General features: G+C 48.4%; 61 protein-coding genes, 1 tRNA gene and 2 riboswitches (1 of these 64 cut by a window edge). Of the genes, 12 read left to right on the forward strand and 50 right to left on the reverse strand.

The window, feature by feature from the left end:
• The 4 genes from LUCIF_RS26505 to lgt all read left to right on the forward strand — a co-directional run.
• On the forward strand, positions 1 to 296 hold a 296-nt coding region (locus LUCIF_RS26505), incomplete at its 5' end, for a hypothetical protein (protein WP_207857384.1).
• A 203-nt stretch (positions 297 to 499) separates the two neighbouring features.
• Entirely contained in the window at positions 500 to 892 is a 393-nt protein-coding gene (locus tag LUCIF_RS09940) for a hypothetical protein (RefSeq protein ID WP_122627745.1), read from the forward strand.
• A gap of 205 nt (positions 893 to 1,097) precedes the next feature.
• Positions 1,098 to 1,382 (forward strand): metal-sensitive transcriptional regulator, encoded by a 285-nt coding sequence (locus LUCIF_RS09945; protein ID WP_207857386.1) that lies wholly within the window; start codon positions 1,098 to 1,100, stop codon positions 1,380 to 1,382.
• Positions 1,383 to 1,450: 68 nt separating this feature from the next.
• A complete protein-coding gene (gene lgt, locus LUCIF_RS09950) occupies positions 1,451 to 2,239 on the forward strand; it encodes a prolipoprotein diacylglyceryl transferase (RefSeq protein ID WP_122627746.1) in 789 nt (262 codons plus the stop codon).
• A 298-nt stretch (positions 2,240 to 2,537) separates the two neighbouring features.
• On the opposite strand, the gene LUCIF_RS09955 is transcribed toward lgt, so the two are convergent.
• Positions 2,538 to 2,921 (reverse strand): RidA family protein, encoded by a 384-nt coding sequence (locus tag LUCIF_RS09955; protein ID WP_122627747.1) that lies wholly within the window; start codon positions 2,919 to 2,921, stop codon positions 2,538 to 2,540.
• Between the two features lie 192 nt (positions 2,922 to 3,113).
• Here LUCIF_RS09955 and LUCIF_RS09960 point away from each other — a divergent pair, with 192 nt between their 5' ends.
• Both LUCIF_RS09960 and LUCIF_RS09965 read left to right on the forward strand, forming a co-directional pair.
• Positions 3,114 to 4,052 (forward strand): metal-dependent hydrolase, encoded by a 939-nt coding sequence (locus LUCIF_RS09960; protein WP_122627748.1) that lies wholly within the window; start codon positions 3,114 to 3,116, stop codon positions 4,050 to 4,052.
• A gap of 129 nt (positions 4,053 to 4,181) precedes the next feature.
• Positions 4,182 to 5,033, forward strand: a complete 852-nt coding sequence (locus LUCIF_RS09965; RefSeq protein WP_122627749.1) for a hypothetical protein — start codon at positions 4,182 to 4,184, stop codon at positions 5,031 to 5,033.
• On the opposite strand, the gene LUCIF_RS09970 is transcribed toward LUCIF_RS09965, so the two are convergent.
• The 5 genes from LUCIF_RS09970 to LUCIF_RS09990 form a co-directional block, all read right to left on the reverse strand.
• Positions 5,030 to 5,701: a TerC family protein gene (locus LUCIF_RS09970; protein ID WP_122627750.1), complete on the reverse strand. Its 672-nt coding sequence runs from the start codon at positions 5,699 to 5,701 to the stop codon at positions 5,030 to 5,032. The genes LUCIF_RS09965 and LUCIF_RS09970 overlap by 4 nt on opposite strands.
• A 232-nt stretch (positions 5,702 to 5,933) precedes the next feature.
• Positions 5,934 to 6,009, reverse strand: a tRNA-Ala gene (locus LUCIF_RS09975).
• A gap of 121 nt (positions 6,010 to 6,130) precedes the next feature.
• A complete protein-coding gene (locus tag LUCIF_RS09980; protein ID WP_165865954.1) occupies positions 6,131 to 7,006 on the reverse strand; it encodes a CvfB family protein in 876 nt (291 codons plus the stop codon).
• Positions 7,007 to 7,009: 3 nt separating this feature from the next.
• Positions 7,010 to 7,360 (reverse strand): ribosome silencing factor, encoded by a 351-nt coding sequence (rsfS, locus tag LUCIF_RS09985; protein ID WP_122627751.1) that lies wholly within the window; start codon positions 7,358 to 7,360, stop codon positions 7,010 to 7,012.
• A 93-nt stretch (positions 7,361 to 7,453) separates the two neighbouring features.
• Positions 7,454 to 8,023, reverse strand: coding sequence for an HDIG domain-containing metalloprotein (locus LUCIF_RS09990; protein WP_122627752.1), 570 nt, complete (start codon positions 8,021 to 8,023; stop codon positions 7,454 to 7,456).
• Positions 8,024 to 8,165: 142 nt separating this feature from the next.
• Here LUCIF_RS09990 and LUCIF_RS09995 point away from each other — a divergent pair, with 142 nt between their 5' ends.
• Positions 8,166 to 9,089, forward strand: a complete 924-nt coding sequence (locus tag LUCIF_RS09995; protein WP_207857388.1) for a Na/Pi cotransporter family protein — start codon at positions 8,166 to 8,168, stop codon at positions 9,087 to 9,089.
• Positions 9,090 to 9,127: 38 nt separating this feature from the next.
• Here the strand turns inward: LUCIF_RS09995 and LUCIF_RS10000 are convergent, their stop codons facing one another.
• The 8 genes from LUCIF_RS10000 to LUCIF_RS10035 form a co-directional block, all read right to left on the reverse strand.
• Positions 9,128 to 10,843 carry an ABC transporter ATP-binding protein gene (locus tag LUCIF_RS10000; RefSeq protein WP_165865955.1) on the reverse strand — a complete coding sequence of 572 codons (1,716 nt, stop codon included), beginning with the start codon at positions 10,841 to 10,843 and terminating at the stop codon, positions 9,128 to 9,130.
• A 302-nt stretch (positions 10,844 to 11,145) separates the two neighbouring features.
• Positions 11,146 to 11,817, reverse strand: coding sequence for a C40 family peptidase (locus tag LUCIF_RS10005; RefSeq protein ID WP_243638715.1), 672 nt, complete (start codon positions 11,815 to 11,817; stop codon positions 11,146 to 11,148).
• Between the two features lie 3 nt (positions 11,818 to 11,820).
• Positions 11,821 to 11,965, reverse strand: a riboswitch (cyclic di-AMP (ydaO/yuaA leader).
• A gap of 74 nt (positions 11,966 to 12,039) precedes the next feature.
• Positions 12,040 to 12,996, reverse strand: a complete 957-nt coding sequence (locus LUCIF_RS10010; RefSeq protein ID WP_122627755.1) for a glycosyltransferase family 2 protein — start codon at positions 12,994 to 12,996, stop codon at positions 12,040 to 12,042.
• A 161-nt stretch (positions 12,997 to 13,157) separates the two neighbouring features.
• Entirely contained in the window at positions 13,158 to 13,466 is a 309-nt protein-coding gene (locus LUCIF_RS10015) for a hypothetical protein (protein ID WP_122627756.1), read from the reverse strand.
• Positions 13,467 to 13,580: 114 nt separating this feature from the next.
• Positions 13,581 to 14,060 (reverse strand): HyaD/HybD family hydrogenase maturation endopeptidase, encoded by a 480-nt coding sequence (locus LUCIF_RS10020; protein ID WP_122627757.1) that lies wholly within the window; start codon positions 14,058 to 14,060, stop codon positions 13,581 to 13,583.
• Complete coding sequence (gene cybH / locus LUCIF_RS10025) at positions 14,060 to 14,761, reverse strand: Ni/Fe-hydrogenase, b-type cytochrome subunit (protein ID WP_207857390.1); 702 nt, start codon at positions 14,759 to 14,761, stop codon at positions 14,060 to 14,062. The genes LUCIF_RS10020 and cybH overlap by 1 nt, the downstream gene beginning before the upstream one ends.
• 26 nt (positions 14,762 to 14,787) lie before the next feature.
• Positions 14,788 to 16,683: a nickel-dependent hydrogenase large subunit gene (locus tag LUCIF_RS10030; protein ID WP_122627759.1), complete on the reverse strand. Its 1,896-nt coding sequence runs from the start codon at positions 16,681 to 16,683 to the stop codon at positions 14,788 to 14,790.
• Positions 16,664 to 17,770, reverse strand: coding sequence for a hydrogenase small subunit (locus LUCIF_RS10035; protein ID WP_122627760.1), 1,107 nt, complete (start codon positions 17,768 to 17,770; stop codon positions 16,664 to 16,666). Before LUCIF_RS10035 ends, LUCIF_RS10030 begins: the two co-directional genes overlap by 20 nt.
• 319 nt (positions 17,771 to 18,089) lie before the next feature.
• Here LUCIF_RS10035 and LUCIF_RS10040 point away from each other — a divergent pair, with 319 nt between their 5' ends.
• Complete coding sequence (locus tag LUCIF_RS10040; protein WP_122627761.1) at positions 18,090 to 19,325, forward strand: LL-diaminopimelate aminotransferase; 1,236 nt, start codon at positions 18,090 to 18,092, stop codon at positions 19,323 to 19,325.
• A gap of 173 nt (positions 19,326 to 19,498) precedes the next feature.
• Here LUCIF_RS10040 and LUCIF_RS10045 read toward each other — a convergent pair whose 3' ends face one another.
• From LUCIF_RS10045 to cysK, 4 genes are all read right to left on the reverse strand, one after another.
• Positions 19,499 to 20,251, reverse strand: a complete 753-nt coding sequence (locus LUCIF_RS10045) for an HD domain-containing protein (RefSeq protein WP_207857392.1) — start codon at positions 20,249 to 20,251, stop codon at positions 19,499 to 19,501.
• A 44-nt stretch (positions 20,252 to 20,295) separates the two neighbouring features.
• Positions 20,296 to 21,468 (reverse strand): GNAT family N-acetyltransferase, encoded by a 1,173-nt coding sequence (locus LUCIF_RS10050; protein ID WP_122627762.1) that lies wholly within the window; start codon positions 21,466 to 21,468, stop codon positions 20,296 to 20,298.
• 1 nt (position 21,469) lies between these two features.
• The gene (locus LUCIF_RS10055) at positions 21,470 to 22,369 is read right to left on the reverse strand and encodes a DUF2156 domain-containing protein (protein ID WP_122627763.1); all 900 of its coding nucleotides are present in this window, start codon (positions 22,367 to 22,369) and stop codon (positions 21,470 to 21,472) included.
• Between the two features lie 133 nt (positions 22,370 to 22,502).
• Complete coding sequence (gene cysK, locus LUCIF_RS10060) at positions 22,503 to 23,441, reverse strand: cysteine synthase A (protein ID WP_122627764.1); 939 nt, start codon at positions 23,439 to 23,441, stop codon at positions 22,503 to 22,505.
• 375 nt (positions 23,442 to 23,816) lie between these two features.
• On the opposite strand from cysK, the gene bioB (LUCIF_RS10065) reads away from it, so the two are divergent.
• Both bioB (LUCIF_RS10065) and bioB (LUCIF_RS10070) read left to right on the forward strand, forming a co-directional pair.
• Complete coding sequence (bioB, locus tag LUCIF_RS10065) at positions 23,817 to 24,800, forward strand: biotin synthase BioB (protein ID WP_122627765.1); 984 nt, start codon at positions 23,817 to 23,819, stop codon at positions 24,798 to 24,800.
• A 21-nt stretch (positions 24,801 to 24,821) separates the two neighbouring features.
• Positions 24,822 to 25,808 carry a biotin synthase BioB gene (gene bioB / locus LUCIF_RS10070; RefSeq protein ID WP_122627766.1) on the forward strand — a complete coding sequence of 329 codons (987 nt, stop codon included), beginning with the start codon at positions 24,822 to 24,824 and terminating at the stop codon, positions 25,806 to 25,808.
• Here bioB (LUCIF_RS10070) and hydE read toward each other — a convergent pair.
• Positions 25,805 to 26,827, reverse strand: coding sequence for a [FeFe] hydrogenase H-cluster radical SAM maturase HydE (gene hydE, locus LUCIF_RS10075; RefSeq protein WP_122627767.1), 1,023 nt, complete (start codon positions 26,825 to 26,827; stop codon positions 25,805 to 25,807). The two genes, bioB (LUCIF_RS10070) and hydE, sit on opposite strands and share 4 nt — an antisense overlap.
• Before the next feature lie 119 nt (positions 26,828 to 26,946).
• Between hydE and LUCIF_RS10080 the strand changes: the two genes are divergently transcribed.
• Positions 26,947 to 27,330 (forward strand): hypothetical protein, encoded by a 384-nt coding sequence (locus tag LUCIF_RS10080; protein ID WP_122627768.1) that lies wholly within the window; start codon positions 26,947 to 26,949, stop codon positions 27,328 to 27,330.
• A 227-nt stretch (positions 27,331 to 27,557) separates the two neighbouring features.
• Here LUCIF_RS10080 and LUCIF_RS10085 read toward each other — a convergent pair whose 3' ends face one another.
• The 28 genes from LUCIF_RS10085 to LUCIF_RS10220 form a co-directional block, all read right to left on the reverse strand.
• The gene (locus LUCIF_RS10085) at positions 27,558 to 28,325 is read right to left on the reverse strand and encodes a tRNA threonylcarbamoyladenosine dehydratase (protein WP_122627769.1); all 768 of its coding nucleotides are present in this window, start codon (positions 28,323 to 28,325) and stop codon (positions 27,558 to 27,560) included.
• A 120-nt stretch (positions 28,326 to 28,445) separates the two neighbouring features.
• Positions 28,446 to 29,144: a polysaccharide deacetylase family protein gene (locus LUCIF_RS10090; protein ID WP_122627770.1), complete on the reverse strand. Its 699-nt coding sequence runs from the start codon at positions 29,142 to 29,144 to the stop codon at positions 28,446 to 28,448.
• Positions 29,145 to 29,173: 29 nt separating this feature from the next.
• Positions 29,174 to 29,893, reverse strand: coding sequence for a L,D-transpeptidase family protein (locus LUCIF_RS10095; protein WP_122627771.1), 720 nt, complete (start codon positions 29,891 to 29,893; stop codon positions 29,174 to 29,176).
• 28 nt (positions 29,894 to 29,921) lie between these two features.
• Positions 29,922 to 30,569 (reverse strand): polysaccharide deacetylase family protein, encoded by a 648-nt coding sequence (locus LUCIF_RS10100; protein ID WP_165865956.1) that lies wholly within the window; start codon positions 30,567 to 30,569, stop codon positions 29,922 to 29,924.
• Between the two features lie 287 nt (positions 30,570 to 30,856).
• Entirely contained in the window at positions 30,857 to 31,963 is a 1,107-nt protein-coding gene (locus LUCIF_RS10105) for a WG repeat-containing protein (protein ID WP_165865957.1), read from the reverse strand.
• A 202-nt stretch (positions 31,964 to 32,165) separates the two neighbouring features.
• A complete protein-coding gene (locus tag LUCIF_RS10110) occupies positions 32,166 to 32,867 on the reverse strand; it encodes a metallophosphoesterase (protein WP_122627774.1) in 702 nt (233 codons plus the stop codon).
• A gap of 96 nt (positions 32,868 to 32,963) precedes the next feature.
• Complete coding sequence (gene cobC, locus LUCIF_RS10115; protein WP_122627775.1) at positions 32,964 to 33,581, reverse strand: alpha-ribazole phosphatase; 618 nt, start codon at positions 33,579 to 33,581, stop codon at positions 32,964 to 32,966.
• The gene (cobD, locus tag LUCIF_RS10120) at positions 33,578 to 34,669 is read right to left on the reverse strand and encodes a threonine-phosphate decarboxylase CobD (protein WP_122627776.1); all 1,092 of its coding nucleotides are present in this window, start codon (positions 34,667 to 34,669) and stop codon (positions 33,578 to 33,580) included. The genes cobC and cobD overlap by 4 nt, the downstream gene beginning before the upstream one ends.
• On the reverse strand, positions 34,632 to 35,549 hold the full coding sequence (locus LUCIF_RS10125; protein WP_122627777.1) for a GHMP family kinase ATP-binding protein: 918 nt from the start codon (positions 35,547 to 35,549) through the stop codon (positions 34,632 to 34,634). Before LUCIF_RS10125 ends, cobD begins: the two co-directional genes overlap by 38 nt.
• A gap of 54 nt (positions 35,550 to 35,603) precedes the next feature.
• A complete protein-coding gene (gene cobS, locus LUCIF_RS10130; protein ID WP_243638716.1) occupies positions 35,604 to 36,380 on the reverse strand; it encodes an adenosylcobinamide-GDP ribazoletransferase in 777 nt (258 codons plus the stop codon).
• 42 nt (positions 36,381 to 36,422) lie between these two features.
• The gene (cbiB, locus tag LUCIF_RS10135) at positions 36,423 to 37,379 is read right to left on the reverse strand and encodes an adenosylcobinamide-phosphate synthase CbiB (RefSeq protein ID WP_122627778.1); all 957 of its coding nucleotides are present in this window, start codon (positions 37,377 to 37,379) and stop codon (positions 36,423 to 36,425) included.
• Complete coding sequence (locus LUCIF_RS10140; protein ID WP_122627779.1) at positions 37,379 to 38,899, reverse strand: cobyric acid synthase; 1,521 nt, start codon at positions 38,897 to 38,899, stop codon at positions 37,379 to 37,381. The genes cbiB and LUCIF_RS10140 overlap by 1 nt, the downstream gene beginning before the upstream one ends.
• 4 nt (positions 38,900 to 38,903) lie before the next feature.
• A complete protein-coding gene (cobU, locus tag LUCIF_RS10145; protein WP_122627780.1) occupies positions 38,904 to 39,476 on the reverse strand; it encodes a bifunctional adenosylcobinamide kinase/adenosylcobinamide-phosphate guanylyltransferase in 573 nt (190 codons plus the stop codon).
• Positions 39,466 to 40,899 carry a cobyrinic acid a,c-diamide synthase CobB gene (locus LUCIF_RS10150; RefSeq protein WP_122627781.1) on the reverse strand — a complete coding sequence of 478 codons (1,434 nt, stop codon included), beginning with the start codon at positions 40,897 to 40,899 and terminating at the stop codon, positions 39,466 to 39,468. The genes cobU and LUCIF_RS10150 overlap by 11 nt, the downstream gene beginning before the upstream one ends.
• Positions 40,900 to 40,964: 65 nt before the next feature.
• A complete protein-coding gene (locus LUCIF_RS10155; protein WP_122627782.1) occupies positions 40,965 to 41,549 on the reverse strand; it encodes a cob(I)yrinic acid a,c-diamide adenosyltransferase in 585 nt (194 codons plus the stop codon).
• Complete coding sequence (locus LUCIF_RS10160; RefSeq protein WP_122627783.1) at positions 41,546 to 42,544, reverse strand: precorrin-8X methylmutase; 999 nt, start codon at positions 42,542 to 42,544, stop codon at positions 41,546 to 41,548. The genes LUCIF_RS10155 and LUCIF_RS10160 overlap by 4 nt, the downstream gene beginning before the upstream one ends.
• On the reverse strand, positions 42,541 to 43,305 hold the full coding sequence (gene cobK / locus LUCIF_RS10165) for a precorrin-6A reductase (RefSeq protein WP_122627784.1): 765 nt from the start codon (positions 43,303 to 43,305) through the stop codon (positions 42,541 to 42,543). Before cobK ends, LUCIF_RS10160 begins: the two co-directional genes overlap by 4 nt.
• On the reverse strand, positions 43,302 to 43,991 hold the full coding sequence (cobJ, locus tag LUCIF_RS10170) for a precorrin-3B C(17)-methyltransferase (RefSeq protein WP_306438787.1): 690 nt from the start codon (positions 43,989 to 43,991) through the stop codon (positions 43,302 to 43,304). The genes cobK and cobJ overlap by 4 nt, the downstream gene beginning before the upstream one ends.
• 5 nt (positions 43,992 to 43,996) lie before the next feature.
• Positions 43,997 to 45,085 carry a cobalt-precorrin 5A hydrolase gene (locus tag LUCIF_RS10175; protein WP_207857396.1) on the reverse strand — a complete coding sequence of 363 codons (1,089 nt, stop codon included), beginning with the start codon at positions 45,083 to 45,085 and terminating at the stop codon, positions 43,997 to 43,999.
• Complete coding sequence (gene cobM / locus LUCIF_RS10180) at positions 45,082 to 45,837, reverse strand: precorrin-4 C(11)-methyltransferase (protein ID WP_122627786.1); 756 nt, start codon at positions 45,835 to 45,837, stop codon at positions 45,082 to 45,084. Before cobM ends, LUCIF_RS10175 begins: the two co-directional genes overlap by 4 nt.
• On the reverse strand, positions 45,838 to 46,548 hold the full coding sequence (gene cobI / locus LUCIF_RS10185) for a precorrin-2 C(20)-methyltransferase (protein ID WP_122627787.1): 711 nt from the start codon (positions 46,546 to 46,548) through the stop codon (positions 45,838 to 45,840).
• Complete coding sequence (gene cbiT / locus LUCIF_RS10190; RefSeq protein ID WP_122627788.1) at positions 46,538 to 47,134, reverse strand: precorrin-6Y C5,15-methyltransferase (decarboxylating) subunit CbiT; 597 nt, start codon at positions 47,132 to 47,134, stop codon at positions 46,538 to 46,540. Before cbiT ends, cobI begins: the two co-directional genes overlap by 11 nt.
• The gene (gene cbiE / locus LUCIF_RS10195) at positions 47,131 to 47,754 is read right to left on the reverse strand and encodes a precorrin-6y C5,15-methyltransferase (decarboxylating) subunit CbiE (protein ID WP_122627789.1); all 624 of its coding nucleotides are present in this window, start codon (positions 47,752 to 47,754) and stop codon (positions 47,131 to 47,133) included. The genes cbiT and cbiE overlap by 4 nt, the downstream gene beginning before the upstream one ends.
• Positions 47,733 to 48,845 (reverse strand): cobalt-precorrin-5B (C(1))-methyltransferase CbiD, encoded by a 1,113-nt coding sequence (cbiD, locus tag LUCIF_RS10200; protein ID WP_122627790.1) that lies wholly within the window; start codon positions 48,843 to 48,845, stop codon positions 47,733 to 47,735. Before cbiD ends, cbiE begins: the two co-directional genes overlap by 22 nt.
• 78 nt (positions 48,846 to 48,923) lie before the next feature.
• A riboswitch (cobalamin riboswitch) is annotated at positions 48,924 to 49,098 on the reverse strand.
• Positions 49,099 to 49,224: 126 nt separating this feature from the next.
• The gene (locus tag LUCIF_RS10205) at positions 49,225 to 49,764 is read right to left on the reverse strand and encodes a 2-oxoacid:acceptor oxidoreductase family protein (RefSeq protein WP_122627791.1); all 540 of its coding nucleotides are present in this window, start codon (positions 49,762 to 49,764) and stop codon (positions 49,225 to 49,227) included.
• A gap of 4 nt (positions 49,765 to 49,768) precedes the next feature.
• Positions 49,769 to 50,587, reverse strand: a complete 819-nt coding sequence (locus LUCIF_RS10210; protein WP_122627792.1) for a thiamine pyrophosphate-dependent enzyme — start codon at positions 50,585 to 50,587, stop codon at positions 49,769 to 49,771.
• A complete protein-coding gene (locus tag LUCIF_RS10215; protein WP_122627793.1) occupies positions 50,587 to 51,726 on the reverse strand; it encodes a 2-oxoacid:acceptor oxidoreductase subunit alpha in 1,140 nt (379 codons plus the stop codon). Before LUCIF_RS10215 ends, LUCIF_RS10210 begins: the two co-directional genes overlap by 1 nt.
• Positions 51,723 to 51,926 (reverse strand): 4Fe-4S dicluster domain-containing protein, encoded by a 204-nt coding sequence (locus tag LUCIF_RS10220; RefSeq protein ID WP_122627794.1) that lies wholly within the window; start codon positions 51,924 to 51,926, stop codon positions 51,723 to 51,725. Before LUCIF_RS10220 ends, LUCIF_RS10215 begins: the two co-directional genes overlap by 4 nt.
• Positions 51,927 to 52,089: 163 nt before the next feature.
• Between LUCIF_RS10220 and LUCIF_RS10225 the strand changes: the two genes are divergently transcribed.
• A complete protein-coding gene (locus tag LUCIF_RS10225) occupies positions 52,090 to 52,479 on the forward strand; it encodes a hypothetical protein (RefSeq protein ID WP_207857405.1) in 390 nt (129 codons plus the stop codon).
• 17 nt (positions 52,480 to 52,496) lie between these two features.
• Here the strand turns inward: LUCIF_RS10225 and LUCIF_RS10230 are convergent, their stop codons facing one another.
• The 3 genes in view from LUCIF_RS10230 to LUCIF_RS10240 are tightly spaced (at most 17 nt apart) and all read right to left on the reverse strand, a layout consistent with a single transcriptional unit that may run on beyond the window.
• The gene (locus tag LUCIF_RS10230; RefSeq protein WP_122627796.1) at positions 52,497 to 54,116 is read right to left on the reverse strand and encodes an ArnT family glycosyltransferase; all 1,620 of its coding nucleotides are present in this window, start codon (positions 54,114 to 54,116) and stop codon (positions 52,497 to 52,499) included.
• A gap of 12 nt (positions 54,117 to 54,128) precedes the next feature.
• Positions 54,129 to 55,664 (reverse strand): ArnT family glycosyltransferase, encoded by a 1,536-nt coding sequence (locus LUCIF_RS10235; protein WP_122627797.1) that lies wholly within the window; start codon positions 55,662 to 55,664, stop codon positions 54,129 to 54,131.
• A 17-nt stretch (positions 55,665 to 55,681) separates the two neighbouring features.
• Positions 55,682 to 56,593, reverse strand: partial view of an NAD-dependent epimerase/dehydratase family protein gene (locus LUCIF_RS10240; protein WP_122627832.1) — the 3' portion only. The gene runs 15 nt beyond the window's last position; only the last 912 of its 927 coding nucleotides appear in the window; its start codon lies off the right edge, out of view — the gene reads right to left on this strand; the stop codon is at positions 55,682 to 55,684.

The following is a 56,593-nucleotide window of genomic DNA, read 5'->3' on the forward strand; positions in this document are numbered from 1 at the left end:
TCACGAAGCCTAGCTTACCTCTTCTTCCACCCAAGGCCAAAATTAGTGTTCTTGTAAGCCCTCATATTGGCATTGCCGTTGAATGGAAACTGCAGTTGTATCCGGTGTTGCCGTATATCAAGCCTGTCAAAAAAGAGCCTGTTGCCCCTTCGTCCAAACAAAAATCAACATGGAGGCCGCCTGATAGTCATTATTACAAATACGGCCATACCTTGATTAATAAAGTCTCCTTCGAAGATACCGACAAGGACATTCTAGCAATGCTGGAATCCATTTTCCTATGCAAATATGCTTAACTACGAGGTGACATTTTCTCACGATAATTATCCCTATTTGGGGGTGACATTTTCACAAGTTATTGACATGTCTTCCATAGCCTCCGGGATTTGCCGTTCTATCCCGCTTTTCGCAGTCCTATAATTCCCGTTATAAGTTAGGATGCGAGATGTAAGTTCTATCTGCCGGCGGTATGCATACTATTTGGGGGAGGGATGTTCGTATGTATAAATTAATCATTGGGAATGTTAGAGTAACCATATTGGAAGATAAGATTAACCGCAATGAAGCGACCGAGGCCGCTAAAAAAGCAATTATGGAAGCCAACCGTCACGGCAAGTTACTTTGTCATATTGAAATCGACCAGGATGAGCAGGGTCTCAAGATTGCCACAACCGAAAAAAGCGGTGCAAAACTCTTACGGAAAACTTTGAAACAAAGCATGCTGGATGGCATGTATGCTGCCATTCAGGAAAAGTTGTTTCCCACAAATGCCTTTACACCGAAGGATGTATGGTTCGATGGGGACACCGGCCAGGAATGGCGGGGAAATGAGTGCAGTTCAGTACGCGATGAACTATTAAAGAAATTCGAAGAATGGATGAAATCGGTTTAATTTGGGAAACTACAGGAATAAAAGCCATCCAATTGGCCTACAACCCCATAGCGGGGTATAGGCTATTTTTTTCGATGCATTGCAATTGACTCCTGCGACAAATAACTTTGGGGCTGGTACAAGCATAAATCAAGTTTGACAGTAAAAAATTCTAGCAATATAATTAATTATAATTACCACCCTCCCCTCTGGGGGGCGAAAAGGAGTGTCGCTGGATATGCAAAACGAGTCGGTTCAAAATGAAGTACTTCTCCGCTTAAAAAATGTCAAAGGTCATATTGCCGGTATCGAACGGATGGTGGAAGAACATCAGGCCTGCAGTAACGTAATGATTCAACTCTCGGCGATTCGTTCCTCGATTGAAAAAATCGGCATCTATATTTTAGAAAATAACGCAATCGAATGTCTTTGCAATGAGCTTGACCAGAAACCCGAGGATAAGCAAAAGGTTGAACAAATTGTTAAACAAATGATTTCCTTTTTAAAGTAATGCCGCCTTTTGTAAGCGGACGAATTCTGGTATACTAAAAATAATATTTGTTTTTTCGGGAGGCTTTTATGCATCAGTATCTTTTCTTTATCGGCCATTTCCCCATTCGCGCTTACGGTTTGATTTTAAGCTTGAGTATTATACTGGCGACCGGTACGGCCTATTTTTTGGCCAAACAGGACGGACGCTGGCATCACCATGTTGTGGATATGGGAATTTATTGTGGTATTGCCGGCTTAGTCGGGGCCAGGCTTTGGGATGTTTTTTTCTTTGACTGGGGTTATTATCATAATCATCTGCTGGAAATCCCCTTTGTCTGGCAGGGCGGCATGGCGATTCAAGGCGGCGTAATTTTAGGGGCGGTTGTCGGCTACCTATATACCAAACGCCATAAAATCGACACCTGGGCGTTTGCCGATATTGTTGCCGCTCCGGCAATTATCATGGGACAGGCCCTGGGGCGTATGGCCAATTTAATGAACGGCGACGCTTTCGGACATCCTACCGGAGGAAATTTCGGTATTCTTTATCCCAGTACTACCCTGGCCCATCAGGTATATGGCAATCAGCCCCTTTGGCCGGCAGAAGTATGGGAGGGACAAATTGATGTTGTTATCTTTGTCCTGCTGCTCATGTTCCGGACCACCAATCATGCCAAAGGCCAAGTCTTTATCCTTTACTTCATATTATATTCAACCTCCCGCTTTTTTCTTGAATTTCTGCGCGGAGATTCGGGTACTATGCTGTTTGGCCTCAAATCCGCTCAATTAACCGGTCTCACGGAAATTACGATCGGCATCATACTATTTATCTGGTGCGGTTATCATCAGCGTAAATCAGTTGCCGCCAAACGGTAAGAACAACCGCTTAAGGCGGTTGTTCGGAAATTGGAAATTGGATTGGAAAAAGAAAACACGCTTCCATAAGAATTTGTGCTGCAGAGCTCAGAGCGTGGGAAATCCATAAAAAAGCTGCCAACCATAAAAAGCAATGCCCCGGGAAAGTTTTTCTCCGGGGCATTGCTTTTTTATTGGGATCAGAAAGGAGATCGTCGACCCTTCTGGCGGGATGGCCACCAAAAGAATTCTTGGATAGGTTCATTCCCCGCGCCCTGTGCCAAGAACCAAGAGCCGAAAGACCGCTGCGCGGTCTTTCTTATTTGGCCGCTATGGCAATCACTTCAATCTCCACACTTACATTCCGTGGCAGCGCCGCTACCTGAACGCAGGAACGCGCCGGCGGTTCACTGGTAAAATACTGGGCGTATACCTTGTTCATCGAGGCGAAGTCCTCCATATCCTGTAAAAAGACAGTGGTTTTTACCACCTGGGAAAAACCCAGTCCCTCTTGTTCCAATATGGCCCGGATATTATTTAAAACCTGATGAGTTTGCGGCTCAATACCGCCGTAGACAACTTGCCCGCTGACGGGGTCCAGCGGAATTTGTCCGGAAAGGAACAGGAAATTTCCCATACGGATGGCCTGGGAATACGGACCTATTGCTTGGGGTGCCAACCCCGTGTTTACAACTTTTTTCATCTTTATGCCTCCTATTAACTTAAATATATGCTTATAACTTAATTCGTCAATCGAACAGAGAATCCTGTATCATGAATCTCTGAAGTTACCTTTTGCCGGCCGGGAAGCCTCCCATCTATTACCATAGACCCGGTAAATTATCCATGTTATAATACTGATCTGTGTATTATGTTAAATAAAGGAGGTGCCTGTATGGATACTATGGCCCATGCTCTGATCGGCTTTGCGATTGCCGGGTTATCCGGGCATCAGCCGTCTTTATCCGACCCGGTTTATATTGCGACTGCATTGGGAGCGCAAGCGCCCGATTTTGATATTATTGCCCAAGTACGCGGTAATCTGGCCTATCTGCGGCAACATCGCTCATTTTCCCATTCCGTACCCGGAATCGTCTTATGGTCGGTATTAATTAGTGTTGGCATTTATTTAATAATGCCGCATGCCAACTATATACAACTATTCGGCTGGTCCTTGGCCGGTTCTTTTTCCCATATTATAACGGACTATTTTAATACTCATGGTGCCGCACTATTCTGGCCGTTTAAAAGAGAACGCAAAAGTTTTCCCCTTTTAAAAGTATTTGACCCCCTGCTGCTGCTCATGATGTCCGGTACTTTTCTCTTTCACCTTCCCGTAAAACAAATAGCCGGTTTCATTCTATCAATTCTTTTTATGTATACTGGACTTCGCTACGTACTGCGAGTGAATATTACGCGTCATTTGCTATCCTCTTTTAATCATTCCGTAGACCGGATTTGGGTAATGCCTTCCCTGAAAAGGGTTTTTTATTGGGATTTCGTTATCGAAACAAAGACCGATTTTATCGTGGGTGAAATTGCGTCATTATTGCCGCAGCCTAAAATTAGGGCCACCCTTCCCCGGCAGGCTTTTACCCCGATTACAATAAAAGCCTGTGAAACCAGACTGGGGGATTTCTTTCGAACCTTTAGCCCGTTTCTGTATTTCGAAAATGATGAAGATGTGGCCAGTAAAAAAGTTCGCATTTACGATTTGCGTTATTTTTTGAATCAGCAGTTTTTGCATAGCGCTACGATTATCTTCGGCGATAATGATCAGCCATGTGCTTCATTCATTCATTCGTCAGGACGAACCGTGCGCATTCCTTGCTAACAGCCCTAGGGGGGCTGTTTTTTTATTTTTTCTCCCTGTTACAGGCAAATTTTACTTACAGTCGGGCAAGAGGAAGTCTACATAAAATCACGAATTCTTTTATAAAATTGTGTAAAGCGAGGACATTCTGTGCACAAATTATGTAAGCTGCTCACACTCCTGCTTTCTATTACTTTATTGCTTTCTTCCACGGCATTGGCGGCTTCCCTTTCTATTGGCACCTGGCATGTGACAGGCTCCCAGATGTGGCATATCTCCTTCTCCCCCAACGGAGCCTCCCGGCTTTTTTACCCTCACAGCGGTACTTACGTAACCGGTACATATGAAAATAATTTAACAAAGCAAAAGCAGTTTTCCGTCGAACTGGGCTATATGGGGCAAATCGCTGCTGCGACAGGGAGTGATTCCGACTGGGATTATACGCAAAATAACAATTTGCAGTATTACGGCGAATTTAAGACCGGTGGTCAGAGTATGTTTTTAAATGTAAACTGGCAGGAGCAACTGACACCTGTCACTCAGTTCCTCTATGGTTACAGCTATCATAATTCCCGCTATCAAATGACGGATGGTACTTATTATACCGAAAATTATGTTTCTACCACCGATACTTTATCCAACCTCAATTCAACCTATTCCATCACTGCCCAGGGGCCGCACCTTGGTTTGGCGGTTCATAAACCGCTGTCCCCGTCCCTGGCGGTATTTGGTTCTTTAATCTATTCCCCGTTTGCTCTGGTTCAGGGCCATGGCTGGTGGAATTTACGCAACCTGGATTTTGTTCAAACCGGCCCGGGACAAATGCTGGATGGTCAAATCGGCCTCCAGCTCCAAAATAAACGGAATCTGTTTACCATTGGCTATCGCTATCAGAGTGTAGATGTAACGGATGGGTCGGAAAATACCAGTTCCGATATTGTATGGGATAAGGCGCGTAGCACGTTAAAAGGATTTTATTTCGCAGGAACAGCCAAATTTTAATCTTTTAACCGGTTTTTCTTTTTTCTGGCAGTTAGAAAATGAATGAAAATAACCGTCAGGGAAAACAAAGTGGGAATAGCTAAAAAAAACTGGTGATAAGATGATAGTATTTCCCGCAGCCACGGGTCGGCCACCACCATTTCCCCCCCGGTCCATCCCAAAAATGCGGCGCCGGCCAAAATGGCGACCGGCCATTTATCCATTAGTACCATCATCAGTTTGCTGCCCCAGATGATAGCCGGCACACTCAGTGCCAACCCGATAAACAGTAACAAGATATTTCCCTTGGCTATGCCGGCAATTGCAATTACATTATCCAGGCTCATGACAAGGTCAGCCATAATAATCGTCTTGACAGCCTCCCACAAATTCGTTTTGGCTTCAATCTGTTCCATATCCTGATGATTTTCCTGCCTAACCAGTTGTATCGAAATCCATGCCAGAAACAAACCCCCGGCCGCCTGTAAAAAGGGTATTCTTAATACTAATATCGCCAGCATGGTAAGCAATATCCGCAATCCTACCGCTCCTGCACCGCCCCAGAGAATCGCTTTCTTTTGCTGCTCCGTTGGCAGTTTTCTGCTGGCCAGGGCAATAACCAGGGCGTTGTCGCCGCTAAGCAGCAGATTTACCATGATAATACTGAAAAGGATAAAAATATAGTCCATACCTGTGACTCCTGCCTTTGCGTCATTCATTATAGTATGCCCCGCGCCGTCATCCTCTGCGCGCTTGAAATTCCAGTTATATCTTCCTCCCAAGCAAAAAACTACCACCCCTGCATTTAGAGGATGGTAGTTTTTTAAATCATAAATGTAATTTCCCTCAAAGCCTTTAATGCCTTAATTTATAAGGACAAAAAAACCTTTGCAATTAACCTGCAAAGGTTTAATATTTTTCTGGTGGAGATAAGCGGGATCGAACCGCTGGCCTCTTGAATGCCATTCAAGCGCTCTCCCAGCTGAGCTATACCCCCACATTAATATATTACCAGTATATATTATTATACAATACTATATTAATCGTGTCAACTTGTCGAATAATTATACCAACTAAATAATAACCAGGCTTCTAACCTTTCTGCACCACGAATATATTTATTCTGTTAGCAAATAGGTCCATCCGTCCTCCCTCTGTTCCACGAGGCCCCGTTTGATAAGAAAACCCAGGGCGCGTTTAAAAGCAGCCTTGCTGATGCCGAATTTATCTTTGATCACTTCCGGCGCAGTAGCATCACTGTAGGGCATCTTGCCGCTCCGGGAACGAAGCAAATTAAGTATCTTGTCTGCATCCGTTTCCATGGCCTCTTGTTTTAGCGGCCGCATGCTGACATTAATTTTTCCGTCTTCCCGAATAAAAGTAACCCTGACGTTTAATTCCTCTCCCACTTTGGGGCGGGATGTCATTTCATCATGATGTAAAAAAGCGATATAACGTTCTTTCGTAAATAAAAACGCACCCGCTTCATTAAAATTGTATACGGCGCCGGAAACCATATCGCCAACCTTGACATCTGAAGCCGGCTTGGCCGCCCGGCGCAGGTCGTCTTCCACTTCCATACTTACCGCCAGCCGTCCTGATTTATCCCGGTACAGCTTGACCCAGACTTTTTCGCCGCGCCGGACTATGCCGCGCATTCCGGCATAGGGCATAAAAACACCGCGTTCCGCGCCAATATCGACAAATGCTCCGTCCCGGGACGTATTAATCACGGTGACATAGGCCACCTGCCCCTCACGCATTTGCGGCAGCCGCATACTGGCAGTCAAGCGTCCCTTCGGGTCGGTATACAGATAAACCTTGACTTCCTCACCAATGGATACATCTTTTAATTGCTGCGCTTTATGCAGCAAAATATCGTCGCTCGTGTTTCCCGTTCCGGCATCAAGAAAAGCGCCCAGATCACTTACACGAACCACCTTTAGCAAAGCAACATTGCCGGCTTTCAAATCACTGTCTGTTTTCAAGGTCATCACCTATGCTTCATAACTGCGCGATTGGGCATCGCCCCACAAGCGCTCCAGATTGTAAAAATTCCGGTCTTCTTCGATAAAAATATGAACCACGCAGGTCCCATAATCCAGCAGAATCCAATGTGCTTCCCGATATCCTTCCTTATGGAGCGGATTGATTCCCTTTTCTGATAACTTTTCTTCAATATTATCGGCTATGGCGGCCACCTGAGTGGTGGAGTTAGCGCTGCAGATAACAAAAAAATCCGTTACCGACGATATGCCTTGCATATCCAAAATGACTATATCTCTGGCCTTTTTATCATCAGCCGCAGCAGCAATCATTTCCGGTAACTGGTTGGTTATATCGGTCATATTTTTCCTCCTGAAAATTGGTATCCATTTTTGTATAGCATTTCAAACATAGTTTTTTTCTATTCGAAAAACACTCTCATTGGCAATATGTCTCTAGCCAATTAAAGGAATTTCCTGATATTCCGGTTGTTTTACCGCCAAAGATAACGCCTGAGTCACAAAACCAATATGTTCTTTCAAGTCAATCCCCATGTCCAGGGCGCTATTTATGATTGTCTCACGGTTAACCGCTCTGGCGAACGCCTTGTCTTTCATTTTTTTCATTACCGATTTCACCTCCAGGTTCTCCAGACTCTTGTCGGGACGAACCAGCGCACAGGCAATAATAAAACCGGTTAATTCATCTACAGCCAGCAGTGTTTTCTGCAGGATTGTCCTTTCCTTAGGCCAGTCGCGGGCATGAGATTCCACATTGGTAATAAACTCATCGTCATATCCATGGGCCATAAGAATTTTCCGCGCATGGGCCGGATGCTCTTCCGGATATTTCTCAAAATCCACATCATGCAGTAAACCTACAGTGCTCCAATACTCCGGATCTTGATTAAATTTAGCGGCATAAGCCCGCATTGCAATTTCTACCGCCAAACAATGGCGCAAAAGGACATCGCTGGTTACGTACTGGTTTAAGACTTGCCATGCCTGCTGCTTACTTATCTGCATATAAAAACCTCCTCACAAATCCATTAACAGATAACAATTTTTTACCGCGCCTTAACTGGTATTCATTATACCAAAACAGTCCGTTCCAAGCAATTTATCCTACTCAACCGGTTAACAAATATAGCCGGAGGATGTGGTAAGCATGATTACTCTTGTGGAAATTTTCACCGGCACATTTATGCTCCTTGGCGGCATCTTTGGCATGCGGCAAGGGTTGCAAAAGGTATTTTGGGCGCGACTGCGGGATACGCTGCATAAATTGACGGTTACTCCCTGGCGAGGGCTCCTCTTTGGTGTCATTGCCAGTGCGGTCCTGCAGGGCAGTACCGGATTATCACTAATCACCATTAGTCTGGTAAGTGCTGACTACCTGTCGTTTTATCAGGGACTTGGCATTATTTTAGGCGCTAATATCGGCACTTGTACAACCGTACAATTAATGACTCTGAACTTCCCGACATCCCGGATCGTTTATCTGCTCTTGCTTGCTCTCGTTATTATGCTAGGCAGTAAAAAGCTGCGATATATAGCAATGTCGGCCGCCGGTTTATTAAGCATGTTCAGCGGGCTGGCCCTTCTGGCCCACACGCTTGATAAATTGTCTTCCCTGTCTTTTATCGTAAAATGCCTGCTCATTGCCAAGACGGCGCCCCTATACGGAATCATCGGCGGTATGGCAATTACCGTGCTCTTTCAATCAAGCAGTGCAGCAACCGGGATTTTAATGCTTTTGGCCGCCGAGGGACTGATCGACCTGACTACGGCTGCGTATGTGATTTATGGTAACAATATCGGCTCCTGTTTATCCTCACTGGTAGCAGGAACGGTTTCTTCGCCGGCAGGTAAACAATTGGCCCTGGCTCATTTTCTGCTCAACATACTGGGGGTAATCCTTTTCTACCCGCTTACGCATTGGCTGACGGCAATATCCGGCATTTTCAGCCGGGATTTTTCCGTGCAGGTAGCCACGATGCATGCTTTATTCAACATTATTTCGTCATTGATAATACTGCCGTTTATCAAACAATATGCCGCCCTGATTGTCTGGCTGGTTCCCAAACGGTAATTCAGTTAAAATGGTCCGTTTTTTCCGGAAAAAGAATGCTATACATGCAATTCTTGCAGTTGAACCGCTTTGGCATAATAGCCATCCTTTGCCAATAACTCGGTATGGGTTCCCATTTCCACAATCCGGCCATGGTCCAGATATACAATGGTATCTGCCGCATTAAGAGTGGAAAGACGATGGGTAATGATAAAAGTCGTACGTCCGACACTGGCATTGCGAATGGCTTCCATTACCTGTTTTTCGGCGTGAGCATCCAGGGAAGCCGTGGGTTCATCAAGAATAAGGATGGACGGCTCCATAATAATAGCGCGGGCAATGGCTAGCCGCTGTCTTTGTCCACCTGATAAGTTGCTGCCCAGTTCGCCGATCACTGAATTATAGCCTTTCGGCAATTCCATTATAAAATCATGGGCATTCGCCAGCTTGGCCACTCTTTCTACCTGAGAATAAGAGGCCGACGGCCGGCCATAACGAATATTTTCAAATATCGTTGCATTAAATAAAATGGGGTCTTGCTGGATAAATCCCATATACTTGCGCACCGACTGCGTTGTATAGGTCCGGATATCTACATCGTCTAAATAAATCGACCCTCCTGTTGGATCATAAAAACGCAGCAACAGATTGGCGAAGGATGATTTACCGGCTCCGCTCGGTCCGACAATCGCGATGATATCACCGGGATTGGCAGCAATATTAATATCTTTCAGTATTCCCAGGTCCGGAGAATAACTAAACGATACATTTTTGAATTCCACCTTGCCGGTTACTTGCTTAAGCTCTTTATCCCCCTCCTGGATCATGGAGGACTGTTGTCTGAGAGAACCAATCCGCTGCCAGGCAACGGTTCCCAGCTTCATCATGGAAATAGCCTGACTAATTTTACGGACCGGCGCCGGTACATTGATAATATAGACTAAAAAAGCAAACATGCCGCCGATACTGAGACTGCCGTTGATAACCTCTCTGCCGCCAAACCAGATGATAATCGTCAAACCAAGCGCGGCTAAAAACTCCACCAAAGGTACTAAAATCGCATTTAATCTTTGTACCTTTAAATAATCCCCGGCAACTTGATAAATCTTCAAACTGAATTTTTGGTACTCATAATCTTCCCGGACATAGCTTTGAACGACGCGAACCGACAATAAGGATTGATGGAGTATACCGGTTAATTTTGCCAGTGTATGTTCAACCAGGGTACCCATTAATGCAATCCGTTTATTAAAAAAGGCAATTGCGGCGATAATAAACGGCAGGGTTATAAATGTAACCAATGCCAATTGCCAGTCGAAATAAATCATAATCAGCATAGTCGCCAACAAATTCAACGACTCTACCAAAAGGTCCGGAATACCCAGGGTAACTGCCTGTTGAATAAGCCATAAATCATTCGTAAACAGGGAGATAATCTCTCCCGCCGGCATATTAACAAAATAGGCATAATCTAATGACTGGAGTTTGTCAAACATGCTCTGCCGCATTTTTGACAAACTCTCATTGCCCGCCTTAGCCATAGTAAGGCCATAAATATAAAAGAAAATACCCCGGATAAAATATAAGACGACAATCCCGCCGGTAATCGTAGATAAGTAGCTCATATCCCCTTTAGCCAGAGCACCATCGATTAGAATTTTAATAATGATGGGCGCAGCCAAACCAGCCACACTGGCGATAATAAAGCAGAAAATTGCTGTGCTGACTAAGGAACGGTAAGGGAGTACAAATTTACGCCAATATAAAGCCAACATGAAGGCCTCCAAATACATAAATGACATTTTTCTCGCTTCAAAGACATTAATATAATATTACAATATTTATCTATTTAAAATCATTATGGCAAAACTTTTTAAACAAGAAAGTATAACCTTTCGGGTTGTTCCTAAAATAACATATTCTTCTTAAGAAAGCCGAAAAGCAAAATACTTTCTTTCCATTTAAAGACCATTTGGGTCTTTCTTATTTAAAAGAAAATATATTATAGATGCGCTTTTTAGGCGAACTCAATATCATAAAAAGCGGGAAGGCCCAACAGCCTCCCCCTTTTCCTAACTCATACCACCCGGCGGGCTCCTAAATAACGGGGCCCCCAGTAACTGCTGCCCAAGCTATCAATTGCAATTCCACGACTCGAAGTAGCACTGATAAACTGTCCATTGCCTAAATAAATCCCAACATGCGATGCGCCGGAAGCATAGGTAGTAAAATACACCAAATCACCCGGTTGCAGATGGCTGTAAGCCACCGTCCGACCGACATCGAATTGTTCGTCGGCCGCTCTCGGCAGATATACTCCGGCTTGGCCAAAGACAAACTGAGTAAACCCGGAGCAATCAAAGCCATTGGGTGAACTTCCGCCAAACAGATAAGGGACTCCGAGATACTGCATCGCTGTCTGGAGAGTCCTGCGAATCATGGAAGTTTGCTGGGAATCCCGGCTTACAGGCATTTCGCGGCCCATTAGCAGCCGGTATGTCTCACTTCCAACGATTCCATCCGCTTCGATCCCGTGATCTCTTTGAAAAGCTTTGACCGCACTGGCCGTAACCGCTCCGAAATCCCCGTCGGCAGTGCCGACGTTATAGCCGAGAGCGATTAACTGGGACTGAACCATGCGCACATCATTCCCTTGATCACCCTCCCGGATGACTCCGGAAGCATGAGCAAGAGAAACTGCACCAAGAAAAAAACATAACAAAAACATGGTCCGCAGAAGCTTTTTCAAGTTTTATCTCCTCTCCATAGCCTCCGAGGTTAGCTGACGGGTTAGGGTTGCAGGCCCCCTATTTTCCGGTGTCCAAACCTATACCGGAAAAACTTCACCCCCAAAATTGGTTCCCCCGTACCTGAGCATGATTCGGCTTTCTAGCTGCTCAAAATTTTTTATTCGACCTGAAAAGAAAAAATCCTGCCGGAGAATATACTTTTTTTGTAAATCAATGTTCTATTATTCCCCTGTTTTGCCATTTTCAGTCCGGCTGTTTTTCAGTTCCTCTCGTATCAAATATAACGGACGCTGTTTTACTTCCTCAAATATACGACCGACATATTCGCCAATCACTCCGAGACCAACCAGTTGCAACCCTCCAAGAAACGAAATGCTGGCAGCAATGGTCGCCCAGCCGGGAACCGCTTCATTCGTGAAAATTTTAGTATATAAAACATTGGCAGTTAAGCCAAAACTGATAAGTCCCAGCAGCAAGCCGATATAAAAGGCAAAGCGCAACGGCATTTTGGAATAGGCAGTAATCCCGTCCAAAGCAAAATGAAGCATTTTCTTTAAAGAAAATTTGGATTTTCCGGCAAAACGCCTGGGAGCGACAAATTCGACATAGGTTTGTTTATAACCGATAGCACCAATAATGCCCCGGATAAACCGGGCCCGCTCTTTAAAACGACGAAAGCTCTCCACAACCTTCTTGTCCAATAAGCGAAAATCAGAACCGCCTTCACTAATATGAACATTCGACATGGCGTTGATCAATTTATAGAACAGGGCGGAAGTCATCCTTTTAAACCGGGAAACTCCTTCCGTAGTAAGACGGATAGTCTGGACCACCTCAAAGCCCTGCTGCCATTTTTCCAAAAGCAGCGGCAGCATTTCCGGCGGATGTTGCATATCGCCATCCATTGTTATGACGGCATCGCCATGAGCATGATCCAAACCGCAGGTCAATGCTACCTGATGCCCGAAGTTTCGTGCCAGAATCAAGGCTCGTACCCTGCTGTCCTGTTGGGTCAAACGGTCCAGAATTGCCGGTGTGGCATCACGGGAACCATCATCAACAAACAGCAATTCAAATGGATAAGCCAGAGGCTCCATATACTTACATATTTCCTGATAAAAATTATCAATATTGTCCTGTTCATTAAATACCGGTACAACAATCGAAATGAACTTCATGTCCGGCTTCCTCCCCTCATCCCTTAATTATTGCATCAATAGACACTTCCAGTCAATTAGATTTCGATTTGTTTCATTCAAATATAATATCTCCAATTTGAGTCAAAAATAAAAATGCCCCGCAAAAGCCGGGGTATTAACAGATTGTTTTTGTTTAGGTTTTACAGGCGAAGGGGTTTATTGCAACGGCATGCGCCGCAATGCGGGCATTTCCACCAGCCACAATCGGGACACACCTCGCAAGTTTCATTCAACTCGATATGTATTCCTTCTTGATGATCTTTCCAGCAAAATGTACTGCCCCGTCCTTTAAACAATTTGACGGCATGGGCGTCAACCCATAACTTCTGGTCAAACAAAGTGACTAACAATTCATTATTTCCACTTTTGTTCTGGCGGTATCCTTCTACAGGGACTTTAAACGGATCGTCCTTTAAAGTGATCACCAGAAATAAATTTTTAATATTCACTTTGCCACCCCCATAATAGGTATGATTGGCAAAGCAGGTATATGCATAGAAACCCCGGAAATTTCGGGGTTTCTATGCATTATTGTTTCCGTCAAAAGTTAACCGGCGCTGATATTATTTTAAATCAACCGCAATTTGCCATTGTTTTAAACAAGAGACAACCTCGTCCATAACCCTATTTACCTGGATTTGAACCGGAACGGATAATTCGGTTCCTGCTTCCAGGGACAATGGCTGAACTCCCATTACAACGATTTCCGGAATACTTTTTTCCATGAGTTCCAGGACTTTTAAAATTTCTTGCATGCCAACACCGTGCATGGATGCTTTTTCGGCCATATAGGTATTTACCGCCCCATTCCGGTAACAATAGAAAGAACCGGGAAGGCCTGAACCTAAAATGGCATCCACTAAAATTAGTTTTTCAGTTTCCAATAAAAAGGAAACTAATTCCATGCCAAGTGTCCCGCCATCAAGAACCTGAACGGAATCAGGAAATACATAACGCTCCGATAATTGCTCGACCACCCGGACGCCAAAACCTTCATCCTGTAATAAAATGTTTCCTACACCTAAAATAGTCACCTGCAGCATTATCTTATATCCCTCAAGTCTTCCGGTTCTTCCGCAAAAAATTTAACACCCGCAATCATACTGGAGGTTTCTCCGTTCTTTTCCAGCAAATCATCCCGGATCACCATATAAACATGAACAATGGCAAAAAGTACAATGATCCAGGCTACATAGTGGTGCACCAGATGAAGCGCATATTCATTGGCGATAATATAACCGACAAAATGGAATAACATTGCGCCGCCGCTATGCGGATTAATGCCGAAATACATGGCGAACCCGGTGGCGATTTCAATTAGAATCAGGAAATACAGACCGGCATAGCTGGCGCGGGCCAATGAATTACGTAAATAGGGACGGTGCCGGGGACGTAAAAACAGGTAATGAAGGATGGTATCCCATGCCCCGGCATAAAACTTTTTTGTCCAAAAGTGGGGAAACAGCCGGTCCCCTTTCGACACGAGGAAGCCGTAGATTTTAAGAATGATTGCCGCCAGCAGGATATACGCGGCCGTAAAATGGTAAAAGCGGATTTTTTCCATGGAAAACCAGTTATTAACAGCATACGTTGGTTCCAGACCCTGATTTCCCAAAAAAGACGGATTGCCAATATACAAACCGGTAGTAAACAACACAGCAATTGAGCCAACCATCAGCCAATGAAAAAGACGCGTCCATGGACTGAAAACGTAATACACTTTACGTGACTGGTTCTTTTCCAATTCCTCTCCCCACCTTTTTCGCATAATCAAATTCCGGCATATGCATCCGTTTCTACGATCGCCAGTTTTTGCCCTTCCCTATTATATAGATGAGTGGCACAGGCTAAACAAGGATCGAAGGAGTGGATGACCCGCAAAATCTCCAGCGGTTTATCCGGTGTCTTAACCAGTGTGTCCATCATACTGGCCTCATAGGGACCGTGACCGCTCGTGCTATCCCGGGGGCAGGCATTCCAGGTCGAAGGTACAACGGCTTGATAATTATCGATTTTGCCGTTTTTAATGACGACCCAGTGGCTTAATGCTCCCCGGGGCGCCTCATGCAACCCCACTCCCTTGGCTTCCTGGGGCCAGGAAGCGGGGTCCCACAGGGACGTATTGGCGACATGGGTATCACCATTGCGAAGATTGGCTATCAACTTGTCAAAATAATATTTACTCATATAAGCGAACAACTGAGCTTCCAACCCCCGGGCCAGCGTCCGGCCGACAGTCGATACCAGCCATTTTTCCGGCGGCAGTCCCAGCACTTTGGAAGCGGCGTCAACTTGCTCCACAATCATTTTTTCTGCCCAGGTCGGCTGAATATGACCCTGCTTAACCTTAGTGTATACGATAATATACCTGGCCAACGGACCGACCTCCGCCGCTTTGCCCCGCCATTTGGGTGTTTTCAGCCAGGAATACTTGCCTGCTTCGTTGAGTTGTTTCCACGCCGTTGCCGTACCTTCCCCCGGCCCGGTAAAATTAGGCTCGGTTATCCCCTGCCAGGGATGAAGGTCCGGTTGCCCTTGCGGGTAATTATACCAGGAATGCTCCACCCCTTCCGTCAATGCAGCCGGGTCGGTTAAATCATGGTCGGTTAAGTCATAATACACGGCTTTCTCCACGCCAAGGGAAAAATTCTCCACAACCCCGTTACAGCGGAAAAGCAGTTTTTTATGAAAATCACCGTTTTTTATACCGGAATACGCCTCATCCGGATAATCACCGAAACCAAGTACGCGGACACCGGCTAAACCGCCACCGTCAAGCATTCCCTTCTGCACATACATATGGCCGATAGCCAAAGCATCGGGCATATAAAAATATTTAGTAAGCGCAATTCCCAAATCCAGGGATGTTTCCACCACTGCCAGGCGCTCGCTATTAATCGGTGCGTTCATATCGGTCATGGAAACGGAACAGGGCATACCTCCAAGGACATAATGGGGATGAGGATTTTTACCGCCAAATACAACATGAGGTACCACTACCTCCCGTTGTTTATCAAGCATATTCAGATAATGCGCCACCGCCATCAGATGAACTTCCGGCGGCAATAAACGGTAATCGGGATGATCCCAATAATGCGCGGCAAAAATACCCAGTTGTCCGTTGTCGACAATTTGCTGTATTTTGGTCTTAACGGCAGCAAAATAGGTCGTAGTTGCTTTCGGGTACTCTTTCGGATAGGCGCTCATTTCATGTTCCGACATCCTGCCGATACCAAGGTCGTATTTTTCCAGCACTGCATTTTGCAGAGCGGCGGTAGCCGCAGGGTCCGCCTTAGCCGCTTCGAGCGGACTTACCCAGTCCAAAGCATGCAGATGATAAAAATGCATCAAATGATCATGCACTTCCTGGGAAGCGGCAATAATATTCCGTATGTAATTGGCATTATTAGGGATCTCAATCCCCAGTGCATCCTCTACGGCCCGTAAAGACGCCAATGCATGCATAGTAGTACATACTCCGCAGATTCGCTGGGCGAAGGCCCATGCATCCCGGGGATCCCGGTCTTTTAGCACCAGCTCGATTCCCCGCCAGGCCGTACCGCTCGACAACGCATCATTCACCTTGCCGGAGGCCTCATCCAGCGTAACTTCCACGCGCAGATGTCCTTCGATACGGTTCATCGGGTCAATTACAATGCGTTTCATTCGGATCCTCCTTTACCGTTTTATTTTGCATTTTTTGGTGTTGAATCACAGAAGCCACTCCATGGGCCACTACACCGGCGCCGGCGACACCGGCTGCGACCAACCCCACCTTATCGGCATCGGCAATTGTATTGGGCAGGGAAATTTGCGGCAACCGCGCACTAAAAGGAGCATGATCCCAGAAATCCTTTTCCGCACAACCGATGCAGGGGGCTCCCGACTGGATCGGATAGGAAAGTCCGTTCCACCAGCGCATATTGCCGCAGGAATTGTATGTTTCCGGTCCCCGGCAGCCTAATTTATACAGGCACCAGCCGGCTTTACTCCCGGCTCCGTCGTACGTTTCGGCAAACATGCCGGAATCAAAGAACGGCCGGCGATAGCACGTATCATGAATGCGGTTGCCGTAAAATTGGGCTGGTCTGCCTTGCGAATCCAGCGGGGGAATTTGACCAAACAGGGCATAATGCATGATAACTCCGGTCATAACTTCCGGAATCGGCGGACAGCCGGGAACCCTGACAACCGTTTTTCCCGGCAAAACTTCCGTCACCGCCACGGAATGGGTGGGATTCGGTTTTGCTGCCTGAATTCCGCCCCAGGACGCACAGGATCCATAGGCGAGCACGGCAGCGGCTCCCTGGGCTACAGCCCGCAAATTATCCACAAACGGCTTGCCGCCAACCATGCAGGTTACCCCATCATTGCCCACGGGAACTGCACCTTCCACGGCCAGTATATATTGCCCGCGGTATTGCTGCATCGTTTTTGCTAAATGATCTTCCAGCGGCTCCCCGGCTGCCGCCGCCAAGACATCCGTATACTCCAGAGAAATCGTATTTAACACGAGGTCTGATGCCAGTGGCGTCTGCGAACGGAGCAATGCCTCATCGCAGCCGGTGCATTCATGACCATGCAGCCAGATTACCGGAACAAGAGCTTTTTTCTCCGCCGCCTCGATCACTTTCGGGATCATGGTCGTGGACAAGCCCATTATACTGGTAAGGGCCACGCAGGTTTTTATAAATTGACGGCGACTCAACTTGTTATTTTGAAATATATCCCACAATGAATTTAACTCTCCCATAATTACCCTCCATTCCGTTTATTTGGCTAATATAATTTTTACATAATTTTCAGGAAAAATCTACATTAAAATTATAATTATTAAAAAACTATTTCAGACAGAAAAAATAAAATTTAGGAATAATGGAACGATAAACCACTAAAATTCACTAAGTTTATCTTTCTCAGAGAATTATTGTCGAATGACAGAGAACTGCGAAAAGTGGGATAATCAGACATTCTTAGGAAAAAAATAAGATAACTTCCCCTCCTGGGATGCATTATGTCCTTGACTGTTGTATAATTTAAATACTGCTTTATTTTGGAAAGGAGTTTGCCAAATGGCCACCATTAATGAAAATTATCTTAAATTGCCTGGTAGTTACTTATTTGCTGAAATAGCCCGCAAGGTAGCAAAATTTAAGACGGATAACCCGTCTGCCAATGTGATCCGCCTGGGTATTGGCGATGTTACCCGCCCGTTGCCTCCGTCCATAATTGCCGCTATGCATCAGGCGGTTGACGAAATGTCCAATGAAGCAACATTTCGCGGTTATGGCCCGGAACAAGGCTATCCGTTTCTGATTCAGAAGATTATTGATACGGATTATATTCCCCGCGGGATCCACCTTGACGCCGACGAGGTATTTGTCAGCGACGGTTCCAAAAGTGATGTGGGAAACATCCAGGAAATATTCGGACTGAATAATACGGTAGCCATTACCGATCCTGTATACCCGGTTTATCTCGACACGAACGTCATGGCCGGAAGAACCGCTGATTTAGGCGCCAATGGAAGATTCGGCAATGTCGTTTACCTGTCTTGTAATGCGGAAAATAATTTTATTCCCGCTTTGCCGGCCGCTAAAGTGGATCTAATCTATCTTTGTATGCCGAATAATCCTACCGGCACCACGCTTACTAAAAAACAGCTCAAAGTTTGGGTGGATTATGCCCGCGAGCAGGATGCCGTTATTTTATATGATGCCGCCTATGAAGCTTATATTCAGGAACCGGATATTCCCCACAGCATATATGAAATTGAAGGCGCCAAAGAAGTAGCCATTGAGTTCCGTTCCTTTTCCAAAAATGCGGGATTTACCGGTACACGCTGCGCCTTTACGGTAGTGCCGAAAGCAGTTACCGCTTTGACGGCATCCGGCAGGCGACAGCCCCTGAACCCGCTTTGGAACCGGCGGCAAACCACTAAATTTAACGGAGTTCCTTACATTGTCCAAAAGGGAGCCGAGGCGGTTTATACTGCGGCCGGTCAGCATCAAATCAAAGAATTGATTGGCTACTATATGGCGAATGCCAAAGTAATCCGGGATGGTTTGCTAAGTATTGGCTTAACCGTGTTCGGCGGTGTCAACGCACCATATATCTGGCTGAAAACACCGCAAGGCATGGATTCCTGGGCATTCTTCGACAAACTGCTTACCGAGGCTCATTTAGTCGGTACGCCCGGTTCCGGCTTCGGTCCGTCCGGTGAAGGCTATTTCCGGCTGACTGCTTTTGGCAATCAGGAAAATACCCGGGAAGCAATTGAGAGAATAAAAACCAGACTTAAAGTATAAGCCAAACCGCTAACGCGGTTTGGCGGCTCGTGGCGCAGGGCCCAGGGCGCGGACAGACGTCGCAGTCTTCGGGCGTCAGTGCGAAACTCTCCCAAAAACGCAAAGCTGCTAAGGCGAATCGCCTTAGCAGCTTTTTTAATCCTTCCGTCTCCTTCCCAATTCCCAATCTCCAATTACCGTTTTTTACTCAGTCTGGCATCAATATAGGAACGCAGTTGATCCACTGCGGCCGCAATCTCTTTTGTGGCAGGCAAATGAGCGGCAATTTTATCTACATAACCCTGGTCATAAATCCGCTTTAATGTCCAGTCGTAATTTATATCGTAAATCCAGGATAACCGGATCAGCTTCCTGTCGTCCGGCGTCTTCATATCCGTATAATGAGACTGGCGGCCTGCCAGCAGGTCTTCCACCAAAATTTTCGAACACCCCTCGGCTGCCGGCGGACTGAGAAAGGGCTCCAGAACATAATAGATATCGAGCTTATCCGTATCACGGATGATCGAGGCAAATAACTTTTCCCTGGCCGATGCAGCGACCGGAATTTTGACTGCATTGTGGCTGGAGACGGCAAAACGGAAACACTCTGTTTCTTCCGGCGCCAGCGCCCCCAATTCCTTTAGCGCAGCAATTTCCCTTAATCCCAGGACGGCATGATCCTCCGACTGGCTGTCGCTAAAGGTGCGGTACAGCGTATATTGCTTAAATCTGCCGATATCATGGAATAAAGCAATTACCTCCGCCAATTGCTGGTCGGCTGGAGAAAGGACCAAGTGACGGGCTAATTCCACACTATATTGAACCACACGCAGGGTATGCTCTCTTTTTAATGTAATCTGGCTTTGCACTTCCTGGTCCGGAGTATTAAAAGAAGCCACATACATTCCAAACCAATCATACAGCTTGTTTAATTCCCTCGATTGCATAGTATCACCTCTTCCAGCGTTTCCGCTAATACCACATTGCGGGTCTAATAATATTCATTAATATAGTTATGGCATTTAGGGAATAGGCGCAGCAAATCAGCCAATGCTTTTTCTGATTGAATGTTCAACCGGCCCATTCGCAACAGATCGTTGGCATCAAGCCGCCCAAAGAACAATTGGGTAAAGGCACCGATTGAACATTCCACGTCACCCACCTGGGCAGCACAAGCAGTAACCTTTCCTTTTCCCTCCCGTACCTCCAGCGAAAAAAGACGCTGGTTCCATTCAGCCAGCTCATCCTTAACAGCAATGGTGATTGCCAGCGGCCCCGTTTCCGGATAATAAATCTTCTCCAGAGCCAGACCAACATCAACTACCCGCGCCGACATGAAAGGAAACAGGGAAATTCCCTGCTTCGGGTCCGGCAGCATAAAGCAGGTCAGATCGTCCAGCGGTGCATTCCACTCCCAAGTATCGGCCTGGGCCCGGTGCTGATACAAAAACCGCAACACGCCGTTCTGAGTAGGCTGGTTTACCCAGGCCATCTCCCGGACAATCATTTTTCGCTCCTGCAAAATATAAAACAAGTAAGCAGCCGGTCCGTTATCGTCTTCCCACAAACAAACATAGCCATTCTCCAGTTGATGTTCTTCAATAAGCTGTTGCCAGTTCAAGCGGCCGCGCATGGTATAGCCATGCTTATTCCGGGTAAACTGCCGGTAAATCTGGTCCAACTTACCGATATCGTCTTCCCTTTGATAGAAGGAAACACTTGCTGCCGCTTTGGGCAGTCCCGCCAGACTGTCCAAAGGCAAATCGTACCGGTAATGATGATAACACAATTCCCATTCATAGGGATAATAGAAACCGGCTTTGGAAGGCATAAGAATACTGACGGCATGGCCCCTCTTTCTCATCTCATACAGCGCCGCCTGCAGTAAAGGACGGATTACTCCGCCGCCCCGTTCCTCAGGTGCCGTAGCCACGCCTACAATGTAAGAAACCGCCATCGCTGTCTGCCGCAAAAACAATTCATAGGGGTTTAAATGCAAACAGGCGATCAGTTTTTCCTGCCGCTTAACCGTCAAGACATTATCAAGCCGGTAATATTGAGAAAAATACCATTTAAAAAATGGCTCTTCTTTTTTTTCAAAACAATAATCCCACAGCCGTTTAACAGCCGCTTCGTCCGGTTGGCGGGCCATTTGGATCTCCATACTATACCTCCGCTTTTAAGGTAGCAGTATACTTCTCTGTCATTTTTACAGGATAATACGATTCCTTGGCTTGTCTCAGCCCTTCAATTCCCATATCTTCTTCCCGGTTTACGTATTTCATATGCGGCCAGGCATTGGCGCAAAATTCCTGATTAATAACCTGATAAATGCCGCGCAATCCCGAACCTTTTTCAATATGAACGACAGCCGTATCTTCATTTAAAGGTTCACCGAAAGTAAACCCCTCCAGTTTGTCCTGAATAACAATGACGCCGCCCTGAACACCTAAATAGTCATAATGGTCGAGCACATCATGAATCGCCTGCAGCTCAAACTGCAGACTCTCTTCCTTCTCGCCGTTATGTGTATCATACCACGCGAGAGCCATTTCCTTACAGGCAGGAATAAGGTCTGCGGTAATCGTCATATAACGGTATGGCTGATAATTCCGCTTAAAATAATTTATATGATTATTTTTTTTGCTGTATTTTCGGCCTTTCAATTCCACCATATCCTGAACTAAATAAACATAGTCAAAATTATTCCGGTCCGGCTGGAAACAAAAAAGACCCGGTCTTTCCCGCTCAATGGCCGCCACCATATCCGCTGTAACTCCTTTCATTAAAAAGGGCCACTGGTTTTGCTGAAAATAATCCATTAATTTGTCCAGGATTTTTCCCACTCCGTCGCGATTGCCAAAAGGAGGCAATATATAAGGACTCCCCTTTTGCCAGGCCGCTTTAATACATATAAAATCATCTTTCTGAGCCCATTCAATGGAATACGCTTTGCGCCACATATATAAATTAGTAAATGTACATTCGGCGTTATCGTATCTTCGTTGCTGAAAATATTGGTCAAATACCGGTTTATCTGCTAACTGAATTGAACGAAAAAAAATAAAAAAGACCCCCTTTAGGCATGAGAAAAAATGCTATTAAAAAACAATTCGCGCTGATATAAGCATTTCCTGTTTCAAAGTGAAAAAACCATTCCCGTTTTCACGGGAAATGGTTTTTTCTAACTGTTCTTACTTATTCCACAGATTGGAATAGCGGTGTGGACAAATATCTTTCACCGGTATCCGGCAATAAAACAACAATTACCTTTCCTTTATTCTCCGGTCTTAATGCCAGCTGGGTAGCGGCAAAAGCCGCCGCACCGCTGGATATCCCCACCAGCAGCCCTTCGGTACGGGCAATATCCCTGGCAGTTGCAAAGGCATCTTCATTTTTCACGGTAATAATCTCATCAACCACAGCCGGATTAAAGACAGCGGGCACAAATCCGGCACCAATACCTTGAATTTTATGAGGACCCGGTTTTCCACCCGATAACACGGGAGAATCGTAAGGTTCCACGGCAACGATTTTCACATTGTTTTTTTTCTGCTTCAAGACTTCGCCAACCCCGGTAAGCGTACCGCCGGTGCCGACACCGGCGACAAAAATGTCAACCTGCCCCTCTGTATCCCGCCATATTTCTTCAGCCGTTGTTTGACGGTGTATTTCCGGGTTAGCGGGGTTTTTAAACTGCTGTGGCATGTAAGCATTCGGCATTGCGGCGAGTAAGTCTTCGGCCTTCTTAATAGCCCCTTTCATTCCTTCCACTCCGGGTGTAAGAACCAGCTCCGCCCCCAAGGCCTTCAACAAATTCCGTCTTTCCAGGCTCATGGTATCCGGCATGGTAAGAATGAGCCTATACCCTTTGGCTGCCGCTACAAAGGCCAGCCCGATTCCGGTATTACCGCTGGTCGGTTCGACAATAACCGTATCGCTGGTAATAAGCCCCTTCTCTTCGGCATCTTTAATCATGGCATACCCAATCCGGTCTTTCACACTGCTCAGTGGATTAAAATACTCCAGTTTGGCAATAAGCCGTCCCGCCACTTTCTTTTCTGCATTATAATTGGATAATTCTAAAAGCGGTGTGTTGCCGATAAGGTCTGTCAAACTTTTGGCGATTTCTTTCATGAAAAAATTCCCCCTTTATAGTTAGCGGCATTTTGCAGGCTGATTGAAATTCAACTCATGCATTTATGTAAGTAAGGGCACGAAAAAATCTTTTGGCAAAAACAGAAAACCAAATAAACGTCCTTGCGAACATTTATTTGGCCTTTGGTTTTTCCAATCAGCACTTCAGTTATTATTATATTTTTAATATATACCATTTATACGCCCAAGTCAAGTAAGAATAGCAGCAAAATATCATTTACAAGCGTACTCGTTCCATATTTACATTTTTGCCGCCACATTGTATCATTGAGTTGTTAACCATTAATTGATTATTGGTTTACCATTTTAGTTAACTAGTCGTTTTGTTTTTAGTTAACAATCAGGAGGACGATAATGACTGATTTGGAAATTATACGATTAGGGAAAAAAGTACTGCAGGGAGCCTCCATAACCTATGAGGAAGCAATGCGGCTCCAGTCGGTAAAAACGGAAGATATTCCGCTGCTGGCGGCCTACGCCAATAAAATACGGCATACGTACGCCGGAACAACTGTGGAAATGTGCGGTATTATTAATGCCCGCTCTGGTCTTTGCAGCGAAGATTGCAAGTTTTGCTCCCAGTCCGTATATCATCAGACCCAAGCCCCCGTTTTCCCCCTGCGGCAATCTGACGACCTGATTGCCGAGGCCAAAAAAGTAGCTGCCCACGGAGTGCAGCGGCTCAGTCTTGTAACCAGCGGTAAAGGCATGGAGAACGACCTCGATTTTCCCGGTCTTATCAACAGAATCGCCGTCCTTAAAGAGACGACCGGACTTTCGGTCTGTGCCAATCTGGGAACCCTGCGGCCCGACCAGGCTGCGCTGTTGGCAGCGGCCGGCGTCCGGCGCTACGCCCATAATCTTGAAACCAGCCGGAGTTATTATGCTAAAATCTGTTCCACTCATCCTTACGAAGACCGGTTACATACATTAAAAGCCGCGAAGGCGGCCGGAATGGAATTATGCTCCGGCGGCATTATCGGCATGGGAGAAACATGGCAAGACCGGGTGGAACTAGCATTCACCCTGCGCAGTCTGGAGGTTGACTCCGTGCCGGTTAATATCCTCAATCCGATAAAGGGTACAGCGCTCGAAGAGATGAACCCAAGAATCCAGCCGCTGGAAATTATAAAAACGCTGGCCCTCTTCCGCTTTATTTTGCCGGACAAAGTAATCCGGCCTGCCGGCGGCCGGGAGATCAATCTGCGGGATTTGCAGGGAACCGCCATGCTGGCTGGCGCCAACGGATTAATCGTCGGCCATTATTTAACTTTCTCCGGCCGGGACACCACCATGGATTATACCATGGTCCGTGATGCGGGACTGGAACCAGTATAATTAAACATTAGGAGGAACAAAATGAGCTATGATTTGATTTTTTCATTAGGAAAAAAAGTGTTGACCGGCGGCCGGCTTACTTTTGACGAAGCCTTGTCGCTCACGCAGGTTGAACCGTCGGATATTCCGCTTTTGCTGGGTGTCGCCAATAAAATCCGTGAAGAATTTACCGGTGACCAGGTAGACACTTGCGAAATCATTAATGCCCGTTCGGGCGGCTGTTCGGAAGACTGCAAATTTTGCGCCCAGTCCGCTCATTATGACGTGGCTGTGGAAACCTATCCCCTGCTGGCTGAGGAAACCATCCTCGCCGCCGCCAAAAAAGCAGCGGTGGACGGTGCGTACCGGTTCTGTATCGTAACCGCAGGCTGCGGCATGAAAAAGGATCCGGATTTTGACCGGATCCTCAGTACTATTCAACGGATCGGCCGGGAAACCAACCTGAATCGCTGCTGTTCCCTGGGGCTTTTAGAACCGTCTCATGTTCTGGCCCTAAAAGACGCCGGCATTACCCGCTATCATCACAATCTGGAAACCAGTCCAACCCTTTTCCCGCAAATTTGCACCACCCATACCTATGAAGACAGGGTAACTACCATTCAAAATGTAAAAGCTGCCGGTTTGCAGGTGTGTTCCGGCGGCATCATCGGGCTTGGCGAATCATGGCGTCAACGGGTGGAATTAGCCTTTGAGCTCAGACGGCTGGATGTTGACTCCGTACCGATTAACGTATTAAATCCGATTAAAGGAACAGCCTTTGCCGATAATAAGCGCCTTCATCCTTTAGAGATCCTGCAAACCTTTGCCCTGTTCCGTTTCATTCTGCCGACAAAAATTATCCGCTATGCCGGAGGAAGGGAACGCAATTTGGGAGAATTGGTTCCCCTCGGTTTCCTGTCCGGGATAAACGGTATGTTGCTTGGCAATTATCTTACTACCCAGGGCCGTACTCCGGGTGACGATTTAAATACGGTGAAAGAATTAGGGCTAAAACCGTTAATGCCTTAATTGTGTCTAAATCCGTAACTGCCGGATACTTTCCGGCCAATCGCCTGAATTTTGCCGGTAATACAGGCCCGGCAGTGTCCCGGTGTGTCGTTTATACAGATCTTCCCCGGATAAAGAGCATAGAGCCGGCGGTATTCCCCTTCCGTAACATTCGGCATTACTACATTCGCTCCGCTCTGCAGCGCAATCATTCTGCCGTTCGGATGCAGACTCTCCATGGCTGTTGTTGCCGGTATATTGATATCCGGCAGCAATAGTCTGGTAATGGCCATAACTTTTAAGCTAAGCTCAAAAGCACCTCCCCGAGCCTCTCCCAGCGGCGTATCCTGGTTGGGAATAAAGGGACCGATGCCGATCATGTCGGCATCAATTTGTTTAAAAAACAAAATGTCTTCGGCCAGGGACTCTACGGTCTGACCGGGTAATCCCACCATGCAGCCGGTACCGACTTCATAGCCTAAGCTTTTTAAATCTTGCAGGCATCGGATACGGTTGGCAAAACTCATACCCGGATCCAGGCGGTGATACAGCTGTTCATCCGTCGTTTCAATCCGCAGCAGATAACGGTCTGCACCGGCCTCCTTATAAGCCCGGTATTCCGCCTGGTTTTTTTCGCCGGCGCTGATGGTAATCGCTACATCCAGTTCCTTAATTTTGCGGATGATATAACACATTCTGTCAACCGTATAGTAATCATCTTCCCCCGATTGCAAAACGACTGTTTTATAGCCGTAATCTTTGGCTTTACGGGCCAGCTCAATAATCTCGTCCGGCTCCAGACGATAGCGTTCGATGTTTTGATTGTCCCGACGCAGGCCGCAATACAGGCAATTTTGTTTGCACCGGTTGGAAAACTCGATTAATCCCCGCAGGTGTACTTCATCCCCTTTGTAGTGTTTGCGTACCCTGTCGGCTGCGGCCAAAAGCTCCGGCATAAAGTCGGTGTCCCTAAGCAGCCGGACAATTTCTTCCCTGGCCAGTTCGTGTGTCGCTGCCGCTTTATTAATTATATCCAACATATAAAATCGCTCCTCATAAACAGTAACTTCTGCTACTGCCCCTTCTTAAAAAGTTTTCAATTCTATTATAGAATATAAGCCCGACTTCTGTCTAAACTAGTTTTAAAGGAGGTCGGTTTATGGCAAACGAGCATACGATTATTGCGCATTTTCCATCCAGTACCAAGGCGGCTGCAGCCAAACAGGCACTGGCTGCAGCCGGACTGACGGATGCCCAGGTTCGCCGGAACAGCCGCTTCGGTGTCACTCAGGACGAGAATCAGGATGACCCGGTTGCTCAGGCTGAGACCCTAACCGGCTTAACCCTCTTTTCCGCCAATAATCCAAACGACGCCAATGCCAGCACCCGCGTTTTGATGGGCGCCGACCCGTCGGTCAGCGGTTTCAGTATGGAAGGCTACGGCTTGGCCGGCGGTCGTGCTTTTACCCTGGTGACTTTTGTCCCGGAAGAACGTATGGACGAAGCAGTTACTATTTTAAAGCAAAATGGCGGCGAGGTTTAAAAATAAGCCGAAGAAAGAAAAACCGCTAATGCGGTTTTTCTTATTATATATAGGTTCTACATAGATAGATAGCCATTACGGCAAAAGAATCGCCTTATCAACGCTCCGCCGTTATCACTTAACCTCCGCTTATGACAAGACGATCCTTCTGCCTGGATTGGCGCCAAAATGATTTCCAGATGGTTTCCTTGCGCCTTGAGCCCTGCGCTATGAACCGAAAAACCGCGTTAGCGGTTTTTCTTATCACCTATTATATCTTTGACCACTTCGCCGGCAAGGATCAATCCGGCAACGGAAGGGACAAAAGCAATACTGCCGGGAATTTGATGACGGACGGTGCATTTCCGGGTAGTTCCCGGCGGACAGATACACCCCTGATTGCAGTTGGAATGCTCCGTTTGTACCGGCCGGAGCGGTTCTTCCCGGGAATAAACCACCTTCAGAGAAGTAACGCCTCTTTTTCTCAGCTCCTGTCGCATCACTTTCGCCAGCGGACATATGGAAGTGCTAAAAATGTCGGCTACTTCCAACTGGGTTGGATCGAGTTTATTTCCCGCGCCCATGCAGCTAATAACAGGAATGCCTTTTTCTTTGGCCCGCATAATAAGGTCGATTTTACCGGTTACAGTATCGATGGCATCAATAATATAATCATAATCGTCATGAATTAACTCGTCTGCCGTACCGGGCATATAAAAGCGCTGAAATACGGTAACTTCCGCCTCCGGATTGATTTCCAGGATGCGGTCGCGCATAACCTCAACTTTTGGTTTTCCTACGGTTTTGGTAGTGGCATGCAGTTGCCTGTTAATATTGGTAAGACAAATACAATCATCATCAACCAGCACCAGTTTTCCCACTCCGGACCGGACCAGCCCTTCCACAGCAAACGTACCTACGCCGCCAATTCCAAAAACGGCGACTTTACTTTTGGCCAGCTTGTCCAGCGCCGCTGCGCCGATTAAGAGTTCGGTTCTGGAAAATTTATGTAACATAATTTCACCCTTTAATTATTATCATTATTGCCAGCTAACTTAGCGTATCAAAAAATAGCAATGCCGTCAACATTGCTATTTTCTCCTGTAAAATAGGAAAAATTTATTAAAATGTGGGTTTTACGGGCGCATTTCATAATAACGCAACAGGCCGCTTACCGTTACAAATTCATACCCCTTTTCCCGCAGCCGGTCAATAAGAATTTCAACCGCCGCTGCGGTGGATTTGGCACATTTTCCTTCATGCAGCAAAATAATTCCGCCCGGCGCCGCCTCCTTGACCACGGTATTAACAATTTGCTCAACCCCTCTTCCTTCCCAGTCCCGGGGATCGATTGACCAAAGCACGGTTGTATAGCCCCGTTTGGCCAGTTCACTTACCATGCGGTCATTATAGCCCCCTCCGGGCGGACGGAAAAGCGTTGGTTTCGGCGCAATCCGGGAAATCGCATTTTCCGCCTTCACGATTTCCTGCTCAAATTCATTTTTACTCAACCGGTTTATAAACCGGTGTGTATAGCTATGACTGGCGACCTCATGTCCATTCGCCACAATTTCCGCCAGCAGTTGCGGGTATCGCTCGGCGTTGCTGCCAAGAACAAAAAAGGTTCCCCGGACATGTTTCTCCTTGAGTACAGTCAATAGATTTTCCGTTGTTCCCGGATAGGGACCGTCATCAAAGGTAAGGGCCAATACCTTATGGGTCGTCGGTACTTTCTTGACTATTTTATCGCCGTAATCCACAGCATACGTTCCGGCTGCGACTGAAACAACGGCACACACCAATAATCCCCAAAAATATTTTCTTCCTACTTTCATTGGACCCGCTCCTCCGGCTGTTCAAGAATCTATATGCCCAAAAGATCAAGGACCCGTCGATTGGCAATGCCGTCCGGTTCGATTCCTTTATCCAACTGGTAGGCCCGTAAGGCGGCATCCGTTGTTTTACCGAAGATTCCGTCGGCAACGGTGGTCAAATAACCCAATTCCTTTAATTTAAGCTGCAGCGCAACAACATCAGTACCACTTGCTTGATACTTCAAGGTCCGTAGTACTTTCGTCTTTTTCCCTTCAATCCGGACGCTCGTTCCGACCGGAATCCATTCAAACAGTTCTTCCACATCTTTATTCCGCATCCGGATACAGCCATGGCTGGCATACCGCCCGATTGACCAGGGATTATTCGTGCCATGGATGCCATAAATTCCCCAAGGTACATTCAGCCCCATCCAGCGGGTACCAAAGCCGGAACCCCAATTATAGTCTTTCCAGACAACTTTCCATTCTCCAATTGGTGTTGGTGTATTGCTTTTTCCCACGGCAATTTTATAAACTTTGTATAAATTATTATCGTTATAAACTTCCAAAGTACGGGCCGGAATTTTAATTATAATGTGAACTTTGCCGGTCGGAGCCGTAGTCGGCTGATTAGGAGCCGCTGCCAATTCCTGTTCATCTAAATATTCCCACCCCCAAATCCCGGCAATAATACTGGCAAATAACAGAATCGTTATGCCATAATACAGATTGCGGCGGTTGCAGATAAAAGTCCTGAGTCCAGACACCATTCCCCCCTCCTCCATTCAATCTTTCCGGTTAATAACGCACAACCCCTTTTTGGCTATGCTGCTGTAAAAGCTGCCCCACCGTCACCGTTTGATACCCTGCATCGCCTATCAATTTAAGGATAGCGGGCAAAGCCTGGACCGTTCCGGCAATCCGGTCGGAACAATGCAGCAGGATAATGGAACCCGGCTTGATATGCCCGGCGATTTGTTCAACAATCCTGTCTGCCGAAGTGATCGTGGTATCCTTGGAATCAATATTCCAAATAATTGCCGTAAACCCAAGTTTATTAACTGCCTCCAGGGAATCACGGTTAAAGTGCCCTAATGGGAATCGTACCAGCGAAGACTTTAGCCCCGTCATCTTTTCGAAAACTGTATTGCAACTACGGATCTCCCCTTCTATTTGGGCCGCAGTTAGCCGGCGATAATCCTGCTGCGAGTATCCCTGATTCCCGATTTCATGACCTTCGGCCATCATACGGTGAACCAGTTCGGGATTGTCGCGGACGCTGTTGCCGTTCATAAAAAAAGTCGCTTTTGCATTGCCTTCTTTTAATATAGCCAAAATCTGCGGTGCCGCGCCTTCTCCCTGGTCATAATCAAACGTTAACGCTACGACCCGGTCGTCGGTTAAGGTTCCGGCGATCGCCACGGGCTGCTCCTTCCATATTGGCAAACCATAGGAGTAGAGGGTAAGTATAGTAAAAATCCCCAGGGCGCCATATAAAAATCCGGATGATAAAAACGGTCTGTTAATCCTTACGATCGTAGCGCATCCCTCCCATCCCTGAGCCTGCTTAAAAAGATGCAGATACTAGGGCATTTGAACGAAGGCGTACTCAGTCGTACGTTGAGTGAGAACGCGCAGCCGCAACAACGTAGTGTTCCACATTTCGCAATTATTGTCGGGTGGCAGAGGACTGCGAAAAGTGGGATTGGTGCGCTTTTTAAGCAGGCTCGTCGCTAGAAAATAAGTTCCTTAGCCCAGCGGAGGCATTGCCGTGTTATTGTAATGGCTTTCCAAAATTTCTTTTTTACCGGATTCACAGTTTGAATTTCCTGTACGGCGGCGAATCCATCGGAAAAATCGGTTGTTTTTTCATACCCGGCTGGCAAGGCAACTTGGCCTTGCCGGTTAATTAAGGCATACTTGCCATTATGGAACACTTTGGCGCAGCCGTTGTAAAAACTGCCGGCCCAATTCCAGTTCAGAGGGATAACAAGTTTACCTGTATGATCAATAAACCCCGCTTTCCCTTTTATCATTACTTTGGCCAGCCCTTCACTAAATTCCCAGGCCCAGTCGAACTTAGGACTGATTACAAAATCACCTTTTTTATTGATATAACCATATTTATTGCCCAATTTAACCAACCCGGCCCCTTCCTTGAAATTCCAGGCCCAATCAAAATGCGGCGGAATCATAAGATTACCCTGTTTATTACAATAACCCCATTTCGACCCGACCTTCACAGCGGCAAGTTCTTCATGAAAATCCCGTATAAATTCAAACTGAGGAGTCATAACCAATTGTCCGTCCTTATGCAAAAAACCATATTGGTTATTGGCCCGGATTACTGCCATCCCATCATTAAAATCTCCGGCAAATTCAAAAGCCGGCTCGTAAATCCACTTTCCCTGCCTGTCTATATAACCAAATTTATCGTCTACTCCCACTGCCGCAGCATCCCCGGAAAAATCACCGGCCCAGTCATATTTCGCCGCCACAACCATTGTACCGGCCGTATTAATATAACCATACCTATCATTCCATTTGACGGCGGCTAACCCGGCGCTAAATGGTCCGGCCTCTTGATATTGCGGTTTTATCACCATGTCACCTTGCTTGTCGATAAACCCCAAGGAACCGTCTCTGTCAACCGCCGCCAATCCCTCACTGTATTTTTCAACTCTGGTAAATTGAGGTTTGATAATCTCTTGGCCGGTTGTATCAATAAAACCCCACTTGGCAGAACCGGCCGGCGGTTTTCCCAAATAACAGGCCAGAAAAATCCAAGCCGCCATGGCGACGATGAATAAATTCGTACTTAAAACAACCGACTTTTTCACACCCAACCTGCCCTCCATTCATCCATCGGGTCCTGACTGCTGCCATATCTTTAAGCAGGTTTTCAATATCATCAAAATATATGACCGGCCAAGAAAAAATAGTCGCGCTTTTTCGGCTCACGGAGCAGGGGGCAGTATGTAGAAAAAGGAACTGTCTAAAAAGCAAAAAACCTTTTTAGACAGTTCCTATAACAGCGGCCCGTCAGACTTCCATGATTTTTTTCACCTGAAAATGCAAGGCATCACAGGAAACCAGATGACACTGGAAAGGACAACAGTTTGGTCCCGGACCCAATACGATTCCTTCCCCGTGCAGATGACCGAAAATATAGTGTTCAACCTGAGCCGTATTCAGTATTTTCAAGAAGCGTTCCGTTCCCTGTCCCTGGTAAAACATTGGGAAGTGGGTAACCACAATCTGCTGCTTATACCCTTCTTTTTGAGCCGCTGCCAGTGAGACGGCAATCCGTTGTTCTTCCCGCTCATAAATCTTTTGATCCTGGGCCGTAAAATTACTGTCATAAGGATTCACCCAGCCCCGGCTGCCGCAAACGGCGATATCTCCTACGGGAATAAAGGAATTATGAATAAAAGAAATGGAAGCCGGCAATTGTTGTTTCATTTTGGCGGCCGTGGACCACCAAAAATCATGATTTCCCTTGACCAGTATCTTTTGGCCGGGCATTTGGTGAATCTCATTTAAATCCTCCATTGCCTCTTCTAAATCCATAGCCCAGGAAATATCGCCGGCGATTAAAACGACATCCCTTTCCTGAACAGATTGCCGCCAGGAAGCGCTAATTTTACGCCAATGGTCACGCCATTGCTCACCGAATACTACCATCGGTTTTTTCGGCGGCTCCCCGGATAAATGCAAATCGCCGATAGCAAAAATAGTACTCATATCTCAACACCTTTTGATATCTTTTCTCGCGTTAGTTATATTACAATTATTTCCAGGAAATAATTAACTATTCAACCGTCGGCTACAAAAAGAAACTCACGGCTGTGGCGGTGCCAGATGATGAATATCATTGACCAGGGCGACAATCGCCCGGTCATTATGATACTCAATTATATTAACTGCCGTATTGTCCTGGCGGATATTCCAGACAAAATTCAGGTGAATATTTAAGGCGGCGCATAATAGGGCCCGGATTGTTCCACCATGCGATACGACCGCAATGGTTTCCCCTTCATGCTGTCTGATAAGCTTTTGTATAGCCTCTTCGGCCCGTTCTTTCAGTTCCTTAAACGATTCGCCGCCGGGAATCTGAATTTCATCCGTATGGGTATAAAACTTATCCATAATTTCGGGCCAGCGGGCATAAATTTCGTCATAAGTCAGGCCTTCCCACTCGCCAAACTTTATTTCGCGCAGTTCCGGCACGCTTTGAACCGGCAAAGCATGAAACCGCGCAATTTCTTCCGCCGTTTGGAAAGCCCGGCTTAAATCGCTGGCATATACCGCCTGAATTGGTTCCGGACGCAGACGCTCCGCCACTAATTTCGCCTGGCCCAGTCCGGTTTCCGTCAGTTCCACGTCCGTATGTCCCTGATACCGCATGGCATGATTCCATACAGTTTGACCATGACGGACCAAGATAACCTTTGTCATTTTTCTTCACCTGCAATATTTTGTAAAGTATCGAGCAAGACCTGGTTTTGTGCGGGACGCTTTACCGCCACCCGGATGTAGGCCGGTGACAATCCCGGATAATTACTGCAGTCTCTAATTAAAATACCGTAAGCCAGCAGACTCTGTTGCATTTCAACTGCCGTCCGGCGGTTACCGGTATGCACCAGAATATAATTAACCGCTGGCGGAAAAGGTTTAAAGCCGGCAATTTTTTGCAGCCCCTCATACATACTTTTATTGGCCTGCTGAACAAGACTTCTGCTCCGGCGTCCGTATTCTTCATCCTCCAAGGCGGCAATGCCGGCTGCTTGGGCTAATGAATTGACATTCCACGGGTCTTTGGCGGCATGCAGTTTTTGCGCCAGGTCCGGTGAGGTAAGACTAAAGCCCAGCCGCAATCCGGGAATGGCATAAAACTTAGTCAGCGAATGAAGAATTACCAGATTGGGGTAGCGGGAAAGCAAGGAGCGGCAAGTAAACGGCGCATCATCAGGTAAAAAATCAATGAACGACTCATCAAGCACTACAACTGTGCCGGTTTTCCCCGCGGCCTCGATAATTTCCTCCAAAACCCGGTTGGTTAGAATCGTGCCGGTAGGGTTATTCGGATTACCGATAAACACCATATCCGTGCCGGGCAGCTTTTCTATGACCGAAGCCGCGGTAAGCAAAAAACCGTCCGCATCCTTAAGCAGTATATAGTTAATCTCCGCCCCGGCCGCCCGGGCGGCCCGTTCATATTCACCGAACGAAGGCGCCGGAATCAATACGCGCCTTGGTTTTAGCACATGGCATAAAATATATAACAATTCCACAGCGCCGTTGCCGGCGGTGATACAAGCTTCCTCCACCCCGTAACGGCGGCTTAGGATTCGTTTTAATTCAAAAGCGTCCGGGTCCGGATAATGAATAATCCGGGGGATGGACTGGACAAGTACCTGCGAAATACAACCGGCCAGGCCAAGCGGATTAATGTTGGCGCTGAAATCAAGCCAGTCCTCCACGCTCCGGCCGGTTTTCCGGGCGGCATTATAAAGATTGCCGCCATGATCCGGTATTTTTTCCATCGGGCATTCCTCCGTACTGCAATGTTAATCCGCCGGATATGAACCGCACCGTATGCAGGTATTCTATATCCGGACAAACCTTTCGCACGACGGCAACGGCCGCCGGAATTCGCCAACTGTCTTTTTCTGCAAACAGGATGCCCAACACCGTGCCGCTGTGGGCAACATTCAATCCGACTGCCCCTAACGCCGGAACAAGCTCTGCCAGAGTTTGCAGACAGGGTTTATATAAAATGGCCTGATTGGCCAATGCACTCAATGTCGCCCCCCGGCCGATCAGACTACAGTCGTTTGCGGCCAATCCCCGGATAACCAGTTCAGCAGCCGCCGCAACCGCTTCCTCTTTTTTCCGGTTCAGTCCGGCCAAATCCGTACGCTGATTAAATCCCAGCGTATCAACTTCTCCGCCGGCATCGAAAACCGCAATCCGCATCGGCGGCGGCGCGCCAAGCTGCCGCCGCAGTTCCCCTTTCACATGGTCAAACATAACCACCCCGGTATAAAAAATTCCGTCGGTCGGCTCAATTGACAGCGCTATATCGGCAATTTCATCCACCGTGAGCAATTTACCCAGCGTAGCAGCCGTAGCCTGGCAGGCGGCACTGATATCGGCGCTGCTCGAAGCCATTCCTTTTCCCATGGGAAGCTCGGAACGAACCACCACTTCGAAAGATTTACCCGCCACCGCCAGATATTCGGCCGTTTTAGCGACGGCAGCCAAAGTCTTAACACCGGCCGCCATACGGGGATGCTTTGGTGCCGGTCCGACTTCTACGGTAGAATATAAATCAATTGGACACGTAATTAAAAAATTTTGCTCCTTTATTGTTCCCTGCACCAGTTCCCCACACGAACCGGGAGCCTGTACTTTCGCCTTCATAGAATAACTCCTTACCGTTGCCTTCCCTCCGGTTTCAGCACCGGGACGCAGCAATCAAAATAAGAAAACCAGTAATATCAATACTTCAGACAGTTCCGTAACCGCGCCATAAACGTCGCCCGTCAGTCCTCCGAGCAGCCGGGTAACGTAACGGCAAAAAATAAGCGTAAATAAACTGGTAATGCCCCATCCGGCGACAGCCTCTTTACCCAGCGGAATAATAAAAAACGCCGTAAATAACGCCGCAGTCAGCAAAGCATGCCGGCCGGCAAATTGGGCAAAAGCTTTGCCGATTCCTTCCGGGCGGGCATAGGGAAAGAGGGTGATAGCCATAACCATGGAAAAACGGCCCAGTATAGGCATGGCAAATAAAGCAACCGGCAAAACGGAAGGGGATAGGTCCAAAAGCAAGGACCACTTAGCAAGCAACAGGATTCCGAAGGCAATGGCACCATTGGCCCCCACCCGGCTGTCCTTCATGATTTCCAGCATTTTTTCCCGGGAACGGCCGGAAAAAATGCCGTCCATGGTATCCATTAATCCATCGCAATGGAGACCGCCGGTAAGAAAAATATTGGCGGCAACAACCAAAACCGCGATTACATTCACCGGCATATACCGGGCCACAAGCGGCAAATATCCCTGCAGTAAATAATACAATGCCGCCAACAGAACGCCAAGTACGGCACCAACCAGGGGAAAATATTTAACGCTGCGGCCAAAATTTTCTGCCGACCATTCCTGTTGACGGGTAATGCGGATACGGGTTAAAAACTGTAAGCCTGTAAAAAAATCCTGCATATTTTCAAACCCGGCGCGAAAATGCGCCATCCTCCTTAAATCTGAAATTCCCGGCGGAAACAACAGTTCGTTCTAAATATGACGAAGCCAGTAAGACCCTAAGACTGTAAGCGCTAGAAATAAAGCCGTAGTCATATACATCATACGCACCGTTTGCTCGATATGACCTGGTTCCAGTTCCGTCAGTTTGTCTCCCATCGGAGCGCGAAGAGAGGCTACGCCGCCATAATAATTCAATCCCCCCAGGCGGACGCCGAGAGCGCCGGCAACGGCCGCTTCCGCAATCCCGCTGTTAGGACTGGGGTGTTTGGGCGCATCCCGCCAAATGGTCTTAAGGCACCGTTTCGTATTATAACCCAGAAAAAAGGCTGTGATTACAAGCAGCATTCCCGTTAACCGGGCGGGAACGTAATTGAAAATGTCATCCGTTCGGGCGGCCACTTTGCCAAAGTAGAAATATTTTTCATTTTTATATCCCACCATGGAATCCAGCGTGTTTACCGCCCGGTACAAAAAAGCCAGCGGCACCCCGCCAATAGCAGCATAAAACAGCGGAGAAATAATTCCGTCCACTATATTTTCCGCCACCGTTTCCACCGTCGCCCGGGTAACTTCCGCTACATCCAGGTGGCCCGTATCCCGCCCGACAATCCAGCCAACTTTAAAACGGGCCTGCTCCAAATCCCCGGCCGCTAAATAACCGCGGATTTCCCGCCCTGCCTCAGCCAGACTGCGCGGTGATATGGCAAACGACAAAAGAAGCGCACCGCCAAAAAAAGCCGCTGCCGGATGAAGACGATTCAGTCCGTACATTATCAGCCAGGTAATACCATAAGTGACTGTCAGCACAATGAATACCAAGACCGCGCCGGCAAACTGCTGCTGACGGCTAGAATTCCCGGTCCGGCGCAATTTTTTTTCCCAAGCGCTGATTAATTTGCCGATAATTACGACCGGATGCCAGTTTGAGCGAGGGTCGCCAAATAATCCGTCAAGCAGAACGGCGGTAAACAGAAAATATTGCTCCATTATTGATCACCCAGGATTTGATAAATCAAATCCATATTAAGACTTTTCCGTACTATATTGGCCAACTGGTTATAACTTTCCTCTTTCTCCGCCTGCACATCCCGGAAAACGGTTAACGGGTTCAGCCCCTTGCGAACCCGCAGGGCATCAATAACGGCCCGCCGGTAGCGGTTGTTATCGAAAATGCCATGAATGTAAGTCCCCATGACCAAGCCGTCTTTCCGTACCACTCCGTCGGGAGAAGCCGCCGGCTGACCGGACCGTCCGGTAATTTCAAAAGCGGGTTGCACCGGTGTTAAAAATTGGGTCCGCCCCATATGAATTTCATAACCGGTAAGTCCCTTCTCATTATAATTCAGTCCCAGAAAGCCTTGATTCGTGACATTGGCCGTTACCTGGTGCGTAATTTTTTCGGCCGCAAAAATGGTAATGGTATCAAGAAGCCCAATGCCTTCAATCCGGTCCCGGTCGGATTCCGTATGTTCGGGGTCCTGAATTTCCCGGCCCAGCATCTGATAACCGCCGCAGATTCCAACTACAGGTGTCCCTGTTTTTGCCAGTCCGGCAATGGCTTTGTCATAACCGTGCTGCTGTAAATAAAGTAAATCTTCAATGGTATTTTTACTGCCGGGTAAAATAATAAGATCGGGCTGTCCAATCATCTCTCCCTGGCGCACATACCGGACGGTAACATCCTCTTCGGCCGCCAAGGCGTCAAAATCGGTAAAATTGGAGATTTTAGGCAGACGCATAACGGCAATTTCAATCTCCCGGGACCCGGAATCCTGTTTATCATCCAAAGATACCGAATCCTCATCATCAATTCCCATACGTTCCATATAAGGAATTACACCCACTACGGGCTTGCCGGTCTTCTGCTCCAGAAACTGCAGGGCCGGTTCGAGCAGTTTTATATCGCCCCTGAATTTATTAATGACAATTCCTTTAACCAGCTCCCGCTCGTCAGGGTCCAGCAATTCCAACGTCCCGACGACGGAAGCCAGAGCACCGCCCCGGTCAATGTCTGCTACTAAAAGAACCGGCGCCGGGACCATCTTGGCTACCCGCATATTAACAATATCGTTGGCTTTCAAATTAACCTCGGCCGGACTGCCGGCTCCCTCAACGACTATGACGTCATAACGCTGCTGAAGGTTATGCAGACATTCCTTAATGGTAGTCAAGGCCCGCATACTGTATCCGTTATGATACTCTTGCGCCGACATGGTGCCGACCGGCCGCCCCATAACAATCACCTGGGAACAGGAATTGCCCGTAGGTTTCAATAAGACCGGGTTCATTTCCACACTTGGCGCCAACCCGGCCGCTTCCGCCTGAGCCACTTGCGCCCGGCCCATTTCCCCGCCGGTTTTGGTCACATAGGAATTTAAGGCCATATTCTGGGCCTTAAAGGGAACAACCCCGTAACCGTCCTGGAAAAAAATCCGGCAAAGCGCCGTTGTTACTATGCTTTTTCCCACATGGGAACTGGTTCCTTGCAGCATAATTGCTTTCGCCATCGTATTATCCCTCCTTACCCAGCGGAACGGCCAGTTTCTTTATTTCGATTGCCAGCCCGCTCACTACCAAATAGACCTCGGCGGCGGCGGCGGCCACTTTTTGATTCACCATTCCTGCCAAATCCCGATATTCCCGCGCCAAAGCATTTTCCGGCACAATGCCCATACCCACTTCATTCGTGACAAAAATCACTGTACTCTTGTCTGAACGGGCACAGGCCAGCAATTTTTCTATTTGGTCCATTACATAATTGGTCCTGTCGGCCCCTTGCCCGGGTGCATCGGGTCCTAGCAGCAAATTGCTGATATATAACGTCAAACAGTCAAAAAGCACTACCGAAGCGGCTGCAACGGCCTTTGCCATGGCATTATGGGCATCGTAAGGCGCTTCCAGCGTCTGCCATACTGCCGGACGGCGCTCCCGGTGCAGCCGGACCCGCCGGTCCATCTCTTTATCGAAAATCTGGGCCGTAGCAATATACACGACGGATTCGCCGCTGTTTGCCGCATACCTTTCGGCAAAAGTACTCTTGCCGCTCCGGGTTCCGCCCGTAACCAGCACAATTTTACCTGCCAATAGGATCCGCCCCCTTCTTTTCTGCTATATGCCAATCCGGTCGCTGCCGGCTTTGTCCATACCTCTTGCATTGAGTTATAAAATGAGCCGCCGCCCGTTCATTGCCGGCAAAATGCATATGCAGGTAGGATGCCAGCACATTATTAACGGCAAACCCGCCCGGATAGGTCTTACGGGTCCGCACTTTTTCGAAAGTAAAGGCCCAGGGGAAATCATCCTCTCCGCTTTGCGGCAGCATGCGGGAAAAATGAAACTCATGGCCTCGCAGGGTTTCTCCCTGATTACATAATATATTATGATTCCGGGCCGTCACTTCCACGTAACCGACCGTCTCCAATTTCGGCTGCATCGTACACACCGCCGGAATAAAGCCGGCCATAGCATGCGCCTTATGATTAAAATCCAGGATTTCCCGGCATAAATACATAAGTCCGCCGCATTCCGCGTAGACCGGCATTCCTGACTCACAAGCCCGGTGGACGGACTGCCGCATTCCTGCATTGGCCGCTAATTGTTCAACAAACATCTCGGGAAAGCCGCCGCCCAAAATCAGCCCGTCCACTGCCGGTAATTTTTCCTCTCGCAGCGGACTGAAATAAACCAGCTCCGCTCCCAATCTTTCCAGAGTTTCCAGGCTTTCCGGATAATAAAAAGAAAATACCTCGTCCCGGGCAACGCCAATCCGCACTATTTTAGCCGGAAGCGCCCCGCCCCATTCCTCGACCGCTAAGGCCGGCGCCGTTCCGGCAATACCGGTCAGCCTGTCTAAATCCACCTGGCTGTTGATCTGGTCGGCTATATGGCTGACTATCACCGGCGCATCCATTTCCGTTACCGGTGTCAATCCAAGATGCCGTTCCGGCATAACCATGGCCTGGTCCCGCAAGATACAGCCAATCACCGGAATCCCAATAGGGCGCAGGGCGTCGCAAACCAGGTCTTTATGACTTGACGAGCCCAGGCGGTTTACAATAATGCCCGCGATATTCACTGCCGGATCATAGGTTTTAAAACCCAGAACGGTAGCGGCAACACTTTCTCCTGCCGACCGGGCATCGACGACCAGAATCACCGGGGCCTGCAGTATCTTGGCAATGGACGCCGTACTGCTGATTCCTTTTTTGCCGCCGTCATAAAGTCCCATGACCCCTTCAATAATCACCAGATCATTCCCTTTGGCCGTCTTGGCAAATACAGGCAGCAAATTTTCCGGCGCCACAAGCCAGGTGTCCAGATTATGCGCCGCCTTGCCGCTGGCGAGCCGGTGAAATCCGGGATCAATGTAGTCCGGCCCCACTTTATACGACTGCACTTCCCGGCCCAGTTGCCTTAGGGCCGCCAGCAGCCCGGTCACAACCGTCGTTTTTCCCACCCCGCTGTGAGTTCCGGCAATTACAAGCCGCGGCACTTCCTGGTAAACCATGCTTTCTCCCCCTAATGAACCTGCCCTCGTTCGAATGTTCGCCGCGCCTATTTTTAAGCAGGCTCCTAATATTCAATCCCGTGCCGGGCATCAATGCCCTGCAACGGCAGTGGATGCTTTACCGGGTAACATTCCGTTACACAATCGGCAATTTCTCTCAATGTCTCCGGCATAGACCGACCCGTAAAAACCAGAGTCATATGGGGCGGCCGTTGCCGGACCAGCTCAAGGACTGCTTCCGCACGAATCAGATTATGCTTAATCGCATGGCTGACTTCGTCCAGCACCAGGAGGTCGGCCTGGCCGCCGGCTATAATCCGGGCCGCAAAAGCCAGAGCTTGCGGCGCAAATTGATGGACCGGATTGCGGTTTTCGCGAAAACACAGCCCGCACTTTGTGCATTTTAACCGGCCCGTTCGAATCTCTTCCCCTATGGGACAGCCATAGCCAAACTGTTTTATTTCCAGATATGGCGCCAACCAGGCAGCGGCATATAATTCTCCCGTATAGCCGCCGCCTTTTAAGAATTGAACAATGACCGCCCGGCGCTCAATCAAGGCGGTTTGCAAAGCCATTCCCAGCGCCGCTGTGGTTTTTCCCTTACCACTGCCGGTAAATACATAAATTTTGGGCTCTTTTATTGCCATCATATTGGTTCCGGCATATACAGCAGCGCGTTCAGCGTTGCCGCGGCAATCGGGCTGCCGCCTTTATTCCCCTGAATCGTAATATAAGGCACCGGGGAAGAGGAAGCCAGTAATTCTTTCGACTCGCTGGCGCCGACAAAACCAACGGGAACCCCCACAATCAGCGCCGGCCGGACCGGCGTTTCCGCCATCAGGCGCAATATCTCAAATAAAGCGGTCGGTGCGTTGCCGATGGCTACCACAGCTCCGTCAAGATCCTGGCCAAAGGTCCGCATCGCCGCCATGGCCCGTGTGATTCCTGAACTCTTGGCTTGCCGGGCAACTTCTTCATCACCGATCAGACAGTGCACCTGGCCGCCATACTCCGCCAGCCGCCGTTTGTTAATTCCCGTCCGCACCATTTCCACGTCGCAAAAGACCGGACGGCCCTGCCGCAAGGCCTTACATCCCACCGCAATGGCTTGGGGATGTATTTTAATATGATTGGCGTAATCGGGGTCTCCGGCAGCATGAATAATACGTGAATAGACTTTCGTTGCCGCCTCGTCCAAATTGAGTCCGGCCAAATAGGGAGCAATCAGTTCCATGCTCCGGTGCTCAATGGTTTCAGGGTCTGTTATAAATTGCACCTCCCGGACCCGTTCCAGCAAAATATCGGCAATTCGCGGGTCAGGGCCGATATGAGCAGCCATGGTAATCGGCACTTGGGGATACATTTGGCGCAATCCCTCGATTTCTTCCGGTATGTCGGCCTGAATATGCATACCGTTGGCCAAAAACATCGGCACCACGATAATTTGAGTCGCCCCCCGGCCAAGCAGCCGTTTGGTTGCTTCCCCCAGACTCTGCAATCCCGACTGCCGGTTCATAATCGCTGTTTCTACCAGGTCGCTGCCGGCCTTTTCCTTAACCAGATCGGTGATTTGAAACGTTACCTTATTTGCTTCCCCCACACTGGCACGACTTCCATGCCCCAAAACCACAATGCCTGCTTTCACTTTATAACCTCCCTGACATAATGAATGGCATCCTCTATAGAATGAACTATTTCCTGATAATTAAGAGCGGGCCGGTCAATCACTAGCAGCGGCAGGGCTAATTCCATCGCCGCCGTAATTTTGGTATCGCTGCCGCCGATCCGGCCGCTGTTTTTCATAACCACTGCCCGGGCGCCATAGGCGCGAAACAAGGCAACATTCAATTCGTGCGAAAAAGGACCTTGCATGGCTATAATATCGCCCGGTTTATAACCCCACTGCAGGCAGTCGGCTAAAACAGCGGGCTCCGGCAGAACCCGGGCAATCAACCGGTGCGACTGTAAAAAGGGGCTTTCTTTAAATATTTTTAACCAACGACTGCCGGTAGTCAAAAAAACAACCTTGCCGAACAATGCGGCTCTTTCCGCCGCCACTGACGCGTCGGGCACAACGTATAGTTTTTCGTACGCCGGCAGTGGCACGGCCGGTCTTTCATACCGCACGTACCGGATGCCGGACCGCGCAGCGGCCGCCATGGCATTTTGCGAAACGTTGGCGGCGTATGGGTGACTCGCGTCCAGCAGCAGCCGGATTCGCCGTTCCCGGATTAAATTCACCATACCGTCTTCGTCCAGGGGCCGGCAATTTACCGCCAGTCCCGGATAGGCCGCCAGTTCCTGTCCATATTCAGTCGTTACGGAAACCATTACGCTATATCCGGCTTCCACGAGCAGCCGGCTGATTTCCCTGCCATCCTGCGTGCCGGCTAAAACCAGGATCATAATTGATACCCCCGGGGCGTGATCATCCGCCCGTTGGCGGTATAAGTCTGACTGTTGCCAATAATAACCAGGGAAAACATGTCAATGGTTTCCTGCGTAAAATGAGCCAAATCGGAAAGAATCACATTTTCGCCGGAACGTGTGGCCTGCCGCACAATGCCAACCGGCGTGGCAGCATCCCGGTACTTTAATACGACTTCCCGCACCTCTTCAATTTGCGTAACCCGCTTCGTACTTTTAGGGTTATAGAAAGCCATAACGAAATCAGCCTGCGCCGCCAATTCCACCCGCTTACGGATCACTTCCCAGGGCGTTAGCAAATTACTTAGACTGATCACCGCAAAATCATGCATCAGCGGCGCTCCCAATAAGGCTGCTGCGGCGCTTACGGCGCTTATGCCGGGTACAATCTGCACATCCGGCCGCTGTTCCGCCGGCCCTTTCATAACCAGTTCCAGGACAAGCCCCGCCATGCCGTAAACTCCCGGGTCGCCGCTCGAAACAACAACGACATTTTTTCCGGCCCTTGCCTGGTCTACCGCCGCCTGGCAGCGGTCAATCTCCTGCATCATACCGGTGGCGAGAATTTCTTTGCCCGCCAACAATTCCATGATTAGCTCCAAATAGGTATCGTAACCCACAACAAGATCCGCCGCCTGAATGGCTTCTTGGGCTCGCGGCGTCATATCGCTTAAATGACCGGGGCCGATTCCCACGACGGATACTTTACCTCGGCAATGGCTATGGTTAGATTCTGATAAACGGTCTTGGGCAACAGCAGTTTGTCTGTTTGCCCCCCCAACAAGGCTGCCGCTTCGCATATATTTCCCACTCCTATCTTTTCCTGGACAAAACCGGAAACCGGCAGTCCGTAATCGTCAATGCATTGCTGCAACTGTTCGTTTGTATACAGTTCCAACGGGATTACCATTTGCTGTACTGCTGCCAGTATCCCGATTTCTTCCTGTTTCACCACGGTTGTGCCGATTACGGCCACACTTTTCATGGTCCGCCCGACTTTTTTGCAGGCATCGTCCAGGGCGGCAAAGATTTCGGCGCTGGTTGTCCCCCGCCGGCAGCCGATGCCTACCGCCAGCGTAGCCGGCCGCAAATAGACATGCCGTTTTACCATATATAAATCTTTATCGGTTATAACAACTGCGGCATCATATTCCTCAACCCGGTTTAAATGAGCCATATCCACAAAATGAATTCCCATCTCTTCCGCCACTTGGTCATAGTGCTGCGCATTAGGCAGCGAAGGATCCAGAAAAAAAGTAACCCGTTCCCCCTGAACAATGGCGGCATTAATATGTTTCAGCTCTTCCCAGGGATCAATCATCAGATCGAGTTTCACCGCTAATACATCAGGTGCCGGTTTTTGCGCCACATCGGTAGCCGTGGTAATTACCGCTTTGGCTCCCACCGCCCGGGCCACCTTCTGGGTCAGTTCATTGGCACCGCCGATATGACCGGACAATAGACTGATCGCATAATCACCGGCTTCATCCATTACGACCACCGCCGGATCATACCGTTTATCCCGTACATGCGGCGCGATGACACGCACAACAATCCCGGCAGCCATAATAAAAATCAATCCGTCATATTGATAAAATATTTTTGCGACTAATTCGCTCAATGAATCAAATTCAGAATCCGCCTTAACCGGATTGCGCCCGACTCTTGCATAAACATCAATAGGAATATTCAAAACATCCGCCAGATGCCGGGCTAAAATAGCGCCGTTGCTCGTCACCGAAATTACCGCCAGTTTCATTTTGCCTCCCTGAACATGTGCCCGAAATCAGCGGCATAGAGCCGTGATAAGGCATAATTGCTGTCTAAACATTTCCCCACAACAATCATCGCCGTCCTGTCAATACTTGCTGCAGCAACCTGCCCGGCAACCGCATCCAACCGGCTGCGGATAATTTTCTCATCCGGCCAGGATGCCTTTTGCACCACTGCCACCGGGGTATCCGGCGGGTATCCCCCCTCCATAAGTTCCCGGATCACGTCATCCAGCATGTGAATACTCAGAAAAATACACATTGTGGCATTATGGCTGGCCAGCAATGCCAGTTTTTCCTTAGCCGGCACCGGCGTCCGCCCTTCCATGCGGGTAATGATTACCGTTTGCGACACATCCGGCAAGGTGTATTCCTGTCGCAGGGCCGCCGCCACAGCCAAAAACGAACTCACTCCCGGCACAACGGTATAAGGGATATTTTTTTGTTCCAGGGCATCCATTTGTTCCTGAATGGCGCCGTAAATACTGGGATCTCCGGTATGCAGCCGTACCACCTTTTTCCCTTTGGCTACCGCTGCCTCGATAACCGCTATTACTTCTTCCAGCGTCATGGTAGCGCTATTATAAACAGCGGCATCGGCGCGGACAAATTGGAGCAGCGCCGGATTCACCAGCGAGCCGGCATAAATAACCGTATCAGCTTCCGTCAACAGCCGCTGCCCTTTCAGCGTAATGAGCTCAGGATCGCCCGGCCCCGCCCCCACAAAATATACGTGCATTTAAAATCCCTCTCTTTTTACTAAAATCAGGGACAGATAATCCCTTTTCCGGTTCCGGAGACAATCCAGATCGTAACTGATAAACTGGTCAGGATAGCCCAGTTTGCTGATATAAACCGACTTTTCTTTCAACCCCGTTTTTTCCAGCACGGACACAATTTCCTCATATTTGCCGGCAACTTTCATCAAGACGGCATTAGGAAACTCTTGTAAAATCGAATACAATTCCTGCGGATCATCAACGGCCGGTATTATAGCCAGTTTTTCATTTCCCTCGGCTAAAGCCGCATTGATATGCGCCGCTGCGGCCGCAAAAGAGGTTATGCCGGGTATACTTTCCACTTCCACTTCGGGCAGCAGGACTTTTACCCTTTTCAATAAATAGGAGTATGTACTAAAGAGCATTGCGTCGCCGATGGTAAGAAAAGCGACATGTTTGCCTTCGCGCAATTCGGCGGCAATCCGCTCCGCTCCCCGCTGCCATTCAGCCTCTAAAACGTTTTTATCCCGTGTCATAGGGGTAAAAACCTCCATAACCTGAGTCGCTGCCGGTATATAGGCACCGGCAACTTTTAAGGCCACACTGTCATTATCCAGACTGGACCGGGGTACACAAATCACATCTACGCTTTTTAATACTTCCGCCGCTTTGATTGTAAGCAGTTCAGGCGCCCCGGGTCCAACGCCGATTCCATAAAATTTACCTGTCATGTTGTGCTCCTTTACTGCAAGATATAATGTATACCGGATTGAGAGCCTGAAACATATGGTGGGCGGCAACCCGCCGCACCCTGGTTACTTGCAGGCCCGACGCCTCACATTGGTATTCCGGCATGGAATCCACAATAGTCAGGGCTTTATGCAGGGTTTCCACGGTAACCGCCGTAATAACCATCCGGCCGCCTGTTTTTAAGAGCGGATCGGCGTATTGAATGATTTCCGTCAAATAGCCGCCGCTCCCACCTACCAGAATCACATCGACCGGCGGCAGTCCGCTCAGTGCCGCCGGCGCAGATCCATGAATCACCGAAAGATTGCCGACGCCAAATTGCACCGCATTGGCCGCAATAAGGTCAATACCTTCCTGTTCCCTTTCGATGGCAAAAACTTGTCCGCCCGTGGCTTGCAGCGCCGCTTCCACCGACAGGGAACCCGTTCCGGCGCCGATATCAATAATAATATCCTTTGGACCGATCTGCGCCTTGGCAAGCACCATCAACCGTATTTCCTGTTTGGTCATAGGAATTTGTCCCCGTTTGAATTTTTCGTCCGGAATACCGGGAAAATACGGCCTCATCCCTTCACCACCATTACACAATGATTATATCCGTCTAATTGGGCAGCCTGTTCCAAGGTCGCTGCGCAGATTTCTTCCGTATCGTAGGAAAGGTTGGCACACAACCAGGTTTTCGCAGCGGCGGGCCAGCCGCGTTCCAGCAGCAACTGGCTAATCTTCCGGGGATTGTATTCCCGGTCGGTCAGAATGCCCAGTTTTTTATTTGCCTCATAGGCGAGAACCCCGTCATTCACTTTGCGGCCATGCAGACTCACCAACACGGCATCCTGCCATATTTCACCCAAGCGGGCGAAAGCAAGCTGCAGGGAACTAATGCCCGGTATTACCGTAACCGCTTCCGGCGGAAACTCCTGGCGGAGAGCTGCCAACAGACTGTAAAAACCGGGATCGCCGGAAACCAGTACCACCACTTCGCATTCCTGTCTCTTTTGCCGTATAAAAGCCAAAACAGCCGGAATATCCCGGTCAATCACATATGTTTCTACTTCCGCCGCAAAGGCAGCCAGCGCCCGCGCACTGCCCACCAGAACGGCGGCCCGGTCGATCGCCCTCTGGCTGACCGGCGGTAAATAATCAGGTGAACCGGGACCGATTCCCACTACGATAATTTTATGTTCCATCCCAAACTGCCCCCAATCAATTCCGCGCTATGATCCATTCCCAGGATATCCCCCTGCAGAGTGACAATCACCGTACCTACGGTCAGATCGTTAAACACATAGCGCATAGCCCGCAGGCTGGCCCGTTCCGCCAGCACGGTATATACTTTTGCCATTCCATACCGCTGAATCACGTCCATGGCCGCCTCGGTCGTTGCACAGGCCAGAATTTCCTGAACGCCCGTTTGCGGTGCACCGCCGGCAGCCATATAGGCGGCAATCGTTTCCATGCGGCCGTCCGCCATCCGGTTATGGGTGTGAAAAATCCCGGCGGCAACTTTGACCACCTTTCCTAAGTGACCGAAAAGCAAAACCCGCGAGACTCCTAATTTTACAGCATTCTCCAGCATATGTCCTATAAAATTGCTGGTTTGCACCACCGCATCTGCCGGCAGGTGATAACGGTTCACCGCCGCATTCTGGCCGATTCTGCCGGGAACAAAAACAATATCCTGGAAACCAAGCGCCTTAACCACACTGATTTGCGGTACTAAAGAAGCTTTAAACGCTTCTTCCGACATCGGTTCAACAATCCCGGTCGTACCGATAATCGATATGCCGCCTTCAATCCCTAAAACAGGATTTAACGTTCGAGTCGCCAATTCCCGTCCCCCTTCAACAATAACCGTAACAACGGCTCCGCTTTGAGGGGGCAGAACCTCCCGCACAGCCTGCTCAATCATAATACGGGGCCCGGGGTTGATGGCCGGCTGTCCCACCGGAACAGACAGTCCCGGCTTGGTTACCGTCCCTACGCCTTCGCCCGCTTTGAGCAAAATCCCCTCGTTACCGGTAAACTCCACCGTAACGATAATTTTAGCGCCATTGGTAATATCCGGATCATCGCCGGCGTCTTTAATTACCATGGCGGTACCGCCATTGGGGTTCGCCCGGCTCCAGGCCACAGGCACCACAATCGTTCTGCCTTGCGGGGAAACAATCCGGACTTCGGCTGCAGCTTGTCCGGTTCCGGCCAAAATAGCGGCCTTGGCCGCACCGGCGGCACAAGCACCGGTAGTGATACCGCTGCGTAACAACTTTTCGGCAGACAATAAAAAACCCCCTTATGCAGGGAGTATACTCATAACAATTTATGATATACCCACCTGCCTATCTCTCGTAGGTCATAACGGCGTGTGTTAGAACAGGCAGGTCTCCTGGCTTTGGTTCATCGCTCAGCTAACCTTCCCGGAATCATTCCAGTGGTCTTAACTAGCTGCGCTCATCCAATACAGTGGCGGGACCGCGCCGGCTTTGCACCGGACTTCCCTTTTAAGCAAATGCACCCATTCCCTCAAAACAACCTATGTATTTGTCCGACTTTATACAATATTACCATATTTTATTTCTATATTCCAGCTAGCCGGCCATATTCCTGCTTATCACAACAGCAACAGCGCAAAATTCATTTTCAACTGCGTCCCGTTTTCCTTAACCGTTCTGCCGGCTGCGCCCCAGGTCGAAACCAAGTTCCAGGGCCTTCTGGTTCTTTTCTTCCGTTCCCTTGGGAACCCTGGATAAAACGGCCTGTATCAAAGAATGTTCCCGGACAAGACCCGTGCTTCCCACTAAAGCACCCAAAGCAATAATATTGGCAAACATGGGGTTGCCAAGCTGCTCCCGGGCCGTTTGCGTAATGGGCAACCGTAAAATAGAGGCGTCAATTGCGGGGATTTCTTTAACCAGAGTAGTGTCTACAATTAGCTTTCCGCCTTGTTTCAGTATTCCGGCATATTTCGCACAGGCCTCCTGACTCATAGCCAATAAAAGGTCCGCCGTTAATACTTTGGGATAATCAATAACCTGATCACTGATTATGACCTCGGATTTACTGGCGCCCCCCCGTGCTTCCGGACCATAGGACTGCGTCTGTACAGCTTGTTTACCCTCCAGGATAGCCGCCTCCGCCAAAATGATACCGGCCAGAATCAACCCTTGTCCGCCTGTTCCGCTTAGACTAATCTGCCACATTCGTTCATTCCCCCTTTTTCTGCGCCCGGGCTATTAATTTTTCATACTCGGCCGTATATTCCGGGGCTAAAGAGTGATGCAACTCGCCGATGACAAATTTATCCTGCATGGTTTCCGGCGGCAGCTTCGCTGCGGCTTGAGCCATTACGGCATGGTCGCGCTGCCATTCCAGCATCTTAGCCGCCGATCCCATTTTATTTTTCCGGCCAAAAGAAATGGGGCATTGCGTAATCCCGTCAATTACCGAAAAACCTTTATTTTGAATTCCCTTGGTAATTAAATCTGTCAACAGATTGGCATGATAGGCCGTTCCCCGGGCCACGTAGGTAGCTCCGGCCGCAATAGCCAAAGCGGCAATATCAAAGGGACGTTCTATATGCCCCAGCGGGGCCGTTGTTGCTTTGCTGCCCGGAGGCGTCAGCGGCGAATACTGGCCGCCCGTCATACCGTATATGCTGTTATTGAATATAATCGTGGTGATATCAATATTTCTGCGGGCGGCATGGATAAAGTGATTGCCGCCAATGGCAGTACAATCTCCATCGCCCGTAATTACCAGCACATTCAAATCCGGTTTAGCCAGTTTAATACCGGTGGCGAATGTCAACGCCCGGCCGTGAGCCGTATGGACGGTATTGAAATTCATATAGCCCGAAGCACGGGAGGAACAGCCGATTCCCGACACGATCACCGTTTTCTTCTGGTCTAAGTTGAGTGTGTCAATGGAACGCAAAATCGCTGCCAGCAAAATGCCGTTGCCGCAGCCCGGGCACCAGATATGGGGCAAAGCTGAACTGCGTATATATCTCTCAAAATCTGCCATTACCGAATTCCTCCTGCTGCGGTCAAGATGGGGGACAATATTTCTTCCGGTTTGAATAATTCACCGTCAACCCTCGTTACCGAAACGACTTTGTCCCTGCCTGCATATCTTTCAATTTCGCCCGCCAATTGTCCATAATTCATTTCCGGCACAATTACCTTACGGGCAGAACGGGTCACCTTTTGCACAACTTGTACCGGGAATGGCCAAATGGTAATTAATTTCAGCAGACCGGCTTTGATCCCCCGCTCCCGCGCCGCTTTCACGGCGGCAATTGCGGCCCGGGAAGAACCGCCGTAGGCGATTACCACATATTCGGCATCGTCCAGATAATCTTCCGTATACAATGTGATCTCATCAGAATGCATTTCCAGTTTGGTATGCAGCCGCCGGATCAGTTCATCCGTCATTGACACGGATTGAACCGGCATCCCGCTGTAATTATGGACCAGACCGGTTACATGATAATAATATCCTTCGCCAAATGGCGCCATACTGGGAACTCCGTCGGCATCCGGCTTATAAGCCAGATATTCTGCCGGCGGCACGGACGGAAGTTTACGGTTGACAATCTCAATGCTTGACCATGCCGGCAGTTCAACCCGCTCCCGCATATGTCCAATTACTTCATCCAACAGTAAAATGACCGGAACCCGAAATTGCTCGGAGAAATTAACCGCTTTCACTGTGATGTCAAAACACTCCCGGACAGAGCCCGGTGATAATACAATGACGCCGTGGTCGCCATGAGTTCCCCACCGGGCCTGCATCACGTCGCCTTGAGCCGGCGAGGTCGGTTTTCCCGTACTCGGACCCAAACGCTGCACATTAACGATGACTACGGGGATTTCAGCCATAGCCGCATAACCAATAAGTTCCTGTTTTAACGAAAATCCGGGACCACTGGTCGCCGTGATTGCTTTGGCTCCCGTAAGGGCGGCGCCGCATACCGCTCCCATGCTGGCAATCTCATCTTCCATCTGAATAAATTTACCACCCAGTTTTGGCAAACTTTCGGCCAGTATTTCAGCAATTTCCGTGCTGGGAGTAATCGGGTAACCGGCAAAAAAAGATACGCCCGCGGCCAGCGCTCCTTCCGTACAAGCCTGGTTGCCCTGCATTAAACGCGCTTTCGTCATTTTGCTTTCCCTTTCCCTTCTCTGACGACTTTTATGGCAAAGTCAGGACACCTCAATTCACATTGGCCGCAGCGAATGCATTTGTCAGCATCTTTAATATAAATTTTTCCCAATTCATTCAGGCCAAGAATTTTTTGGGGACAAAATGACACGCAAATGCCACATCCCTTGCAAAATTTCTGGTTTAGCTCCAAACTCATTCTTACATCCTCCCCCCGGTATCAACAAGCAGGTTGCCTTATTATGGATAATTGTTGTTTACCCTATACATTATAGCAGACAGGTTGTTCCTATGAAACCCAAATTTCGCATTCTGCCAGGTTTTTTGACAACTTGGCGAGCCGGCGTTTCAATGGTATAATTTTGAATGACAATAGAGAGGATGTGTCCAATATGCTGATCCAGGATGTAAACCTAGCCGTAACTTTAGCCCGCACCTTATGGTTTAATACCTATCGCGGCAAAGTAACGGATGAACTTGACAATTATCTTGCCACCCTTCGTATCATTCCCTGCCTGCCTTTAGACCGTTCCGAAGTACCCGCGGATGCTCCGGAGGTTATTCCCTATCTGCTTGTGCTGGTGGAAGATGCCGTCATGGAAGCCGCCGACCTGATTCCTTTTGAAAGTAAACTGTCGGAAGTTTTACTGCCCCAAATGCAGCGGGAGCATTTTAGACCGGAATTTTGCCATTTTGTTTATCCCAGTCCTTCTTATATGGCTCAAGGAAACGGAAGTTCTAAAATAAATTGAGACCCTCACTGAGGGTCTCAATTTATTTTTTCCGCCCGGACATTTTTCTTTTCATATAACGTACTGACTCCATACTCCGCTACGGGTATATAATCGGCGGCAAAATTCTCCCGCAAAAAGCCTTGCTGCGCTTTTTTTACCAAAATATAGACAGGTTCGTTCTGCGCCGTGCGGCGGCAAAACGCCGTAACCGACTCTACGGGCATCGTGTATTTTTCTGCCCAAACACCGTTATTCACCGCGGATTCCCGGTCATCTGCCAAATGGGGAATTATATAGCCGCTGTAAAAGACGGCGGAAGTGGAATATTCGCCATAGGATGCCACGACGGCCCCCGTTGGCGGCAGTATTTTTACGATATTCTTATCCGAACGGCCGGCAGCCATGGGAATCAGCGTTGAATGAATTAATACCAGACTGACTATACCGGCGATCATTGCCGTCACGATAGGAAAATGACGTACATTGCCGCGAACCTGCATCCAGATAACAACCAGAAGGCTAATAGCAAGAACCGGCAGCAATATCAGCCGGCCATCTCCGGTTTCCGCAGCCAGCCGGTTGCCAAGTCCGGCCATAATTAAAAGCATAAAAACAGTAGGCAGGGAAAGCCACAGCCACTTTCCCCTTTCCGGTATGCGCTGCATAGTATAAAGGCAAGAAGCCATCCAAAGAGCCGCGGGAAAGGCGGCCGGAAACACATAGGTTGGATACTTGGTGGCCATTAATGTATAAAAACCGATTGTGCCGCCCAGCCAGGAGCCAAAATAAGCAATATGAGGCAGGCGTTCCTTTTTGATAATTCCCACCAAGGTCCGGAATAATACGCCGCTCCAGGGCAACAGGCTAACCGGAAACAATACCAGATAATAATAAAAGACGTTATCTTTGGGATGTTCGGAAACGGTAGCCCGGATCAAATTATTCAGTCCGAAAAACATAGTAATAAAATCCCGGCCATGTTCGTAATACATGGCAATATACCAGGGAGCAGCTATTAAACAGGCTAATAAAATACCCGGCAGCAAATAAACTCTCCCCAGCAGCCGCCATTGCCGCGTTACCACCATATAGATAAAAATGATGATAGCCGGAAGAACAAGACCCACCGGCCCTTTGGTCAACACAGCCAGCCCGGCGGCGGCATAAGCTGCCAGGTACCAATAAATCCGTTTGTTACGAATGCCTAAATAAAAAGTCGCCAAAGAAACACTGGAAAAGAAAAACAACACGTCATCCGTAATAATCATTCGGGCTAAAATCCAAAACTCTAACGATGTTCCTAAAATCAACGCGGCATACAGGGCCGTCTTTTTATTGCCGAACAGTTTTTCCGCAAACCAGAAAATAAAAGCGATACTGGCCGCGCTAAATAGGGCGGAGGGAAAACGGGCTGCAAATTCGGTGATACCAAACAGCTTATAACTAAAGGCAATCAGCCAGTAAATCATAACCGGTTTATCGAACCAAAAGTGCCCGTAAATTTGCGGCGACAACCAATTGCCACTCAAAATCATTTCTTTGGCCGTAAGGGCATAATTCGATTCAACCGGGTCCGTGACCGGAATGGATGCATTCATTGCTAAATAAAAAAGCAATGCCAGGATAAAAATAGGCCCGAAGGTCAAGCGCCGCATACTACTCCTCCATTACTTCTTAAAAATAACTACTTTATCGGCCGCTTCGGCAATTATGCTACTTGTACTGCGGAGGTTTTCCGGCAAGCTTTTATACTCTTGCTGCCGCATGACAAAATAAGCCCGGTGCTGGCTTGCCAGCTTTTGTTCCAATTCCGGATAGGCCTTCAATTCTTTCCCGTAGATATTACTGTAAAAAGTAAATCCCGGATGTAGGAATTTCATGATGTAAACCGGCGATTGACCATCGTACCTGGTTACAAACTCCCGGGCGATGGTTTTGGTACTAAACCGCGGCGCCACTGCCGGAAACAGCAAAGTCACCAGAACCAGGGAAAACAGGGTTATCCCGGCCACTTGCGACCAAAAAGCTTTTTCACTGTCACGCCGCCAATTATAAAACCAGACCGCCAGCGTCATTAATATAAAAATACCTGCCGACACCATTGCACCAGGACTCAACTCGGGCATAGTCTTTACGGCAAACAGCAAGCCTGCGGTCAGGACGGTGACCAAACCCGTTAAAATAACAGACCAGCCAATATTGCGCCCGGGACGGCGCTGCTGCCACAAGCGGCTGAGGTACCATCCCGTTATCATAGCCAACGGCGGAAACACCGGCAGGATATAAGAAACTAATTTCGTTTGGGAGATGGAAAAAAACAGGAAAATAAACCAGGCCCAAATATTTAAAAATAATAAACGGGAAGACTCCTTAGGCTTACTATCGCGAAAAGAAGCCCATACCGACTGCAGTAAAACAGCCGACCAGGGGAAAAAACCCACAATCAGTACGGGAATAAAATAATACCAGAGTACCCCTTCCGGATGCTCCGGGGAAGTAAAACGGGTAATATTATTAAAACCGATGAACGTGTCAATAAAAGCCTTGCCGTGAATACTGTACATCATCCAATACCAGGGAACGGCAGCGACAGCGAACAATAACGCACCGCTAAACACTTTCATCCGTTTCATTTCCCCGAAAGAGCGGGTGAACAGCATATATAAAAAGATGATCGCCCCCGGGAACAAGAAGCCTATGGGACCTTTTGTCACCGTGGCAAGACCGGCAAACAGATACATCCAGTAATATTTTTGTTCCATATAGGCCCATAAACAAAAGGTGAGAAATAAAGTCAGTGTAATGTCGGTCACCGCTGCTTTAGCCAAATAAAAATATTCAATACTTGTCAGCAATACCAACGCCGCTGCCAAACCAGCCTGCCCATGAAACAGCCGTTTTCCGGCCAGATAAACACCCAGCACGCAAACAACCGCCAGTACAGCGGAAGGAAACCGGGCAGCAAACTCATTGGCGCCAAAAACCTGAAAACTGCCGGCTGCAAGCCAATAATACATAGGGGGCTTGTCATACCAATATTCACCATAAATTCGCGGTGAAATAAAGTCCTGAAATTGAATCATTTCTTTCGGCGTTTCGGCATAAACCGGTTCATCCGGATCAAGCAGCGCAATTCCCCCCAGATTAAAAAATATAATCAGTGAGGAAACGATTGCCACCAGCCAAAATCCTGCACCTTTCATTTCGAACCCTCCTGCGATTATGATTTCCTGCCGCACGAAAAGTAGTCAATCGTCCTGGCCAGCCCCTTCACCAAATCCGTCTGCGGCTGCCATTTTAAATCATGAACCGCAGCCGCGTTCGACAACGAAGACCGGTAAATGTCGCCTTCCCGGGCCGGCAAATAATTCCGCGTAACGGAGCGCCCCAAGACTTCGGACATTACGTCAATTAACGTATTCACACTTGTCTCCGTTTGGGTGCTTATGTTATAAACCCGGTTGCAATCCGTCGCCAATAGCGCCGCATAATTGGCGGCCGCTACGTCCCCTACATAAATAAAATCACGGGTTTGACCGCCGTCGCCAAAGATATTGACCGGCTCCTGTGCGGCCATTTTGCGGGTGAAAATGCTGACAACACCGCCCTCACCGGCATCTCCCTGACGCTCGCCGTATACATTGGCATAGCGCAAAGCGGCATATTCCAAACCGTAGAGTTCCTGATACAGCGCCAAATAACGTTCAACCGTCAGTTTACTCAAACCGTAAAAGGAAGTAGGACGGACCACGGTTGTTTCCACGACGGGCAAGGTATCGACATCACCGTAAACCGCTGCGCTGGAGGCAGCGGTAATCCGCTTTACACCGGTCTTCCGGCAAGCCTCTAAGAGATTTACCGTTCCCAGAATATTAACCCGGCAGTCAAAATGAGGATCATCCAGTGATTTCGGCACCATCGTCTGCGCCGCCTGATGAATGACATAATCAAAATGTTCCCGTTGAAACAGGGGCAACAGTTGTTCGCTGCCAAGATCCATTTCCACCAATTCAATCCCTTGCGGCAAGTTTGTCCGCAAGCCGGTGCTGAAATTATCAAGCACCACCACCCGGCAACCTGCCGCCAATAATTTATCTACAATATGGGAACCGATAAATCCGGCCCCGCCTGT

This window comes from Allolucifera butyrica (genome assembly GCF_900476375.1).
GTDB lineage: Bacteria > Bacillota > Negativicutes > Sporomusales > UPPP01 > Lucifera > Lucifera butyrica.

What these genes read in the sequence shown, in the direction of transcription:
- LUCIF_RS09955 (WP_122627747.1), bottom strand. Translation starts at nt 2,921, where the DNA reads ATGAAAAAAGTTGTAAACACGGGGTTGGCACCCCAAGCAATAGGTCCG.
- cobC (WP_122627775.1), bottom strand. Translation starts at nt 33,581, where the DNA reads ATGACAAAGGTTATCTTGGTCCGTCATGGTCAAACTGTATGGAATCAT.
- cobD (WP_122627776.1), bottom strand. Translation starts at nt 34,669, where the DNA reads ATGGAAAAAATACCGGATCATGGCGGCAATCTTTATAATGCCGCCCGG.
- LUCIF_RS10045 (WP_207857392.1), bottom strand. Translation starts at nt 20,251, where the DNA reads ATGCAATCGAGGGAATTAAACAAGCTGTATGATTGGTTTGGAATGTAT.
- cysK (WP_122627764.1), bottom strand. Translation starts at nt 23,441, where the DNA reads ATGAAAGAAATCGCCAAAAGTTTGACAGACCTTATCGGCAACACACCG.
- cbiE (WP_122627789.1), bottom strand. Translation starts at nt 47,754, where the DNA reads ATGGAACATAAAATTATCGTAGTGGGAATCGGTCCCGGTTCACCTGAT.
- LUCIF_RS10150 (WP_122627781.1), bottom strand. Translation starts at nt 40,899, where the DNA reads ATGGTTTACCAGGAAGTGCCGCGGCTTGTAATTGCCGGAACTCACAGC.
- LUCIF_RS09980 (WP_165865954.1), bottom strand. Translation starts at nt 7,006, where the DNA reads ATGACCTTGAAAACAGACAGTGATTTGAAAGCCGGCAATGTTGCTTTG.
- LUCIF_RS10215 (WP_122627793.1), bottom strand. Translation starts at nt 51,726, where the DNA reads ATGACGAAAGCGCGTTTAATGCAGGGCAACCAGGCTTGTACGGAAGGA.
- LUCIF_RS10230 (WP_122627796.1), bottom strand. Translation starts at nt 54,116, where the DNA reads ATGCGGCGCTTGACCTTCGGGCCTATTTTTATCCTGGCATTGCTTTTT.
- cbiB (WP_122627778.1), bottom strand. Translation starts at nt 37,379, where the DNA reads ATGGAGCAATATTTTCTGTTTACCGCCGTTCTGCTTGACGGATTATTT.
- LUCIF_RS09960 (WP_122627748.1), top strand. Translation starts at nt 3,114, where the DNA reads ATGGATACTATGGCCCATGCTCTGATCGGCTTTGCGATTGCCGGGTTA.
- cobM (WP_122627786.1), bottom strand. Translation starts at nt 45,837, where the DNA reads ATGCACGTATATTTTGTGGGGGCGGGGCCGGGCGATCCTGAGCTCATT.
- LUCIF_RS10035 (WP_122627760.1), bottom strand. Translation starts at nt 17,770, where the DNA reads ATGGGAGAGTTAAATTCATTGTGGGATATATTTCAAAATAACAAGTTG.
- LUCIF_RS10000 (WP_165865955.1), bottom strand. Translation starts at nt 10,843, where the DNA reads ATGTTGGCTTTATATTGGCGTAAATTTGTACTCCCTTACCGTTCCTTA.
- LUCIF_RS10125 (WP_122627777.1), bottom strand. Translation starts at nt 35,549, where the DNA reads ATGAAGGCGAAAGTACAGGCTCCCGGTTCGTGTGGGGAACTGGTGCAG.
- cobS (WP_243638716.1), bottom strand. Translation starts at nt 36,380, where the DNA reads ATGGCGCATTTTCGCGCCGGGTTTGAAAATATGCAGGATTTTTTTACA.
- bioB (WP_122627766.1), top strand. Translation starts at nt 24,822, where the DNA reads ATGAGCTATGATTTGATTTTTTCATTAGGAAAAAAAGTGTTGACCGGC.
- LUCIF_RS10020 (WP_122627757.1), bottom strand. Translation starts at nt 14,060, where the DNA reads ATGCTGCAGGTGACTATTTTAGGTGTAGGAAACATTTTATTACAGGAT.
- hydE (WP_122627767.1), bottom strand. Translation starts at nt 26,827, where the DNA reads ATGTTGGATATAATTAATAAAGCGGCAGCGACACACGAACTGGCCAGG.
- cobJ (WP_306438787.1), bottom strand. Translation starts at nt 43,991, where the DNA reads ATGACGCCGCGAGCCCAAGAAGCCATTCAGGCGGCGGATCTTGTTGTG.
- LUCIF_RS09995 (WP_207857388.1), top strand. Translation starts at nt 8,166, where the DNA reads ATGATTACTCTTGTGGAAATTTTCACCGGCACATTTATGCTCCTTGGC.
- LUCIF_RS10235 (WP_122627797.1), bottom strand. Translation starts at nt 55,664, where the DNA reads ATGAAAGGTGCAGGATTTTGGCTGGTGGCAATCGTTTCCTCACTGATT.
- cobK (WP_122627784.1), bottom strand. Translation starts at nt 43,305, where the DNA reads ATGATCCTGGTTTTAGCCGGCACGCAGGATGGCAGGGAAATCAGCCGG.
- bioB (WP_122627765.1), top strand. Translation starts at nt 23,817, where the DNA reads ATGACTGATTTGGAAATTATACGATTAGGGAAAAAAGTACTGCAGGGA.
- LUCIF_RS10040 (WP_122627761.1), top strand. Translation starts at nt 18,090, where the DNA reads ATGGCCACCATTAATGAAAATTATCTTAAATTGCCTGGTAGTTACTTA.
- LUCIF_RS10175 (WP_207857396.1), bottom strand. Translation starts at nt 45,085, where the DNA reads ATGAAACTGGCGGTAATTTCGGTGACGAGCAACGGCGCTATTTTAGCC.
- cbiT (WP_122627788.1), bottom strand. Translation starts at nt 47,134, where the DNA reads ATGAGGCCGTATTTTCCCGGTATTCCGGACGAAAAATTCAAACGGGGA.
- LUCIF_RS09990 (WP_122627752.1), bottom strand. Translation starts at nt 8,023, where the DNA reads ATGCAGATAAGTAAGCAGCAGGCATGGCAAGTCTTAAACCAGTACGTA.
- LUCIF_RS10085 (WP_122627769.1), bottom strand. Translation starts at nt 28,325, where the DNA reads ATGTTACATAAATTTTCCAGAACCGAACTCTTAATCGGCGCAGCGGCG.
- LUCIF_RS09940 (WP_122627745.1), top strand. Translation starts at nt 500, where the DNA reads ATGTATAAATTAATCATTGGGAATGTTAGAGTAACCATATTGGAAGAT.
- LUCIF_RS10090 (WP_122627770.1), bottom strand. Translation starts at nt 29,144, where the DNA reads ATGAAAGTAGGAAGAAAATATTTTTGGGGATTATTGGTGTGTGCCGTT.
- LUCIF_RS10220 (WP_122627794.1), bottom strand. Translation starts at nt 51,926, where the DNA reads ATGAGTTTGGAGCTAAACCAGAAATTTTGCAAGGGATGTGGCATTTGC.
- LUCIF_RS10050 (WP_122627762.1), bottom strand. Translation starts at nt 21,468, where the DNA reads ATGGAGATCCAAATGGCCCGCCAACCGGACGAAGCGGCTGTTAAACGG.
- cobI (WP_122627787.1), bottom strand. Translation starts at nt 46,548, where the DNA reads ATGACAGGTAAATTTTATGGAATCGGCGTTGGACCCGGGGCGCCTGAA.
- rsfS (WP_122627751.1), bottom strand. Translation starts at nt 7,360, where the DNA reads ATGACCGATATAACCAACCAGTTACCGGAAATGATTGCTGCTGCGGCT.
- LUCIF_RS10155 (WP_122627782.1), bottom strand. Translation starts at nt 41,549, where the DNA reads ATGATGGCAATAAAAGAGCCCAAAATTTATGTATTTACCGGCAGTGGT.
- lgt (WP_122627746.1), top strand. Translation starts at nt 1,451, where the DNA reads ATGCATCAGTATCTTTTCTTTATCGGCCATTTCCCCATTCGCGCTTAC.
- LUCIF_RS10140 (WP_122627779.1), bottom strand. Translation starts at nt 38,899, where the DNA reads ATGGCGAAAGCAATTATGCTGCAAGGAACCAGTTCCCATGTGGGAAAA.
- LUCIF_RS10080 (WP_122627768.1), top strand. Translation starts at nt 26,947, where the DNA reads ATGGCAAACGAGCATACGATTATTGCGCATTTTCCATCCAGTACCAAG.
- LUCIF_RS10030 (WP_122627759.1), bottom strand. Translation starts at nt 16,683, where the DNA reads ATGAAACGCATTGTAATTGACCCGATGAACCGTATCGAAGGACATCTG.
- LUCIF_RS10010 (WP_122627755.1), bottom strand. Translation starts at nt 12,996, where the DNA reads ATGAAGTTCATTTCGATTGTTGTACCGGTATTTAATGAACAGGACAAT.
- LUCIF_RS09970 (WP_122627750.1), bottom strand. Translation starts at nt 5,701, where the DNA reads ATGGACTATATTTTTATCCTTTTCAGTATTATCATGGTAAATCTGCTG.
- LUCIF_RS10095 (WP_122627771.1), bottom strand. Translation starts at nt 29,893, where the DNA reads ATGGTGTCTGGACTCAGGACTTTTATCTGCAACCGCCGCAATCTGTAT.
- LUCIF_RS10110 (WP_122627774.1), bottom strand. Translation starts at nt 32,867, where the DNA reads ATGAGTACTATTTTTGCTATCGGCGATTTGCATTTATCCGGGGAGCCG.
- LUCIF_RS10205 (WP_122627791.1), bottom strand. Translation starts at nt 49,764, where the DNA reads ATGTGGCAGATTAGTCTAAGCGGAACAGGCGGACAAGGGTTGATTCTG.
- LUCIF_RS10210 (WP_122627792.1), bottom strand. Translation starts at nt 50,587, where the DNA reads ATGGCAGATTTTGAGAGATATATACGCAGTTCAGCTTTGCCCCATATC.